Origin of the sequence: Lysinibacillus antri (assembly GCF_003977595.1) — a bacterium.
Taxonomy (GTDB): Bacteria; Bacillota; Bacilli; order Bacillales_A; family Planococcaceae; genus Ureibacillus; species Ureibacillus antri.
The window spans coordinates 115,343-162,486 of the sequence record NZ_RYYR01000010.1; the positions used below are offsets into that span (position 1 = coordinate 115,343).

General features: G+C 36.5%; 34 protein-coding genes and 1 pseudogene (1 of these 35 cut by a window edge). 19 read left to right on the plus strand and 16 right to left on the minus strand.

Annotated features, from left to right (window positions below; genetic code table 11):
• Positions 1-349, plus strand: partial view of a single-stranded DNA-binding protein gene (locus tag EK386_RS09525; RefSeq protein WP_126658930.1) — the 3' portion only. It extends 86 nt beyond the left edge of the window; the window shows 349 of its 435 coding nt (coding positions 87-435); its start codon lies off the left edge, out of view; the stop codon is at positions 347-349.
• A gap of 370 nt (positions 350-719) precedes the next feature.
• Here EK386_RS09525 and EK386_RS09530 read toward each other — a convergent pair whose 3' ends face one another.
• The 3 genes from EK386_RS09530 to EK386_RS09540 all read right to left on the minus strand — a co-directional run bounded on the left by EK386_RS09530 (position 720) and on the right by EK386_RS09540 (position 6,018).
• Positions 720-3,551, minus strand: coding sequence for a DEAD/DEAH box helicase (locus EK386_RS09530; RefSeq protein WP_126658931.1), 2,832 nt, complete (start codon positions 3,549-3,551; stop codon positions 720-722).
• Positions 3,548-5,143, minus strand: coding sequence for a hypothetical protein (locus EK386_RS09535; protein WP_126658932.1), 1,596 nt, complete (start codon positions 5,141-5,143; stop codon positions 3,548-3,550). The genes EK386_RS09530 and EK386_RS09535 overlap by 4 nt, the downstream gene beginning before the upstream one ends.
• 233 nt (positions 5,144-5,376) lie before the next feature.
• Positions 5,377-6,018 carry a helix-turn-helix domain-containing protein gene (locus EK386_RS09540; protein ID WP_126658933.1) on the minus strand — a complete coding sequence of 214 codons (642 nt, stop codon included), beginning with the start codon at positions 6,016-6,018 and terminating at the stop codon, positions 5,377-5,379.
• A gap of 167 nt (positions 6,019-6,185) precedes the next feature.
• Here EK386_RS09540 and EK386_RS09545 point away from each other — a divergent pair, with 167 nt between their 5' ends.
• From EK386_RS09545 to EK386_RS09555, 3 genes are all read left to right on the plus strand, one after another.
• Positions 6,186-6,533, plus strand: a complete 348-nt coding sequence (locus tag EK386_RS09545) for a hypothetical protein (RefSeq protein ID WP_126658934.1) — start codon at positions 6,186-6,188, stop codon at positions 6,531-6,533.
• A 330-nt stretch (positions 6,534-6,863) separates the two neighbouring features.
• On the plus strand, positions 6,864-7,334 hold the full coding sequence (locus tag EK386_RS09550; RefSeq protein WP_126658935.1) for an IDEAL domain-containing protein: 471 nt from the start codon (positions 6,864-6,866) through the stop codon (positions 7,332-7,334).
• Positions 7,335-7,834: 500 nt separating this feature from the next.
• Positions 7,835-8,845, plus strand: coding sequence for a nuclease-related domain-containing protein (locus EK386_RS09555; protein WP_126658936.1), 1,011 nt, complete (start codon positions 7,835-7,837; stop codon positions 8,843-8,845).
• A gap of 267 nt (positions 8,846-9,112) precedes the next feature.
• Here EK386_RS09555 and csaB read toward each other — a convergent pair whose 3' ends face one another.
• Genes csaB through EK386_RS09575 form a run of 4 tightly spaced genes read right to left on the minus strand, consistent with a single transcriptional unit; the run spans position 9,113 to position 14,452 of the window.
• On the minus strand, positions 9,113-10,183 hold the full coding sequence (csaB, locus tag EK386_RS09560) for a polysaccharide pyruvyl transferase CsaB (protein WP_126658937.1): 1,071 nt from the start codon (positions 10,181-10,183) through the stop codon (positions 9,113-9,115).
• Positions 10,184-10,189: 6 nt separating this feature from the next.
• A complete protein-coding gene (locus tag EK386_RS09565; RefSeq protein ID WP_126658938.1) occupies positions 10,190-12,148 on the minus strand; it encodes a DUF5693 family protein in 1,959 nt (652 codons plus the stop codon).
• Between the two features lie 13 nt (positions 12,149-12,161).
• Positions 12,162-13,715 (minus strand): putative polysaccharide biosynthesis protein, encoded by a 1,554-nt coding sequence (locus EK386_RS09570; protein ID WP_126658939.1) that lies wholly within the window; start codon positions 13,713-13,715, stop codon positions 12,162-12,164.
• Complete coding sequence (locus EK386_RS09575; RefSeq protein WP_246027635.1) at positions 13,712-14,452, minus strand: WecB/TagA/CpsF family glycosyltransferase; 741 nt, start codon at positions 14,450-14,452, stop codon at positions 13,712-13,714. Before EK386_RS09575 ends, EK386_RS09570 begins: the two co-directional genes overlap by 4 nt.
• 378 nt (positions 14,453-14,830) lie before the next feature.
• Between EK386_RS09575 and EK386_RS09580 the strand changes: the two genes are divergently transcribed.
• On the plus strand, positions 14,831-15,991 hold the full coding sequence (locus EK386_RS09580) for an acyltransferase family protein (protein ID WP_126658940.1): 1,161 nt from the start codon (positions 14,831-14,833) through the stop codon (positions 15,989-15,991).
• A 316-nt stretch (positions 15,992-16,307) separates the two neighbouring features.
• Here the strand turns inward: EK386_RS09580 and EK386_RS09585 are convergent, their stop codons facing one another.
• Positions 16,308-17,288, minus strand: coding sequence for an EAL domain-containing protein (locus tag EK386_RS09585; RefSeq protein WP_126658941.1), 981 nt, complete (start codon positions 17,286-17,288; stop codon positions 16,308-16,310).
• Between the two features lie 167 nt (positions 17,289-17,455).
• Here EK386_RS09585 and EK386_RS09590 point away from each other — a divergent pair, with 167 nt between their 5' ends.
• The 4 genes from EK386_RS09590 to EK386_RS09605 all read left to right on the plus strand — a co-directional run bounded on the left by EK386_RS09590 (position 17,456) and on the right by EK386_RS09605 (position 20,246).
• The gene (locus EK386_RS09590) at positions 17,456-18,769 is read left to right on the plus strand and encodes a globin-coupled sensor protein (protein WP_126658942.1); all 1,314 of its coding nucleotides are present in this window, start codon (positions 17,456-17,458) and stop codon (positions 18,767-18,769) included.
• Positions 18,770-19,222: 453 nt separating this feature from the next.
• The gene (locus tag EK386_RS09595; protein WP_126658943.1) at positions 19,223-19,435 is read left to right on the plus strand and encodes a hypothetical protein; all 213 of its coding nucleotides are present in this window, start codon (positions 19,223-19,225) and stop codon (positions 19,433-19,435) included.
• Between the two features lie 74 nt (positions 19,436-19,509).
• Positions 19,510-19,896: a PilZ domain-containing protein gene (locus EK386_RS09600; protein ID WP_126658944.1), complete on the plus strand. Its 387-nt coding sequence runs from the start codon at positions 19,510-19,512 to the stop codon at positions 19,894-19,896.
• Positions 19,897-20,045: 149 nt separating this feature from the next.
• The gene (locus tag EK386_RS09605) at positions 20,046-20,246 is read left to right on the plus strand and encodes a hypothetical protein (protein ID WP_126658945.1); all 201 of its coding nucleotides are present in this window, start codon (positions 20,046-20,048) and stop codon (positions 20,244-20,246) included.
• A gap of 724 nt (positions 20,247-20,970) precedes the next feature.
• Here the strand turns inward: EK386_RS09605 and EK386_RS09610 are convergent.
• The gene (locus EK386_RS09610; RefSeq protein ID WP_126658946.1) at positions 20,971-21,690 is read right to left on the minus strand and encodes an ABC transporter ATP-binding protein; all 720 of its coding nucleotides are present in this window, start codon (positions 21,688-21,690) and stop codon (positions 20,971-20,973) included.
• 3 nt (positions 21,691-21,693) lie between these two features.
• Positions 21,694-22,761 carry an ABC transporter permease gene (locus EK386_RS09615; protein ID WP_126658947.1) on the minus strand — a complete coding sequence of 356 codons (1,068 nt, stop codon included), beginning with the start codon at positions 22,759-22,761 and terminating at the stop codon, positions 21,694-21,696.
• 253 nt (positions 22,762-23,014) lie between these two features.
• Here EK386_RS09615 and EK386_RS09620 point away from each other — a divergent pair, with 253 nt between their 5' ends.
• Entirely contained in the window at positions 23,015-23,935 is a 921-nt protein-coding gene (locus EK386_RS09620) for a MerR family transcriptional regulator (RefSeq protein ID WP_126658948.1), read from the plus strand.
• A gap of 146 nt (positions 23,936-24,081) precedes the next feature.
• Here EK386_RS09620 and EK386_RS09625 read toward each other — a convergent pair whose 3' ends face one another.
• The 3 genes from EK386_RS09625 to EK386_RS09635 form a co-directional block, all read right to left on the minus strand.
• Positions 24,082-25,059, minus strand: a complete 978-nt coding sequence (locus EK386_RS09625; protein WP_126658949.1) for a sensor domain-containing diguanylate cyclase — start codon at positions 25,057-25,059, stop codon at positions 24,082-24,084.
• 19 nt (positions 25,060-25,078) lie between these two features.
• Positions 25,079-25,876, minus strand: coding sequence for an alpha/beta fold hydrolase (locus tag EK386_RS09630; RefSeq protein ID WP_126658950.1), 798 nt, complete (start codon positions 25,874-25,876; stop codon positions 25,079-25,081).
• Between the two features lie 362 nt (positions 25,877-26,238).
• Complete coding sequence (locus tag EK386_RS09635) at positions 26,239-26,934, minus strand: hypothetical protein (RefSeq protein ID WP_246027636.1); 696 nt, start codon at positions 26,932-26,934, stop codon at positions 26,239-26,241.
• A 195-nt stretch (positions 26,935-27,129) separates the two neighbouring features.
• On the opposite strand from EK386_RS09635, the gene EK386_RS09640 reads away from it, so the two are divergent.
• The 4 genes from EK386_RS09640 to EK386_RS09655 all read left to right on the plus strand — a co-directional run bounded on the left by EK386_RS09640 (position 27,130) and on the right by EK386_RS09655 (position 30,322).
• Positions 27,130-27,498, plus strand: coding sequence for a hypothetical protein (locus EK386_RS09640; RefSeq protein WP_126658951.1), 369 nt, complete (start codon positions 27,130-27,132; stop codon positions 27,496-27,498).
• 1 nt (position 27,499) lies between these two features.
• The gene (locus EK386_RS09645) at positions 27,500-28,162 is read left to right on the plus strand and encodes a PspA/IM30 family protein (RefSeq protein ID WP_126658952.1); all 663 of its coding nucleotides are present in this window, start codon (positions 27,500-27,502) and stop codon (positions 28,160-28,162) included.
• A 107-nt stretch (positions 28,163-28,269) separates the two neighbouring features.
• Positions 28,270-28,941: a response regulator transcription factor gene (locus EK386_RS09650; RefSeq protein WP_126658953.1), complete on the plus strand. Its 672-nt coding sequence runs from the start codon at positions 28,270-28,272 to the stop codon at positions 28,939-28,941.
• 46 nt (positions 28,942-28,987) lie between these two features.
• A complete protein-coding gene (locus tag EK386_RS09655) occupies positions 28,988-30,322 on the plus strand; it encodes a sensor histidine kinase (RefSeq protein ID WP_246027637.1) in 1,335 nt (444 codons plus the stop codon).
• A gap of 228 nt (positions 30,323-30,550) precedes the next feature.
• Here the strand turns inward: EK386_RS09655 and pdxT are convergent, their stop codons facing one another.
• Both pdxT and pdxS read right to left on the minus strand, forming a co-directional pair.
• On the minus strand, positions 30,551-31,114 hold the full coding sequence (pdxT, locus tag EK386_RS09660; RefSeq protein WP_126658955.1) for a pyridoxal 5'-phosphate synthase glutaminase subunit PdxT: 564 nt from the start codon (positions 31,112-31,114) through the stop codon (positions 30,551-30,553).
• Position 31,115: 1 nt separating this feature from the next.
• On the minus strand, positions 31,116-32,000 hold the full coding sequence (pdxS, locus tag EK386_RS09665; protein WP_126658956.1) for a pyridoxal 5'-phosphate synthase lyase subunit PdxS: 885 nt from the start codon (positions 31,998-32,000) through the stop codon (positions 31,116-31,118).
• 554 nt (positions 32,001-32,554) lie between these two features.
• Here pdxS and EK386_RS09670 point away from each other — a divergent pair.
• Positions 32,555-37,528, plus strand: a complete 4,974-nt coding sequence (locus EK386_RS09670) for an S-layer homology domain-containing protein (protein ID WP_158674403.1) — start codon at positions 32,555-32,557, stop codon at positions 37,526-37,528.
• 177 nt (positions 37,529-37,705) lie between these two features.
• Positions 37,706-38,581 carry a GNAT family N-acetyltransferase gene (locus EK386_RS09675; protein ID WP_126658958.1) on the plus strand — a complete coding sequence of 292 codons (876 nt, stop codon included), beginning with the start codon at positions 37,706-37,708 and terminating at the stop codon, positions 38,579-38,581.
• Positions 38,582-38,821: 240 nt separating this feature from the next.
• Here the strand turns inward: EK386_RS09675 and EK386_RS09680 are convergent, their stop codons facing one another.
• On the minus strand, positions 38,822-40,681 hold the full coding sequence (locus EK386_RS09680) for an S-layer homology domain-containing protein (protein ID WP_126658959.1): 1,860 nt from the start codon (positions 40,679-40,681) through the stop codon (positions 38,822-38,824).
• Positions 40,682-40,875: 194 nt separating this feature from the next.
• Between EK386_RS09680 and EK386_RS09685 the strand changes: the two genes are divergently transcribed.
• From EK386_RS09685 to EK386_RS09695, 3 genes and pseudogenes are all read left to right on the plus strand, one after another.
• Positions 40,876-42,252 carry an N-acetylmuramoyl-L-alanine amidase gene (locus tag EK386_RS09685; RefSeq protein WP_126658960.1) on the plus strand — a complete coding sequence of 459 codons (1,377 nt, stop codon included), beginning with the start codon at positions 40,876-40,878 and terminating at the stop codon, positions 42,250-42,252.
• Between the two features lie 710 nt (positions 42,253-42,962).
• The gene (locus EK386_RS09690; protein ID WP_126658961.1) at positions 42,963-46,526 is read left to right on the plus strand and encodes an S-layer homology domain-containing protein; all 3,564 of its coding nucleotides are present in this window, start codon (positions 42,963-42,965) and stop codon (positions 46,524-46,526) included.
• Positions 46,527-46,737: 211 nt separating this feature from the next.
• Positions 46,738-47,052 (plus strand): annotated as a pseudogene (locus EK386_RS09695) (JAB domain-containing protein); the annotation flags it as partial.
• Between the last annotated feature and the right edge of the window lie 92 nt (positions 47,053-47,144).

Genomic DNA, 47,144 nt, shown 5'->3' on the forward strand with positions numbered 1-47,144 from the left:
GATTGCCATAAACCGAAACTTTCGTAATAGTCAGGGCATTGTTGACTCAGATTTCGTCAATTGCATTGCATGGGGAAAGCTTGCAGAACGAATCGTACAATATTGTGGAAGAGGATCTTTGATTGGAATTAACGGCCGTTTACAATCAAGATCGTATACTACAAAAGACAATATGAAAGTGTTCTCTACTGAAGTTGTTTGCGATGATGTCCGATTTTATGCACTAAAACAACCGCTAGATATAGCCTCATCTCAACAAGTTAAGACACAAACTGCTAACAACCAAGAAATAGACCAACATTTTGTCCTGCCTCAAGTAGAGGAGGAATTACCTGTACCCGTACCTTAACCTTTGGGGAAATGTTAAGGTCCAAGTTTTTGTGGAAGTTGTTTTATTGTTGAAGTAGGAAGTCTTTGATTTGTAATATTACTCTACGTAAATCACTAAATGAATCTCCTAACAAAATTGTAACCACACAATCCGAAGCCGTATAAACATTTATAGATGTGAAAGGGGTGATAAACTATCCCTACTGCAGACCGCACAGTAGTGGATCCCATTTCTCCTAACCTCTACATAACTTCCTCATAATCCATATAGGGAAAGTAGAGAACTTTTGACAACTGAATATCGAATTTATAAAAGTGACAAAGGATAACGAGACAAAAACAGAGTCGAGTAACTACTACCTACTCGACTCTGTTTCTATCTATTCAGTTTACCGGACAGATGCTGTATCTAGCAATAATAAATCGAGCAACTCGTCTTCTTGAAGCTCTGTAATCCAATTGCTTGATTGGATTAACTCTCCAGATAGTGCGGATTTTAATTCAATCATTTTATCAACTTTTTCTTCGATCGTACCAATTGTAATAAACTTGTGTACTTGAACAAATTGCGTTTGCCCAATCCGATATGCGCGGTCGGTTGCTTGATTTTCAACTGCTGGGTTCCACCATCGATCAGCGTGTAATACGTGATTCGCAGCCGTTAAATTTAACCCTGTACCACCTGCTTTTAACGACAATAAGAAAATAGGGAATTCCCCATTTTGGAATCCGTCAACCAAACGATCACGTTGTTGCTTTGGCATACTTCCCGTTAAAAAGGGAACATCAATATCATATAACTCTGAAAAACAATGTTGTAGAAGGTGTCCCATCCCAATATATTGGGTGAAGATTAAACATTGTTCGCCATTATGAACAATTTCTCCAGCAAGCTGAACAATCCGTTTTAGCTTCACAGAACGATTGACCATTGCTTTCGCATCTTCAAAAGGTTCTTTTAAATAAAGGGCAGGATGGTTACACAACTGTTTTAATTTACTTAACATTTGCAAGATGCGACCCTTTTTCTCAAATGCACTCATGCTATCAAGCAGTGCCATCGTATCTTCAATATAGCCTTCATAAAGGGCAGCTTGCTCGCTTGTTAAGGCGCAAAACTCTTTTGTTTCTTGTTTATCAGGTAAATTTAACATTAAATCGGGATCATTTTTTGTACGACGTAATAGGAATGGTCGAATTTTTGTACGTAAAATTTGTTTATGACGCTCGGATTCATCACGCTCTATCGGTAAAATAAATTGCTCTTGGAATTTCCCAAAGCTTCCTAAGTACCCTTTATGGATAAAGTCAAAAATTGCCCATAATTCAGCTAGTCTGTTTTCAATCGGTGTTCCGGTTAATGCAATATGGTGTTTCCCTACTAATTTACGAATTGCCCGCGATTGCAGTGTTTGCATGTTTTTGATATTTTGCGCTTCATCTAGTGCAACCATATTCCACTCCATATATTGTAAAAATTCAATATCTTGAGAAACAGTTCCATAAGTAGTTAGGATCACTTGTGGTTGGCTTGTTTCAATAAATTGCTCGAATGCATCCTCTTTTAAACGAGACGAACTGTAATGCGTATGAACGGTTAGAGAAGGGGCAAAACGGGCTAATTCCTTTTGCCAGTTGCCAAGTACAGACGTCGGACAAACAATTAGTGAAGGTTGCGTTTCACCAAGTGTTTCAACAGAGTACAATAGATAACTAATTAATTGAACCGTCTTTCCTAAGCCCATATCATCGGCTAATACAGCACCAAACTGTTGATCACGCATAAAGACAAGCCATTCAAATCCTTCTTGCTGATAAGCACGCAATTCGGCTTGCAACTTTTGTGATGAGGCAACATGGGGTAATCCTTTTTTATGTTGCAATTGATCAACATAATCTTTTAGAGATTGTTGCATCTCAAAAGCAAACAATGGATCATCACGTTCGACATCATCCTCTTCCTCAAGCGGTGCAGTTAGTTCATCTGGAAGCTCACGGAATAGCAATTCGCGTACAGTCCAGTTTTCCTCCTCAGCTTGATTCATTAACTGGCGAATTTCGTTCATCCAATTCGCATCCATTCGGAACCATTCGTTGCCGACGCGTATAAATTCGCGTTTCTCATCAACAATTTTTCGAAACTCATCAGGAGAAATTTCCTCTCCGTTCACAGATAGCTGCCATTTGAATGATAATATATCATCTAAACCAGCTACAGAACGCTGAGTTTGATTATTCGCACTGACACGAACACGCATTTTTGTTTGTTTTAATTCCTTTAACCATGTAGGAAGATGTACCTCAAACCCGAGTGCACCAAGCTTTGCAAAATCATCACGAAGTAATTTCCGAACATCGGCATCTTCTAACTCAACATGTAGAAACGAATCCGTTGAAATATTGTAGTGACCCAAATCTAAAAGTTCTAGCATTTGTTGTTGAAGTGTAGAAATATCATTTGCTAAAGGCATCCATTTATCAGGAAGGGCACGGTCAATTGATAAATGTCGTTTTCTAATAGCTGGTGTCCATAACTTACCAGTACTTGTAGAACTTAAAACAGTCTCTAATAACCATTCAGAAGAAGTTGGTTCAGGTTCACTTAAGCGCAGTGCAACCTTTACATTGCCAATAGATCGTTCTTTATTTAAAGGCCATCCACCATCTTTAAAGAAAGGTAACAACTGCGGTACATCGTTTATCGTAAGGCCAGCATTCATTAATTTTTGAGTTGTTGCGGTTGTTAAAAGAGTGGTACACGATGCAACATCTATTGTATTAGCTCGAGCGATGGATTTAATTGTTTTATCATCGGCAAAATTCGCTGGCAACTCAAAGGTTAAAACAGAATCATCCGTGACTATTGCGTAATCCCAAAGTACAGAACTATTCCACAACCATTGTAATGATTGGATAGAAGCAAGTACCTTTTGCGACTGTTCATCGATCCCGATTGGCTGAATAAATGGGTGCTTATATTGAGGAGACAGTAAATCGAGTAGCTCTGAAATGCTGAGTACCAACTCTGCTCCATCTGAATTTGCATTTAGTCCAAAGTAATTTTGCTCAAAACGATAAAAGAAGTGATGTGACCAGCTAACAGTAGGAAGGACCGTATCATCTTCATTTAGAGCTTTAACAGAAAAGAAACCTGGTTGCAGTTCATCTAGTTTTAAACGAATGACCTTTGTAAAGGGTGTTGTATAGCGAAAATCTATCATGCCAGTAAATTTCCTTTCTCCAATTCTTCTTGAAGTGCTCGTAAACGTTTGTATTGGTTACGTACAGTCTGAATATAATCTACCCAGAAATTTGTCTTTCCACTTTTTTTCGCGGCAGATTTCATCATTTTCCAAATACGTACGGCCTGTTTATAGTTCATTCGTGATTTTTGATTCACTTCTTCTAGAGCATAATAATGATACAAAGGCAGCGTTGCCCCAGGATCATGATCTAATACTTCCTTTAGCCCACATGTTTCTAAATAAGAAATCGAAGAAGGGAAGAGTAAATGTAGTGCTACCCATTCTTCATAACGTTCAGCCTTTAAGAGGGAGTTCGAATAAGGTTGAACCCCATGAACGCCAAAAGAAGAATATAATAACAGTTCTTCTTGTTCGGATAATTCAATCGCATCATACAATAAATGAATGCGCCGAACGAATGCTTGGCGACGTGAAGGTTGGAGATGGTGATTAATAAATGTATCTAAATGAGGAAGAATCGCCTTTAGTAACAAATCACTAGCTACTTCTTCATTGCGGGAAGAGGCGAACTTGGCAAGCCCCAAATAGACCTCTAATTGTGCTGTTCCTATAGAATGTAAGTTTGCTTTTAGTTTATCGTATTGTTTTAACAAAATGTAAAACAGGTTTAAGACCGTAGAGATCGGTACATCTTCACTAACATTCGGATGGTCTTCCGGTTTGTTCATGTATTCTAGAAGGATGGTTTGTTCATCTTCAGCTCTTCTTTTTTCAATGAATATCGTATCCCAAAATAATAAATATAAGTTTAATCGTCTACTGATATGGAATTTCCGTTCAACTAATAGCTCGCGTACAATTTCTTGAAGTACATCAAAAAATGGATCCGTTGCAAATAGACGTGATTTACCGGCTATTTCATAAACATAATTTTGGATCGTTTCAAAACGTCGATCAAAAAAATATTCAAAGTAATCATTTTTTAATGCCGATTCCGATTGGAAAAGATGCTGCCATAGTTTATTGAGGATTGCAATTTCCATAAACAAATTGTATAGTGGCTGCCATTCCCGTTCAAAAGGAAGGTGCTTTCTTAGTTTTGTATAGGCATTTTCATAAATTGTGGAGAAGAGATAGTGGTCCATTTGTCGTCCTACAGGTAAAAGGTGTGACATCACTTCGTTAACCATAGCAAGCCAGTTTTCCGGAGTGCGTTCCGAGGCCAATAAATGTAGGTTAACCCCTTTTTTCGAGCGCCACTTTGCTGCCCAATCCTGTACAGACTCAAGATATTGGTATAGCGATAAAATCACACTGACCTTATGACGACACCAACCATCTTGCGGGCAATTGCACACAATAATATTGCTATGAAAATGAAATACCACTTCTGTAGGTCGAACATCTTGCACCGTGGTATATAAGACGCCATTTGTAGCAATGTAACGTCCAAATACAACGGACTTATTTCGAACTGCAAACAATGCGCGGCGCACCAACTCCTCGTCTTCTGTTACAGAAGGATGCAACCCTCGCTCAATTTGCTCCAATTGTTGTTTTATAAAATGTTCATGATCATGTGCTAGTGATGAAACCGATAGCCCCATTTGTAATCGCTCCTTAAAAAAACACGATTTGTCTCCATTTGTGCGAGACAAATCGCTGTCTCTTCATTTGCAGATGCATTAAAAAAATGCCCGCAAAAAAAGACTGTCCTTTCATTATAACTTGAAAGAATAGGAATGATAAGTAAAAGGATTATGAAACTGGTTTACGTTTTTTGAAATTTTTTATTCCGTACATCTGATATGAAGCCTTTAAATCTAAATATTCAATAGCGTTAACTTTGGCCAGCAATCTCTAACTCTTTTTCTATCAAATCATCATATACAATTAAAAGGGATTTTATAGCATTGATTAAATATCTTTTCTTTTTTACGTCTAGCGTATCAATAAATGTGAGTAGCTGTTGTAGCTCGGGAGATTGTTGGATTAATTCTACATATGATTCATTTTTACGGACTGCAGAAATGTCTACTTCTATTTCCTTATTTAACATATCATCGTACACCAATAAAATGGATCTTAATGCGTTTAACAGTAATTTTCTCTTTTTTACATCCAATATATGAATAAACCCAAGTAGTTGTCGGAGCTCTGGAGATTGTTGAATTAAGTCGAAGTATGATTCACCAAAATTAGTAATATATCGTTCACGCAATTCTTTCGTTTGCATGGCAAGTCCTTCTGCAGATAATTTCTTTCGGTTGTGTGGTCTATCGAGAATCATGTTTAAAAATTGCTCGTCTGGAATGTTAAAAGCTTCTTTAATTTTTGGTAACAACGCAATTGGAACTGATCGATCGCAACGTTCATAATTGGAATATGTACTAGGAACGATGTCTAGTTGATAAGCTGCTTCGCTTTGTGTAATGTTTAACTCATCTTCTCGATACTCTCTTAAAAGTCTTCCAAAGTTCATTTATCCAACCTCCAATTTATTACAAATATTTGTAAAAATTATACAATAAATAACCTCTCTATGTCACTAATTAGAAGAAATTTGTCGGAACGAAGGGAATTGTGAAAAAATAGAGAAATATTGTAAAATGAATAATAGAATAGTAAATTGAAATGGAGGAATGACATTTGGTAATGATTGAAGTTCCAATACCCAAATCGGGCAATTATTTAGCAAAATACTCTGCATTTCAATGGACACTTACCATTTTAGACAACCCCATGCAGAGACGCCGACTTCAGTTCTCCTCTTCTAACATTTATGAGGAAATTGGCTATATTGAAGTGAATGGGTATGCATATGAAAAGTTAATATTTGATTTTAAAAAGGGCAGATTAAAAATTTTGATACGACAAAGCGATCCTAAGGCAGTTCATAATATTTTAAATGCATTAACGATCCACACTTCACCAACGTCACAATTGTACTATTTAAATAAGAGAAGAAATAAACCTGATGGAACAGTAAAGGAATAGGGCTACATAAATTTGCATAAGAAATCATAAAAGAATTAGCGATCTGGATTAGATCTGTGAGATGAAATAATACAATTATCGCTAAAATTAGTGCAAAACGAGAAGTTTGAAACAAGAAAAGTATGGGGACTATAGCATTAATATACAGTTTGATTCGTATAATAAAGTAAGGGAACTGTCACAAATTCCTGAATGAAACCCCATCATGAATCATAAACTTCATGAAATCAGAAAATGATTCGAAAAATTCCGAATTGCTTTCTTTGTGAATTTCAATTTTTGTGCTAAAATTTAGAAAAATCTGAAAACTTCCATTTAGGAGGGGATTGTATGATTCAAGTGCAATTTATGAAACCTTTTTACACGAAAGTAAATGGAAAAAATCTTCGTTTAGTTTTTGCGTATCAATATTTTTCCATTGTAAAGGATGATGAGCTTTACCATTTCGTACCGGTTGAAGGGAAGGAAATGATTGTCAATTTAGAAACAAAGCAAATTGAAAACATGTCGGAAATTTTTGTATTCCAGCGTGGCAATCGCTTTATTCGGATGCCGTTGTATCAGTTGTTATTGATATCAAACGTGCATGAGCATTTATCACCGATTTTGGAGAAAGCCTCAACAAAAGAAGAAACCGTCAACCTTTTACCGAAAGATGAAGAAGAATCCGAAGTGAAAAAAATGATTCGTCATCTAGAAGAATTAAATCTCGATCGCCTTATTGATGAAGCTCTTGAGAAGCGTGACGAAAAACGTTTTTACGACTTACTAGATGAGAAAGCCAAACTGCATTGGACGTAAACGTGATGCAAGGAAAAGTAATAAAGTATAGCAGCGTGCATTGCGGGAAAGAAAAAGTTGCCCGAACAACATCGGGATTTGCAACGAAAGGACCGACATCATGAATAGTTTGCACAAAAAATAAGCACCTCGATTTTAACAAGTAAAATCGAAGGTGCTTAAATTTTTTTGGGGAGGTAGGGAGAGTGGAAGAATCCGGTTCAGACAGTTCAGATCAATTCCAGTGGAGGAGCTTAAGAAATAAAAAATTGAATAACAATCACAACCATTGCAGAGCCAATGATTCCAAGTAGCCAATCTTCTTTTGTAAGCGACAAATGTTTTGATTTCTTCATCCATCTCCCCCCTTTAATGTACATAGTTTCCAACTTTTGTTAGTGCTAAACGTGAAAGTCTTCATTTGATTGATGAAATTCCCCCAAATAAAAAGTTTCAGAAAAAACATTCACAGTTGTAATGAAACTTGATACTTTTGAAACAAAAACGAAAGGGGATTGCAATTGATCTTAAAACCATTTGAAATGTACGAACTAACCCTTGGACTAAAAGCATTGAAGAAAAGGTTACCGAGCAAACATGAAAAATTCCAGCAAATCAATGATGACCTGAACAAACAGGAAGCCGGGGATCTTGCTGAGAAAAAAGTAATGGACAAGCTCACCTCAAGTCAACTTCCCAAAAATCATGTAGTACTCCACAATGTATCATTCATCTCGAAAGTAGAAACCCAAATCGATGTTCTTGTCATTTCTCCTAGTTGGTGCTTAATAATGGAAGTGAAAAATTGGAATGGGTCACTTTTCTTTTCAGACCATCCTTCACAAGTAGTATGTCAGAAAGATGGAATTGAAAGAGTTTATACAAATCCTGAGTCACAAATCGAGCAATATATGTTTGGGTTAAATAGTTTATTTGAAGCGTATCGAATAAAAATCCCGATTTATGGTCTCATTGTTTTTCCATTTAACAACGCTGCAATTAAAAAACCACCTACGAAATTCCCAGTGAAAGTTGGAAATGAGTATTTACGCTATCTATGGTCACTTCAAATCAATAAAAATTATGCAGATCCATTGAAACTAGGAGAAATCTTAATTAGTCGACACGAACAATGGAACAAGTTTCCGCTTTGCGATTATTACGGGATTGATAAAATGCATATTGTGGAGGGGGTTGAATGCCCTCAATGTGGTACAATCCCAATGCAACGAATGACGCGCACTTGGTACTGTACACATTGTGATAGATTTTCCATGAAGGCCCATGAAAAGGCTTTAAAGGATTATGGGATGTTGATTAGCAATACGATAAGTATGCAAGAAACATTAAGGTTTTTGAGGTTAAGAAATAGATATGAAGCTAAAAGGATGATACAGGCAAATAGCATTGGAAGAATTGGAGCAAGAAAATCAACTACTTATGTATTAAGCGATAACAACAAAAAGAGGCAAGCGCCCTCAATCGCGAGTAACCGCCCTCAAATGGAGGCAAGTGCCCTCAATCGCGAGTAACCGCCCTCAAATGGAGGCAAGTGCCCTCAATCGCGAGTAACCGCCCTCAAATGGAGGCAAGCGCCCCCAACCGAGAGTAACCGCCCTCAAATGGAGGCAAGCGCCCCCAATCGAGAGTAACCGCCCTCAAATGGAGGCAAGCGCCCCCAATCGAGAGTAACCGCCCTCAAGTAGAGGCAAGTGCCCATAAGCAGAAACAACCGCCCCCATCCCAAAAAAAAACCCAAGCCACTGTATCACCAGTGCCTTGGGTTTTATCTTTAGTATCTATGCAAATGTCTCCAATGCTAATTTCGCCGTTAGAAGTGCCTCGGCTTGCATTGGCTCTACACGATTTCTCAAAACCACCGTGCCCATATCTCGTTGTTCAAGTAGTTCCATCGCTTGATCCGCTAATCGTGTTCCATCCCAATTGTCCTTCTCTACATGACCAATTACTGGTTGTTGAGCAATATCGGCGAATGCATCGATTTTTGGATCATAAGAGATCGCGATAAACGGCGTATAATAGATAGCCGAAAAAATTAATGAATGCAGGCGCATCCCAATCAATAGCCGCGCCCCACCAATAATTGTAATTTTCTCCTCTAACGATAGATCAGCAGGGGAGACCATGCTCATTTCTTTCATCAGACTCGCTACTTCTCGAGAAGATTTTGCATCGTGCTCACCATGCATCGGAACAAACAGAACCGTTTCACCTTTTCGAACCAATTCATCTAAAGCCTGTGCAATTTTTTCTTTATACGGTACTGCAGTTGGCCAATCTCTTACACTCACTGCAATATAAGGCTTCGTCACATTGCTTTCCAACCACTCACTGTGAAACGAACTGTGATCCAGTCCAATTACCGGGTCCGGAACGATGGAAACAGGCTGCTTCACACCAATCGTAGTAAGAAGCGCCTTTGAATCCTCATCGCGCACCGTGATTCGATCCACCTTATTTAAGGCAGCTCGAGTAATCCATTTGCTAATCCCCGAATTAATCGGCCCCATTCCTTGGGCATACACAAACACCGGTTTTTTACACATCTTCGCAATTTGCATGATGCCGGTGTAGTAGGGGATGGATTTCATACCGGTTTGATCTTGCAGTAAGCTACCACCGCCACTAATTAATCCATCCGCATTTTTTAACGCGTCTCGAATTTCTTTTAACTTCCACCGATTGACCGCCTTCACCCCGTACGTTTTCTCGGTCTCCGGGGGATTATTGGACAGTACAGTAATTTCAATATTTTCTTGGCATTTTCTAAGTGCATGGATAATTGAAAATAGGATGGCTTCATCGCCTACATTATCAAATCCATAATAGCCAGACAACACGACATGCATGAACAATCATTCCTTTCTCAATTTTGCGCTATAGCGGTAACCGACTTTGAAAATCGCGATAAAGACAAGTCCCACGATGAATCCAAGGACCACACTATAGAATGAACGCAGTAACGAAACCGAGATTGGAATATGTAAATGCGTAAATGTATTGACCATTGAAAGGAATCCAATGACTCCAAGCACGAGTAACCCGACACCCCATTTACGGCTAATTCCCATCACATATAATGCTAATACGAAGAATGGGAAACCGATTAAAAATTCCTTCGTACGTGGTCGGGCATACAATGTGTCTTCTAACCATTGTCTAACTGTTAATTCAACCGAGCTGACTGCACCATAATTCCCTGTTCTACTAATATAGAAGTATCCAATTGCTGCTACAACAAGTAAAACTAATAAATGCCAATATTTGACGTCTTTATTTAGCAACTTCACAGCATCCGTAATTCGCACACCATCTTTTGACAACATCGATTTGATGACGAATGCAGCATACACTAAAACTCCAGCAATCGGAATAACATAGACTAATTTGACCCCTCTAAACGTTTCAAATCCAGTAATAAAGCCATTACCGTTTAATAAACCGATAATGATCACAATCCCGATAAGACTAATACCCACCGCTTTTAAATATTCAAGGGCAATCTTGCCAATCTTCGTAGAGCCATTTGCGGATGTAATGACTGCATAAATCGGCGTAATGACGGCAATGATTAACGCGAATCCTTGTAGGAAAACAAGACGATTTAAAATAAAGTAAGCCGCTGCTATCGCTAGCATCCCAAGAGCACCTAATAGACGAAGCTTATTATTTTTGAAAATCCCTGCTGCAAGGTATGTAAATAAGACACCTGCTAATAAAACAAGTCCAGTTACCCAAGATGGGACAACGACTTTATCAAATAATTTTGGTGAGCCTAAAACAAACTGGTTCGGCATTCTTTCTTGTACATTTTTTAAGTAAGATGTTGCCAGCTCTAAATGTTCTTCTGCTGTACCGCTAATTTTTAAGCTAGGGTTGATTAATTTTTTTATTTCAAAGTTAGGATCCGATTTACCTGACATTTTAATATGGTAAAAAATCGCTTTCATATTTCGTTCTTTCACCGCACGTGTTGTACGATCCACCGTTTCGGAAAGCGTTAATTTTTTCTCCTTATTAACATCAATACTTAGTAATCGAACGATATCATAATCCGCTACTCGTGCTAGGTTCGTTTCTCCCTTTAGTTTGCTGCCTTCAATTGTATAGAAAAAGTAACCCGCGTTTGTTAGTTCATCAATCCACACATCTCGGGCACCTTGTCCAAAGCCAAGAATCTCTTCACCTGAGGGAAGTAAGCCAGAAATCTGATCATTTTTCAAAGTTAGTAATTGCTCGACTGTTTTCTCATTAAATTCTTCATTTGCTGAGTTCTCGTAGCGTAATGTAAGCATAAATCCATGGTTGGTCACTGTATCAATGGCCACTGTATCGTAGCCAATTGGTGTATTAATAGAGTAGTCGCTCATTGATGGTAAATAGTAGAAAGGCTTTTCGGCAAACGTTACCATCTCGATATCCGAAATATCGGATAATAATTGTTGGTGACGTAGATCTTCCGGAATTGTAATATAATATCCTTTTTCTACTATAGTGTTCTCAGACGCTACAAATTCTAGCAACTTTGCGAATTCGGCTTCATCATAAACGGAAACAATTTTTTGATCCTTTAAATCATTCACTGAAACAGACTCAAGGCTCACGGTTGTTAGTCCTGCGTCTTTTAATGTTTCAAGGACTTTATCAATAGGACGATCCATTTCTTGTGCGGTAATTAATATTTCATCATACGGTATAATAATTTCATAATGATTGCTCGCGGTTTCTACATTCCAGCGATTGATCAGGCCGGGGGAGGAAATAATGAGTAAAAGAATTACGACCCCCCACAGCCATTTTTGATGTTTAAACATTTTGTTCTTCCTCCTAAAACTTTTTCCCAATAATCGGGAGCTGTTTCATATCTGTTCGATCTATTCCTTTTGTTACCCATAACAGTGCAAAATAAACGGCACCACCAATGATAATCGCAACTCCCACATATAAAAGAGCCACTAATCTTGACCAATTTGCTATATCCAGCATAAACGTAGGAACGCCAATCACCGCACCCATTACAATTGAAGCCACAATCATTTTCGCTATTTTCGCTGTAATGACTGTAAAGCGAATTTTTCTAAAGATGAAAATTGTATTTGTCACAAACAGCAAGAAGTACACAAGTAACGTTGAATACGCAGCTCCATCTAAACCAAACGCTTGAATGAAGACGATATTTGCAACGACTTTCACAAGAACACCAGCAAGAATAATGATTGCCCCAATTCGTGAAGCATTCATCCCTTGTAAGATTCCTGTACCTACAATCGTTAATGATGTAAATACCGAACTTAGGTTAATGATTGCCAGCATCGTACTTCCTTCCAAATTCGTAAATAAACTTAAATTTAGTGGCAAAGTCAGCGCAAGTAAACCAAGTGCAGCTGGCCAAGAAATAAGATGTGTTAAGCGATGTGTTTGCTCAATAATGGAACGTGTACCTGCCACATTGTTTGCGGCTAATTTTTCAGTAATTAACGGCACTAATGGCAAAATAATCGATGAGGCAAAAACCGTTGCGATTTGCACTAACGCCAATCCGCGGCCATAAACACCGAATAAAGCGTTAATATCATTGGCAGGAACGCCTAAACTTTTTAACCCATAGGAAACGGTAAAGGAATCGGCGAGATTAAATAATGCCATCGTAACGGACCCAATCGCAATAGGGATTGATAATTTTAAAATAATTTTACTCCACGATGAAAAATCAGAAAAACGATACTTTTTCGTCGCTGTTACTTTGATATCTGAACGTGCATACTTCATTCGTAGGTAAATCAATGAAACGAGTGCGCCAATCACAGATCCAATCATCACACCGCCTGCAACCAATTCATTCGAGTAATCCATTTGAACAAGGATGAACGAAATGATCAGGATTAGGCATACACGTACTAATTGCTCAATTACTTGGGAAATTGCAGTCGGTCCCATATTGCCAAACCCTTGGAAAAATCCTCTGTAAACAGCCATATAAGGGGCAACTAACAATGTGAGGGCGACAACGACAAGTGAAATTTCCGAAGAAGGCCCACCAAACGCATTGGCAATAGTTGATTTAAAACTATAAATCACGGTAAAGCTTAGTATCCCAAAACATAAAGCAAGAATACTTGCCGTTACATAGATTTCGCGAATTTTATCTGGCTCATTTTTGGCACGCATTTCCGCAATTAGTTTTGAAATCGCTAACGGAATTCCGGCTACTGAAAGATACAGTGCCACCATATAGACGGGATAAACGAAATTAAAGATTCCTAAAACTTCATCCCCGGCAATATTTTGCAATGGAATTCGAAAAATACTGCCTAATATTTTGGAAAGTAAGGTCGCAATCGTTAAAATAATCGTGCTTTTGACAAATGTTGACTGACTCATTTTGACCCTCGCTGACCAGTAGCTTTAAGCTTAAATACTTTTAATGCAAAGAGGGGAAGAGCAAGCATCCGTTTCCAACGACTTGGCTGTTTGATTAAACGATAAAACCACTCCAGATTTAACTTTTGGAAGATAACAGGTGCACGTTTCACTGTTCCAGTTAAGGCATCAAAAGAACCACCAACACCGATAAAGACGCCATGTGAAAATTGGTCGAGATTTTCCGAAATCCATTTTTCTTGACGAGGTACACCGAGAGCGACAAAAATTAGATCCGGTGTTGTTTCCTTTATTTGCTGAGCAATATCATTTTTCGTCCAATCAAAGAAGCCATCTTGATGTCCGACAATGTCGATATTCGGGTAGTCTTGATTGATTTTTTGAATAGCCTTTTGTAAAACTTCATTTTGTGCGCCTAACAGATAGATTTTATAGTGCAATTGGTTCCCACGTTCCAATAGCTTGACCATCGTATCAAACCCTGTCACACGCTCAGGTAGAGAATCCCCGAGAATTTGCGCGGCTTTCACGACCCCAATTCCATCCGCCGTCACATAGGTTGCTTTTTTAATGTAATTCATAATTTGCTGGTCTTCATTAGCTTTCATTACTACTTCCGGATTCGCTGTCACCACAAAAGTTTTTTCTTGTTGTTTAATGCGTTGTTCAAGTAATTCGACAAAACCTTGCTGGGTAATATGTAAAAAGGGTATATCCATGATCGTGACATACTTCATACAGCATTCATACCTTTCTTTAAAGCAAATTTACGCAACCTATCATACCATATAATGCAAGACAAGCAGTAGAGTTTCGAGGAGAAATCCAGTTGCGCGGAGTTTGGCTAATATTGTTGCGAGTTTGACTAATAATAAGCTGAAATTGGCTAATATTCCTCAAATTTTGGCTATTAATCTGCCAGAATTGTCTATTATATAGGATGTAATAATAGAGAGAAAGTTCCTCAATCAGGAAAGTTTCTACAAAATGCATCAAACTTTCCTTATAGTGAAAAAATTTTGCTTCGTTTCGAACAAGTGAATATTGTCTTCGGTGCGTGATACATGATAGTCTTTAAGGTAAATGCTTACTTATGGGAGGAAGTCGTTACATAAATGAAAGCGAACCGAATTGAATCACTCGACTCCTTACGAGGGATCTCCGCATTAATTGTTGTCGTTTTTCACTGTTTAATTGCGTTTGTCGTCTTTGCTAATGCGATTAACTTTCAATTTGAAAATGAATTCATTAAATTTTTAACCTTATCTCCGCTGAAAGTTCTTTGGTCCGGTAATGAAGCGGTTTTATTATTCTTTGTTTTAAGTGGATTTGTACTAACATTACCAATGCTGAATGGCAAACAGCAAAGATACACCGTTTATATTACAAAACGTTTTTTTAGAATTTACATACCGTATATCGTTATGATGGCCGTATCGACAATTCTTGCTATCGTTTTTATGGAATATAAAGATAGCACGGGGTTAAGCGCCCATTACGAGGCTCGATGGAATCATGATGTAACAAAGTCTGCTGTTATTGCGTACATATTAATGATTAACTATGAACTTACGAACGTGAATGGGGTTGTGTGGTCTTTAATCCATGAAATGCGAATCTCGATCATTTTTCCATTTGTCGCGTACATCATTTATAAATTGAATTTCTTTAAATCATTTTTTGTCATCTTTATTGGATGGGCACTGTGTTATGTAGGTGTAAATTATATTAACAACACAGTGGACTTTGGAAAATATGCCATCGTTACGGGGAACATTGGACAAACAGTTTGGTACAGTCTGTTCTTCTTTGCAGGTAGTTTTTTAGCGAAATACATCCAGCTGTTTTCATTTTTAAAGAAAACCCATCCATTCATAAAATTTATCGTTTTTGCCATCGCGATTTTACTGATCAATGCGAAATCAATGCTTTATATGATTGGGATTGCATCGTACAAAATGCCACAAATCATCGCGTTATTCGGCATTCTAATTTTATTTATTTTCGTCTTAAATTCGAAATTAGCTGACGAATGGCTAACAAGAAGACCAATTCTTTGGCTAGGGAAAGTTTCATATAGCTTATATTTAGTGCATATTCCAGTCATCATGGTGACAACGATTGTACTAGGAAAAGTAATCCCAATGGTGTGGGCATTTGTTCTCGCCATCGGATTATCCATCCTCGCTGCGGGAATTGTATATCGATTAGTAGAGGTTCCATCGATTCATCTAGGGAAAAAGGTGTCGATGATGTTTGTGAAGGGGCAGAAATAGTATTTAAGTAGGGAATGTTTATAAGGACAAGTAGTAGGTGACGTGCCTGCTGCTTGTTTTTTTGACATTCCCAAAGAATGGAGGGCGATTATATTTACACTAAGATTAATGGCAATATTACAATTACAGGTCATACGAGTAGTGCTAGAGATTTGACGATTCCATCTAGAGTGAAAAACATAGAATATGATGCGTTAAAACAAGAATTAGGCTTTTCTATTACTCTAGAAATTCTCTCTTCTTTTTCAACGCATCAATCTCCGCCTCATTCTTCCCGCAATTTTACTTATTCACTTTACGTAAAATGTTTGTACACTTATACGATCGGTGCTGGTTTGCCAAATAAGTAACCTTGAAATAACTGATATCCTTCTTTTTTCAGCCATTCAAAATCTTCTCTTAATTCAACGCCTTCAGCTAGTGGTACGGATCCTACCGTTTTGGCTGAATTTAAGAACTTTTTAGCAGTTAATTGTTTCGATTGATCATTGGATACACCTTGTACATACTTCATATCAAGTTTCATATAATTTGGCGCTAATTCTTCAAGCACTTCCTTGGTACTAAAACCTTCCCCCACATCATCTAATGCGTATTCAAATCCTTTTTCTTTATAATACATCAATATATTTTTCAAATGGTCCATATCCTCAACTTCTTCTGTTTCCACAACTTCAAAAACAAATAATGAAGGATTAATTCCTAATTCTTGAGCTAATTGTACAGTCGATTTTAAACAATGTTGCGGTGAATAAATAGCAGTAGGAATGAAATTTATAAATACTTTCTTTTGAAGTTTTGCTGCATTTCGCACAGCGGTCATTCTACAAACCTTATCCAATGCATACATACGATTACGAATTTTGGCTGCTTGGAACACTTCAAAAGGAGCAAGATACCCTTCCTTGTCGTCACGTTTAAACCTTGACAACATTTCATAACCATAAACTTCTTCATTTCGATCGACTATTGGTTGAGCAAACGTTGTAACAAGCTGATTTGTAATAATTTGATCTACCCATTGCAATTCAAATATTGTCGTAATCTCTTTAATTGGCCTCCAAACATTATCATCTAAGGCGAAATAAACTTCTGAATATTGCATATGATCAAAAATAAAATCAACTAGTCCAGGAACTGCCTCTTCTTTTACAATTAGCACATTTCCTTGGTGTTTAATAAGTTGTTTTCTACCTGTAAGATAATGACGAATAAAAGATATAAAAATACTGTTTTTCTCTCCCATAAATTTAATTTTATATGTTATGTCTCCGGGAAAACACGCTTTACAATTCATCAATACAATCCCCCTAATAATATTAAATACATTATAAACCCAATAAATCTATTTGTACAATCTTTATAACTAATACATTATACAAACATTTGACATTAATTATTCCATTTGTTATAAATAAGAGGAAATTAAGTAAGGTATTAGCTTAGCTAGAGGAGGAAGTATGTATGGGGTTGTTTTTTTCGACGAATAAAAAAATGCAAATTGAGGAACCAAATTGGGCATCTATTGATCATCAAGCTATATCGATATTAGAAACGAACAGTCACCTTGGATTACTTGAGCAACTGACATTAATTGAATTTACAGAGGATGACGTAAAATCATTAGTTACGCTTAAGCCTTATATTGAAGAGAATATTGGTGAAATAATTAATACCTTTTATAACGCGTTAAGCTCCATCCCTCATTTGAAAAAAATAATTGAAGATCATAGCACCGTTGATCGATTAAGAAAAACGCTTGAATCTCATATTATCGAAATGTTTTCCGGACAAATAGACGATGCATTTATCGAAAAAAGATTGCGAGTTGCTCGTGTGCATTTTAGAATTGGACTCTTACCAAAATGGTATATAGGGGCATTTCAACGAATATTAGGAACCATCATTCACATCCTTAATCGGAGTAAGTGGTCAAAGGAAAATATCGAAAAAGCAATGCTACTCTGTTCAAAACTAATAAATTTTGAAACTCAACTTGTCTTAGAAGAATACGAAAAAGAAAATATTCGAATTAGGGATGCCCAGTATGAACAAGTAAAAAATGAATTGAAAGATAACCTTTCTCTCCTCAGTCAAAATCTTGCGCAAGTATCAGAAGAAACAAACAGCTCTGTAAAAGAAGTAATTGACTATTCATCAGAAATTGAAAAGAATACTCAAAAGAATATTATTCAAGCAAATAGTATCGAAGTGAAAGCAAATAGCGGGAATAATTTAGTGAAGCGGCTAGAAGATCAAATAGGTGTTGTATCGAAAAGAACGGATGAAATGGAACATCTTGTTTTTAAACTAAAAAATTCTTCGGAAAAAATTAATCAAATCATTTCCATGGTTAAACAAATTGCCGATCAAACGAATCTTCTCGCACTCAATGCAACGATCGAGGCAGCAAGAGCTGGGACTCATGGAAAAGGTTTTGCAGTAGTAGCTGAAGAAGTTCGAAAGCTAGCAAATCAATCAAAACAATCAGTTGAACAAATTACGGAATTAATTCAAGATTCAGCAACCCTAACAAGAAATGCAGTAGAGACAACAAAGAACATTAAAGAGATTGTAACGGTTAGTTTAGAAAGTTCCTTTGAAATGAAACAAACATTTAATAATATCGTAGACTCTGTGCATGAAAATAAAATTCAAATAGATTTAATTGGGAATAATATTAAAACACTTGTAGATGTGATTGAGGAGATTAATTCATACACTTCAAAAATAGCAACCCAATCACTCCAATTATATGATACAACCGTTCACCTATAGCTTGATTTGAAGACCTTGCCATCCCTAATGAGGAGTGTGAAGGTCTTTTTGCATAGACTTACTCTTTCTTATGAGGGAGGCTATATTGATCCTATATCTACTTATATCTTCATTAAAAGGAAAAAATACCTATATATTTCTATAAAAATATTGATTAATATTTTTATTATAAAACTTATTAACTAATGATTATTTGGTGTTTAAAATGTGTAGAAAATTATAAGGAAAATATACCTAGTGAAAACACCTTTTATGTGATCTGAAATAAAATTTTTAGCACTAAAAGACTGCTATCAACTAGATTTACATTGAAGATAACGATGGAAATAAGGAAAGTTAAAAGAGATGTAGTATATAGCAGCTTTAAGAGGGTAGTAAATAATTCAGATAACTTTTGAAGTTTATAGAGAATTTTCTATTAACCTTGATTGTTTTCTCAAGGAGATGGTGGAGATGGAAATAAGTAACATTAGCTCAAAAAAATTAATGGATCATTCTTATGAAGATTGCACTAATGGATTAAATCTGGAAATAAGTATATCGAATGTAGAAAATCAAATAAAAGATTTTATTAAACAGAAAATAGATAGTATTGGGTCGGAAGAGTTGATTTTATTTAAAGAAATTTTAGAGCTATTAACTGAAATGAAAATAAAGGTTAAATAGGTTTTGGGATGAGGTTTATCTTTCGAAGCCCTTAGAGTCCTTATCAGTTGAAGTATAAAGGAGTAACTAGTTATATGAAGGATCAGAAACGAGTAAATTTCAAACGTAACGAAGGTTTCCGCTTAATCTTTAATCAGCCTATTCCAGCGACATTTATTATTTTAAAAATTAGTGGGAAAGACGTGAAGAGTAAGAAGGGCGAGATTCAAATTTTAGACATGAGTTTAAAAGGAGCAAAAATTCAAACGAAATTTAAATTGCCTATACCGAATACGAGAATAGAGATGGAATTTGTAATTTGTGATAAACCAATGCATCTTGTTGGGGAATTGGTCTGGGAAAAGCAAAGTAATCAGGAGTTTGTTTATGGGATGATTTTTGATTCCGCAATGCTTTTACAACAGCAATTGCTACAAGAGTTAAAAAAGTATGCAATAAAAAATAAGCCAGAGAAAAAATAAATGGAAGGTGCTAATGGAATAGGATAACTTAAAAATAGATGTATTTGAGATGAATTTTAATAGATAGGTAAGAAAAGGTTTGGTATGCTCTAACTGTAGATAAATAGATAAGCGGACTATTCAAAAACTCTAGTAGGAGGAGACCGACAATGGAATTACATCAACTAGTCAAATCTATAAGAGCTGAAATGCTTTTAGCTGAGGAAAAGGTTAGGGAAAACCCGTATTGGGAAGGAAGGTACTCCTTAGCGAAACAACTTTTAAGAGAAGTGGAACCATATAAAAAACACAGTGATCAATTTTGTATGCATTGTACAGATAAGCAGAAAGATTGCAGTGACTGTTTTTAGAGAGGGGCTATCCTGAAAGTAAAAAAAGGCTGGGACAAAACAAAAAATCACCATTTTTCTTTTATGGAAAATGGTGGTTTTTGATAAAGAGAAAATTGATTTCCGTTACGGGGACGCTTTCCGCGGGCGTGGCTTGAGCCTCCTCGTCGCTTTGCTCCTGCGGGGTCTCAAGGCTCACGCTATTCCCGCAGGAGTCGCCCCTTCACTCCAATCCATTTTTAAAACTATCCAAATTTTAATAATCGTAAAATCGAATTCATTAAAAAAATCTACTTATGTCCCAACCTCATTTTTGCTTTTGGAGTCTGTTGATTTCCGCTACGGTGGACGCTTTGGTGTGGGCACCTTCGCTTCAATCAACAAGCTACTTAGAACAATAGGATATAAGAATACACTAGTAGTATAACCTAAATGGAGAAAACGCGGCCTACCACTGTAAGCCGCGAACTAAATCAAGAAATATTAGCTGGCATTTTAATATGTGAGCGGACCTTACACAAAGCACTAAGACAAGTCGTAAAGACACGTGCAACGTGGCTTTGCGGCTTGTGTGCTTAGTCCGCTCACTACGCCAACCTTTTTCGAAACCCTGTTAGTATATAGTAATCGAGCGAATTTTTATCATTTCTAAAGCTACTATTACAATTTATAAGCACTTATTAGACAGCCTCTTGTATGTTTATATTATTCTAAAAGCAAATTGATAGTTCATTAGTAGTTTTGATTAGGATAGGTGACTATATTCTCCTGCAATTTGTGGACTTTTCTTATCTTTTTCGATTTCTGTAAGGACGCCATCTGTCATTTTGTATACTTTGTCACAATAGTCGACAAGTCGAATATCGTGCGTTACGACAATGGTTGTTGTTTTTTTCTGCGTTGTTACTTCTTTCAATAGCTCCATCACTTCATAGGCACGTTCAGAGTCAAGAGAAGCTGTAGGTTCATCTGCTAAAATAATGGAAGGATTACTATATAAAGCTTTCGCAATCGCTACACGCTGCCGTTGCCCCCCGGATAAGTCAGAAGGATATTTCATGAGTAAATCAGCAATGCCCAAGTCCTCATAAAGTTGATCGCGTTCCTTTTTCGACATATTCCCTTTTTTTACTTTATCTAATAGGTTCAATTGATTCGCTACAGAAAGAAAGGGCACTAAGTTCGACGCCTGTAACACAAATCCAATTTCCTTGAGTCGGATTTGGGAACGTTCTTTTTCATTTAAAGCAGTGAGATTTTGACCATTGATAACGACCTTACCTGAAGTTGGTGATAATAACCCACCCACAATTGTGAGGAAGGTACTTTTACCAGAACCTGATGGACCAATAATGGCAATTAACTCCCCCTGGTTGGCGAGGAAATTTGTTTCCTTTAAGGCATGTACGGTCTTATTGCCACTACCAAAACTCATTTTTACTTGATGTAATTCTAATACGGTCATGATTTATCCTCCTATCGCTTTCAATGGATCAATTCGTACAATGGTTAAAACGGAGAAAACAGCACCAGCAGTGGCAACAACCATTAGGATGAGCCCATAGATTATCATTAAGGTCAAATCAAACGAGACAGGAACGGCTGCTGGTAAAAAAGTACCTGAAATGAGTGTGATGATAAATCCTACCGCCGTCCCAATGAACGCTAAGATTAAAGTTTGTGCCACTACAGACCAAGATAAATAGGAACTAGAAATCCCCTGTGCCTTCATGACACCGAACATACTAATTTTTTGTACCGTCAATACATACAAAAATATCGCTAGAATAATAGAGGAAATGCCAAACAGGAAGTAAATCATGAAATTTAAAGTAAGTTTCTGTTCCGTATAGCCAGGTAAATTCTCAATAAATGATTCAATTTCAATGGTCTCCAGTTCATCATTTAGGGAAAGGTTTAAAATCGAATCATCCTGAATAACAATTCCATTGATTTGATCTTTATTTTGATCGGCCATCTCACCAAATTTAACTTGGTGGTAGGTTGAAAGGTTTGCATAAAGAACAGGTGCGGCATTAAAACGAGCATCATCTGTAAATCCAACAATTGTTAAAGTTTGGTCACTAGAGGATAAAGACAATTGATCACCTAGATTAAATCCTTCATCTTTCAGTGAATCATTCGCAATCACCTCATTCGCGTTTTCAAAAGCCCTTCCTTCGATCACATTGGGCATTAAAAATTCTTCTTTATTGATCCCAAAGAGAGCTATATTTTGCTTTTTGTCTTTGTTACTAGCAATTGCGTTTAGCTGCCCAATAACAGCTGTTTTTTCTGCATTAATCTCTTTAAGTAAATCAACTGACATGAATGATTGATATAAGCTTTTATCCGAATCATCGGTAAGGATGATGGCGGATGCTTCCCATTTATCGACCGCCTCTCTATTTAGACTAGCTAGACCAGTTGCAAGTCCGGAGAGAAAAAATACAAGATAAGAAACAAGCATTAAAATTCCAGTAATTAAGATAAAGCGTAGTTTATTTCTTTTAATTTCCTGCCAAGCTAAGAACACGATGCCACTTCCTTTATTTTTATAGTTCTGTAATTTCAATTAAATATATTATGACTGCAGACAACCCTTACTGTCAAATGTTTGTACAACTAAATTGGATAGACTTTATACAGTCGAATCTGTTAAAATAATAATCAATCCTATACTCAAGTTGTATAAAGTTTGTATTGATAACGTTTTACAAAACGCGCGTATTCGTTATACTAAAGTATGCCTACAAGGATTTGGACAAGTAATTAAGGGGATGAATTGTATGATTCAATCCGGTAACAAGGGAGTATTTGCAATTCAACAAGTTGCAGATATGACAGGATTATCGAAACAAGTGATTAGAAAATGGGAAGAACGTTATGGGATTATTCAACCAAGGCGATTGGAAAATGGCTATCGAGTATATAGTCAAGAGGATGTTAAAACGCTTTTGAAAATCAAGTCACTTTCGGAACAAGGTCATTCGCTCAAGCAAGCTATGCTTCTTGTAAATGAGGTTGAGGAAGACCCGGAAGTTCCAAAATTAAAGGGAAATGAGGATTCCTTTAATTATGAGCAATGGAATGAGTATGTTTTACGGCTTTTAGAAAAAGGGAGTCACTGTGATGAAATCGAAATCAATTTAATTCTTAAAGAAGCGTATCATCATCTGGGGCTAGATCGTTTTTTAAGAGAAATTGTAGTGCCCTTTTTAAAGGAAATAGGGAGACGGTGGGAGAATCGAGAGTGGAATGAATATCAGGAATCTGTCTCAAGCCTAGTTGTGAGGGATTTTTTGGTCCAAATTCGACGTAATTATCAATATCGAGAAGCTGCTCCATTCGTTCTCGGTGCATGTTTACCATATGAACATCATGAAGTGCCGCTACATTTAATCCTATTGCAATTTATGATGAAAGGATGGAAAACACAATTAATCGGAAGTTCACCTGCACCAGGATCAATTGAATCGTTAGTATGTAAACTAAAGCCAGACGTGGTGTTATTATCTGCTACAACGACCATCCCGTTTACAACAGATCCGCAGCTGCTGCAAAGATTAGATCAATTTGCCAAAGAACAGAATAACATAGTCTTCTATTTAGGTGGACAAGGTGCAGTCACTTATACCTCCGACTATAAACCACGGGCTATTCGAGTGACAAATTCTATTGAAGATATTTTAAACAAGCGTAATTTATAAATTGAAATTAAAAAGGGGCTGTCCAGAAAGTATTTCACTTTCTGGACAGCTATGCTTCTAATGATATAATTTCGCTAAAAACCTGTGCTCCTGCGGTAGTAACAATAAATTGTCACTATCCTCGTCGCAAGGGAATTGTTTTATCTTTATAACTCGCTAAAATGTGTTGAACGATTACGACCATTTTCCTTTGAAGCATAGAGAGCGCGGTCTGCCTTTTCGATAATCGATGTTTCTGTATCTTGCTCAGTAAATGTTGCTGCTCCGATACTTACCGTTAAGCTTCCTGTTTCTTGCCAAGTTGCTTCTTCAACTTCTTGGTTAATTTTTTTGGCAAATGAAATGGCCTTTTCGATATTAGTGGCAGGAAGAATCACTGTAAATTCTTCACCACCAAATCGAGACAGAATATCTTCTGGGTGCATGATATTTTTAAGTAGATTTGCTAACTTCACAAGCACAATATCCCCAATTTGATGACCGTATGTATCGTTTACTTTTTTAAAGTGATCAATATCAATGATTAGGAAAGAGAATGGTTTTCCTTCTTTTCGATACAATTCAACTTGTTGTTCTAACTTTTCTTGGAAGAACCTTCTATTTGAAATGCCTGTTAGTTTATCTGTATTCGATATTGTGACGAGACCTGAGTTAATTTCCATTAATTCAATTTGTTTCTTTTCAATCTCAAGATAGATTTGTTCTAATTTTTCAAAAGCTATATTTTTTTCGATATAGGCCTCTTCCATTTGCTTTTTCGTTGCGCGTAATTCTAGCTCATAATCAATGCGCCTCTTCATTTGAACCAAAATACAATCAATCATCTCGCTGTCACCTTGCTTCACTTTTTTAGCATTCAACAAGTAAGGGACCTCATCACCAGCTTGATTTTTAACTTTAATGAATAATTCTTCAACGCATCCATTAAAGTTAATATTTGGATAAAAATAAGAGTGGAAAATCATTTTTGTTCCTGGTTTTAATAAAGATTCAATATGTGTTCCTAGTAAATCCGCTTGTTTATAGCCCATCCATTCAAGGAAGGTATCATTGACTTCGATAATGTAACAGTCATGATTAATTGATATGAAACCACAGGGAGCCTTTCTTAACCGTTTATCCATGATTTACTCCTTCTATAAACTAATTTAGATATTCATTTATAATTTCAATTGTTTCTAGAGGCTGACTAATATGAGGATAGTGTCCCTTTGCATCCATAACTAGAAGCTTACTATTTTGGATATGTTTATGTAAAAATTCTCCTACTTTTATTGGAACAATGCTATCGTTCGAACATTGAATAATAAGTGTAGGTACTTTTAGGAATGGTAGTTTCGAACGGCAATCCGAAAAGAACGTTACTTCTGCAAATTCTCTTGCTACACGCGGGTTTGTAGAGACAAAATCACTTTTCAATTGTTGCGTTAACTTAGCATCATCCGGTTGACTCAAGGCAAATGGCGCCATAAAGCTTGCCCATCCTGCAAAATTCATCTCCATCATTTCCAGTAATTCTTTTATATCCTCTTTTTCAAATCCACCAACATAGCCATCTGTGTCGTTTAAATAACAAGGGGATGGACCAATCATAATTAATTTATCAAAGTACTGTGGTCGCTGGATCGCTGCATACATCCCAATCATTGAACTAATAGAATGCCCGACAAATAATACATGTTGAAGATTTAATTCCTCAATAATATCTAACACATCTTGAGCGTACCCATGAAGTGTATTATATTTTTCAGATTCATAGGCTGTAATATCTGAATTTCCCGATCCGACATAATCAAATAAAACAACTCGATAGTTCATAGCAAATGTAGGTGCGATATATTGCCACATTTTTTGATCACAACCAAATCCATGAGCAAAAAGAATAGTTTGCTCTCCCCGTCCCATAACCTTCACATTATTGCGTTTTATTACATTTTGCATGGTAAAGTTCCTCTCCCCACCGAAAAAGTGATTACTTTTCCTTTGATACCTAAATAAAATAAGATTTCTCAAGCCATCCACAGATAGTTTAAGTACATAATATTACTTTAGCATATAATTATAGATTTTCTTAGAGTTGTTTATGGAGGAGGAACATTATTTGCTAGTACAACAAACTTACTCAAAATTTTCTATCTTTCAAAAGGGGAATTGACGAAAGGTAAATCACCAAAGAATAACTCGGTTGAAATAATTTAAAGAGCTGTTTATGAGGAAACAGTTTATTAACATAGCGAATGTTACTTTAGAAATGTAAATAAAACCCCCGATAGATGTACTATATCAAGGGTTTTATACTAGTTCTATTCGGTTTTGCTACCTTTAAAACCTTTAAGTGGTAAGTGGTCTACGCCTAATTCTGCTAGTTGTGCTTCTGCATTATCAATAAGGTCTTGAGCTACTTCTTTTGTATTAGCATCTAAGCCGGCTAGGAAATCATTTGCAGCTCCTTTTGTTGGAAGCTCAACACCAAGTTCAGCTAATTGAGTTTGAGCCTCTTCGCGAGTAATTGTACCATCTTTTTGTTGATCTAAAATTGTTTGAGCTTTCTCTTTTGTCGCATCGTCTAAAACAGCTAAGAAATCACCGCGGTGACCATGCTCCCCTTTTATTGGAAGCTCGACCCCAAGTGCGGCCAATTGAGTTTGAGCCTCTTCACGAGTGATAGAGCCATCTTTTTCTTGGTCTAAAATAGCTTGAGCTTTCTCTTTTGTCGCATCGTCTAAATCAGCTAAAAAATCACCTCGGGGTCCATGTCCACCTTTTGTTGGTAGTTCTACTCCGATTGTTGCTAAGTTAGATTTAAGGTCATCCATAATCGCTTGAACCTTTTCTTTTGTCGCCTCATCTAATGAAGCCTTTACATTTACTGCTTGCTCTACAGCTGGTGTGGCATCCGTATTATTTTCCGTTGCCGCAAAAGCATGAGCTGATCCTCCAATTACGCCTAACGATAAAGCGCCTGTCATTACATATCCAAAAAGTTTGTTTTTGATCATTTTCAATTCCTCCTTGTTGTCTTACTGATTGCTACTTTACTCCTCGATGGTGAAAAAATGGTGAAAACTGAAATTAATTTTTAAATTTCGTCCGCTTACCTATATAAATGAAACTCACAAAACCCATTTGCTTTTCACCAAAATTTCACCGAAGCGAATTAAATTAAAGACATCAAAAAGAAAGGAGTTAAAGAAATGAAAGTAATAAAAAAGACACTTCTTACAACTGCGACAGTCATAGTAGGATTAGTACTTCTATTGGGAGGAAGTTTTAAAGTTTTAGCTGCAGGAATGCATGGGCATGGACCAAGAGCATTTGGCCATCCTGCTATGCACGGACATCATTATATGGGATTCCCGTGGTTCGAAACAGTTGTATTTTTAATCATTGGTGTAATCGTACTTGTATTTCTAATGAAATGGCTTAACAAGAAAACAAAAGATGCTTCAATGGAACAGTTTATTTATACAAGTTTAGCTACTTCATATAGACCGATGAAAAATCAAAATGAAGATATTTTAGATCAGTGGGAAAAAACGATCAACAACAAGGAGAAAGAATAATATGGGGATTTTCAAAAGAGTAAAACGCATCACAAAAGCAAATATTAATGGATTGTTAGATAAAGTAGAAGATCCAATGATGATGCTGAATGAAATGACAAGAGAATTAGAACAGGAACTAACGAATGCGCAAAAGGCACTGACACGCCAAATTTATGCGGAAAATAAACAGAAGGCATTGATTCTAGAGGTAAACGCAACAATAGAAAAAAGAACAAGACAGGCAAAATTAGCGATTGAACATGGCGATGAGGCAATTGCAAGATTAGCTATTGAGGAAAAAATGATTCAAGAAAATCAGCTAAGTTTTTTTGTAGAACAATATCAAGCGCTCCAAGATCAAACAGGTATACTAAAAACACATGTAAACGAATTAAATACAACATTAGTTGAATTACAAAATAGAAAAGTCTTATTAGCTTCACGAGCAAACGTCGCTCAATCCATCAAACGGATTCAAGCTACAACATCTTCATTTGAAACAGGGAATATTTTAAAAGGAATTTCGCAAGCAGAAGATCGAATTATATTAATGGAAGCTGAAGTCGAAGCGGGCAAACACTTTACAAGACCACTATTAATACAAGAAGCAACGGTCATCAATGAAGATGATGTCAATAAAGAGCTCGATAAATTGAAACAGGAACAGTTGAAAATCGGATGATATCGGAAAAGAGGCACTAGGACTTAGGTGCTTCTTTTCTTGTATCAATCTAATGGCGATTCCAATTATAATGGACAAACAAATGAGAAATGATAGGGGACATGACCATGAATATATTACTAGCTGAAGATGACATTTCACTTGGAGAATTAATTGTTTTTATGCTCAAAAAGAAGGCAAGCTACAATGTCGAGTGGGTGATGGAGGGTGAGGATGCGTACTATTATGCCAATAATGCTCACTATGATGTTTTAATATTAGATTGGATGATGCCGAATGGGACAGGTATTGAGGTCTGTCAACGATTAAGAAAACAAGGTTACGCTGGTGCGATTTTGATGCTTACGGCTAAAGATAGCGTTCAGGATCGAATAGAAGGATTAGATGCTGGAGCCGATGATTATCTCGTGAAACCTTTTGAAATCGATGAACTTCTGGCACGATTAAGAGCCCTTTCACGCCGTAATTACGCGCCGATTGTAGAGGAAGAAATTAAAATAAAAGACTTAGTATTTAATCGAGCAAGTCACCTAGTCCGATTTGGGAATGAAGACATTCAACTAAGTCCAAGAGAATTTCAGTTGTTAGATCTACTCTTACAAAACAAAGGACAGGTCATTTCACGTGAAGTGATTCTTGATCGCATATGGGGTATTGATTCCGATGTTGCACCAAAAACAGTGGATGCGACAGTTAAATTAATTTGTAAAAAATTAAAAAAAATCAAAAAAGAGGACTTAATTCAAAGTATTAGAGGGGTGGGCTACAAGTTTGAATAATAAACTTTTTTCGTTTATTAGGCGAATCAAGCCAGGTGGAAAAGATATGTTCAGTCGCACCCAAAGACGATTAACGTATATATATAGCGGCTTACTCATCCTTTTTCTTTCACTTTTTATTATCGTCGTTTATAGTGTTCTGCACTTTTTCATTTCAAGAAATGCAGAACAAGAAATAAAAACCCTTGTGGAGCAAGAATCTAAAGTCATTGAAGGATATCTGTTAGAAAATGAAAAGAAGGATTTACGAGAAGCACAGGGTCAAGAAATCGTTTTTACTGGGGTAAATCAAGCCTTTTATTACGTGATGAATCCAAATGGCGAAATCATGATGGAGAATAATCAAGACAAACGACTACAACAAGCATTAACACCTTTATTAAATAGCAAAGTTGCAAAAAACGAAGATGTTTTTTATGAAACCATTCACCTGGATGATATTCGAAAAGAGCGAGGGAAACATGGAGAATTTCGCCCGGATATTGAACAAGACATTCGCTTAATCATCGCTGGTCATCCCATTATTTATAAAGGACAAATCATCGGGACACTCTACATCGGAAGGGATTTTACATTTGCCACTCAAGTATTTCAGTGGGTCCTTATGATCTTAGTGGTATTAGGAATCATCTTCATCGGATTAGCCATATTTATTAGTCAAAGAATGTCCCAAAAAGCAATGGTCCCGATTTCCAATGCGTTTACGAGACAAAAAGAATTTGTGGCCGATGCGTCCCATGAATTACGAACACCATTAGCCGTTTTACAATCTTCCATTGACGCAATGGAAATGACAATAGAACCTGAGAAAGACGATTTTACAGGGAAACTGTTAACGAACATGAAACAAGAAGTGAAACGAATGACCAGTTTAATAAGTGATTTGTTAACGTTGGCACGATCAGATTCGAATATACTCGAGCTACGAAAAGAAGTGTTTGATTTTAGACAGGTAGCGGAAAAAGTGATAGAATCCCTAAGTTCACTCGCAAATAAAAAGACAATTTCCATTAGTTTAGATGCACCAAAAGAACTCTTAGCAATAGGAGATCCTGAACGATTATCGCAATTGATCTACATCCTTTTAGACAATGCAATTAAATACACACCGACAGACGGAAAAGTAAAACTTACCCTTTCACAAGAAGGACCTGGACTTTCGATTACGATACAGGATACGGGAATCGGAATAAATAGTGAAGATGTACATCATATCTTTGAAAGGTTTTACAGAGCAGACAAATCCCGTTCCCGTCAAATGGGGGGACATGGCTTAGGTCTGTCAATTGCAAAGTGGATAGTAGATACCCATAAAGGCAACATCGAAGTAGTAAGTACACCTGGTGAAGGAACGACATTTTTAATAAAAATTCCTCAGTAATAAAACTAGAGCTTTTAAAACTAATAATGGGTTCCTCATTATAATTTGGGGTTGATTTCTGCGGGGGCGCGGCTACAGCGGAAAAATGAATTTTCCGCGCGCGCTTTCCCAAAAGATTCGCCAGCCACCGCTCCAGCTAACAAGTCAGGAAATTGATTTTGTTATCCCCAACTTTTGGTGAGGAACCCACTCTAATGTAATATGCGCGAAATGCTGGCGAGCTCTCATTTAGATCATTTCAACAAAATATTGCATAATTGTAATATCCTTCGTTAATTCAGGATGAAAAGAACAACCTAAGAAATTTCTATCCCTTGCTAGAACGATTCGGTTTTCATGCTTTGCTAGTATCTCTACATGTTCTTCTACAGAAACGATATGTGGCGCGCGAATAAAGACGGCTGGCACGTTTCTTTTTAATTTTGGAATCGGTAAGTCACATTCAAAACTGTCTATTTGTCGACCAAACGAATTACGCTCAACCGTAACCTTCATTACACCTAGATGTGGTTCCTCATAGCCAACAATATTTTCTGCTAGTAAAATAAGTCCTGCACAAGTACCAAACATCGGTAATCCTTGCTCAGCTAAATGACGTATAGGCTCCAGTAAATGAAAACGATCTAATAAATTCCTTATTGTTGTACTTTCACCACCAGGTAATACAAGTCCATCAATGCCTACTAAATCGTCAGCTGATTTTATAGCAATCGCTTCACAACCAACCGCTTCAATTTGATTGATATGTTCTCTTATCGCACCTTGTAATGCAAGGACGCCAATCTTTTTCATCTTACCAACCTCGTTCCTGCATACGTTCTTCAGCTGGAAGTGTTGCAATATCAATCCCTTTCATCGGGGTACCCAATTCTTTGGAGATTTCGGCAATTAATTTATAATCTTGATAGTGTGTTGTTGCTTCGACAATAGCGCGGGCAAATTTTTCAGGGTTTTCGGATTTAAAAATACCTGAACCAACAAATACCCCATCTGCCCCAAGCTCCATCATTAAAGCAGCATCGGCTGGTGTTGCCACTCCTCCTGCTGCAAAATTCACAACAGGTAAACGTCCTAATTTCTTAATTTCAACCAATAATTCGTATGGTGCTCCTAAAATTTTCGCTTCTGTCATTAATTCATCTGCATTCATGCCAATTACTCTTCGTACTTGCGCATTCACTTGTCGAATATGACGAACGGCTTCCACAATATTTCCTGTACCTGGTTCACCCTTTGTACGAAGCATCGATGCACCTTCTCCAATACGACGAGCTGCTTCACCTAAGTCACGGCAACCACATACAAACGGCACCGTATAGTCACTCTTTAACAAGTGAAACTCCTCATCGGCTGGTGTCAATACTTCACTCTCATCTATGTAATCCACACCCATCGCTTCTAAAACGCGCGCCTCTACAATATGACCAATACGTGCTTTTGCCATTACGGGAATAGACACAGCATTCATCACTTCTTCTACAATTCGTGGATCTGCCATACGCGCTACGCCACCAGCTTTACGAATATCTGAAGGAACTCGTTCTAACGCCATGACAGCTACAGCCCCAGCTGCTTCTGCAATTTTTGCCTGTTCTGCATTCACAACATCCATAATGACACCGCCTTTTTGCATTTCTGCCATCCCACGTTTTACTCGTTCTGTACCTAATTGTTTCATAAAATTTCCCTCCATGTTTGTAATGATTTTCAGTATAGGGGGATATTGACCGTATTGAAATAGTCAATTCTCTCGAAATGGATGTGGTCAGTTGAGGAGGGTAAAAAGGCTGGATACCATGATAGGTTGTTCTGACGAGGGATTTTACAAAAAAATAGATATTTTTTGTAAAATCATGCCTTTGGATTAGTGGCTAAAAGAGAGCCAAGTGCTCGAAAATCGCGCTAAGTGATCACATATTTCTAAACTATAAATGATATCCAAACATGTTCCAAGCTCCCGATTAAACTGTATATTAATCCATTTATACGCTCGAAAACAGAATTAATATAAGGTATTCATCCTTATTCAAGTAGCTAATTTAAATGGTATTTGGAATTGCAAGTTACTTATTTGGCATTTTAATACAAATATTCCGTTGATATTGTTCAGAATTTGTTCAGTATGAATTGATACACTGTAATTCTAGGGAGATTTAATAAAAAATTACTATGAAGATCCCTTTAAGAAATCGAAAAAATTTTTTATCACCAATAAAGAAAGCGGGAGACACAATGTCAAAAAAGAGAAAAAAGTTTAACAAGATAGTAGCATCTACAATTACTGCTTCTGTTGCAACGAGTGCTATTGTTACGCTTGCTCCAAATGTAGACGCAGCGTCAATCAAGTTCAATGATGTATCATCTAATTCATACTTTTCTGATGCTGTTAATAGTTTAAGTGCGCGGAATATTATCAAGGGCTATGGGGATGGCACATTCCGTCCGCAAAATAGTATTACGCGCGCAGAAGCTGCGACAATCATTGCCCAAGCTTTAGATTTAGATACATCAAATATCGAAGACCCTAGATTTAAAGATGTATCTAAAGATAACTGGGCTTATCAATACATAGCAGCATTAGCAAATAAAGGGATCATTGTAGGGTATGATGGTGAATTTAAACCGAATGATCCGCTAACTCGCGCTCAAATGGCTAAGATAATTTCTGTTGCTTACAATTTTCAACCGAGTGATTCGCAAGAACTACCATTCACAGATGTGAAAAAAGGTGATTGGTTTAGTGAGTATGTTGGTGCATTAGTAGAAAATGATATTACATCCGGTACAACACCGACAACATTCTCACCAAGTAAAATCGTAACTCGTGGGCAAATAGCGTCATTCGTTTATCGCAGTGAAAATAGTGTAGCTCCTGTTCAAGTAAATGAGACAATTTCAACAATTACAAATGAAACACTTGTTACTTCTGAAGGCACATATACACTTACAGACGAACAAAAGAAATGGATGAATCCTAGCAATCTAGCAGCATTAAGTGGAGCCACAATTAAACTCACAGCAAAAAATAATAAAATTGAACAAATACAATTAATTGACTTTACGGCAAAAGGTTCATCGAGTACAGATACAGCAAACCCATATGCAAACCATATTGTCTTTGATGGAAAAGGTGCGACAGTTGATGCAAATATAACGATCAATGGCGATTACTTTACGATGCAAAATGTAACCATCAAAGGGGATTTGCATGTCGGTAAAGGTGTTGAAAATTCCTTCTTCTCAGAATTTACAAAAGTAGAAGGGAAAACGACAATTGATGATTCCTTGCAAATAGTTAACCAAACAGCTCAAAACTATAAATCATTAGGTGTTAAGCTTGCTTCTACTAATAGCTTCCCTATAGTTGCTAATGAAACAATTACTAAAGGTAGAGTCGTATTTAGTGAATTCCAATTAGGAGATGTTGATGTCGATAAAAATGCGGATGTCATTTTCCTTTCAAAAACGGTTGGGACATCGACAGTAGGAGAAATCGTCGTTAATAGCAATGCTACAATAACTTCAGATAGTTCAGTGACGATACCTAAATTACTGATTACCTCAGAAGCAAAAGACGTGACAATTAATTCAACTGTAACAAGTCTACAAGTTACGGCTGTTGGGGAATTAAAATTATCTGGTAAAGCAGATATCGTGAACTTATCCGTAACTACTAACGCTAACGTGAATCTTCAAACGCAAGGAAAAGTGGGAACATTAGAAACAGGTAATAAAGATACAAAAATAACACTTGGTACTGGAACAAAAGTAAATAATCTAGTCGTTCCAACAGGGGCAAAACCATCTGATATTATTGGAAACTATGAGACTACAAAAGGAAATGTAGAGCAAATTGGTGGAACAAAGAATCCGGATATAACACCTCCATCTAATAATGGTGGAGGATCAAGCGGTGGTAGTACTTCAATCCCAGTAGCACCAGCTGCACCACAAGGGTTACAAGGGATAGCACCATCCGTTTTATTAAATGATGGGAAAATAACAGGGTTAATTTCAACAAAATCTTATCAATATAAACTAGCAACAGCTTCAACGTGGACAAATGTCGCAGCATCATCTACACAAATTACTGGATTAACTGCAGGAAACTATGAAGTACGTATTGCTGCAAATGGAAACACACCGGCAAGTTCTGCAATTACAGTAGTGGTGGCTTCCTATCAGTCACAACCTATAAATTCTTTAAATATCTCTATTGGAAATACAGGAGTCATTTCAGGTGATACAGTAACAAATGGGGAAACTCTAAAATATCTACTTGTTAATCAATCGAAAGCAACCGTTATAGCTTCATGGAATACATTGACATTAGAAGCGGATGCAGATACGGCGCTAGGTGGAACATTATCAACAACAAGACCAACTTTAACAACTGCAGATAATAGTAAATATCTAGTAGTAGTTGGATTTAAAAATGGAAAAGCAATTTCTGCCGGCGAATCCACATCTATTAACATTGAGACGCTTGGATCTTTAAATGTTATTGCAAATGATGATCCTTTTAGCAATGACAAAACAGTTATCACAGCTGGTACTGCTGATACAGGAAATGAGTTTGCGTATAAAGTATTTGATGATGCAAATGCAGCCGATTTAGAAAAACCAGCATTAAACGCTGATGTATCATCATGGACGGTACTACCACAAGATGGAAAAATCACAGCTGTAGATGGCAAAGTGGTTGTCGTTGTAGAAAGAACAGCAACAGGGAAACTTGCGAAAAAGGTTGGGCAAGTTAGTGCAGTGACAACGGTAAATAATCAATTGTTAGAAGCAGTTATGTTGGACGGTAAAGATGGAGTAAGTTCTCAAGATGGAGAAGTGGAAACAATTCGCTTGAAATTCTCGGGTAAATTTGATCCAAATGCAGCAATACCGAATAATATGTTTACAGTTCCCGGATTTAGTGTAGAGTCTATCAAAGTAACAGATAAAAATGGAAGAACACCTAAGCTAAGTAATGGAACGGATAATCCATTATATACACAAGGAGAAAGTCAATACATCACGATTAGATTGGCACCAAGAACTGGAACTAACCAACCTCCATTGGTAACACAAAATCCAAACTCAGTAATTACGGATCTTAATGGAGTAGAAATTACAGGAATCAATGTTCAAGCTGTAGATCAAGCTGCACCAGTCATTATAAGTTCAAGCTTGGTTGATAATGGCTCAAATGGTGTGAATGCAGGAGATCAAATAACGATTACATTCTCTGAAGATATTAATCTTGTTCCGGGTGCTAATGTAACAGATTTAATGGATGATTTTACATTAAGTAATTCAACACATCCTAATTTTGAATTCAATCAATATGATCAGTTTAGTCTTTTAGGAAATACAGTGACTGTAACATTAGGAGAGCAAACAGCAGCAAAATTATTACCGGGCACGACAATCACGATGAACTCAGACGGTAATTATATTTCTCTATTTGATTCTGTAGGAAACAAAGCAAAACCACAAAAATTATATGTCTCAGAAACTACTTACTCAAATCCTAAAGCAATAGACATAATTGGTAATTTTGAGACCCTTGGAAATTTAAATGTTACTGCAAATGATGATCCTTTTAGCAATGACAAAACGATTATCACAGCTGGTACTGCCGATACAGGAAATGAGTTTGCGTATAAAGTATTTGATGATGCCAATGCTGCAAACTTAGGAACGCCAGTATTAAACGCTGATGTAACTTCTTGGACAACACTACTACCAGACGGCAAAATTCCAGCAGATAACGGTAAAGTGATTGTTGTTGTAGAAAGAACGGCAACAGGGAAACTTGCTAAAAAGGTTGGACAAGTTAATGCAGTGACAGTAGTTAATAACCAATTGTTAGAAGCAGTAATGATAGACGGGAAAGACGGGGTAAGTTCTCAGGATGGCGAAGTTGAAACAATCCGCTTGAAGTTCTCTGCAAATATTGATCTAATGACTGTTAATATTAACTCATTTACTGTTAATGGATTTACTGTAGAGTCTGTAAAAGTAACGGATAAAAATGGAAGAACACCTTATCTTAGTAATGGTACAACTCCAAATCCATTATACACACAAGGTGAAAATCAGTATGTCACTATCCGGGTTACACCACAAAACGGCACTGCCTTCACCCCAACGGTAACTCAAAATTCAAACTCGGTGATCAGAGATATTTATGGAGTGGAAATTACAGGAATTGATATTCAAGCAAAAGATACAGCAGCACCAGTTATTATTAGTTCAGTTTTCATTGATAATGATTCTGAAGGTATGAATGCAGGAGATCAAATAACAATTACTTTCTCTGAAGCTGTGATCCCTGCTTTAGGAATGAATGTGACGAATCTAGTTGATGATTTTACTTTATATAACTCAACTCATTCTGAATTCACTTTCAACAGTAGTGATCAATTTAGCCTTTTAGGAAATACAGTCACTGTAACATTAGGAGCAACAACAGTAGCAAACATCACACAAGGCACGACAATTACTATGAATTCAGATGGTAGTGCTATTTCCTTAATGGATAATGTATTTAACAAAGCAAAGCCTCAAAAAGTATTTGTAAATGAAAATGTTTATTCCGATGCAAAAACAATAGATATTATTAGCATTCCAACCCCTAGCGTAAATGCAATTGATGCACCTACTGCTAGTAAAGTACAAGGAAATGATGCAGGAACAATCAAATTAACAGGATTAACTGATGGTGATACTTATGAATATATAATAGATAATAATCCTACAACATCTGTTAGCACTGACTGGACAGGGGCACTACCTGTGACACTATCTAGTAAAACTGAAATTGATAACATTAGTGTAAATGCGGGACAATATGTACACATTCGTGTAAAACCAACAGGATCACAAACAGCAAATGTACAAGATCTACAAATTGCATTAATCGATATAAAACCAGATGCTGCGCCTAATCCAAATGTAGATCTAGGAAGTAGTGCAGGTTCTACAAAGTTAACAGGTCTAGAAGAAGATGTTATTTATCAATATATTGTTGATACTAATCAAACTCTAGATGATAATGCAATTGGTTGGCAAGAGGCTACAGCTGATGGAGATGGTTATATTAATAATATCCCAGCTGATAGTTCAAAATATATTCACATTCGTGTGAAAGCAACCACACAAAAACCAGCATCGTATATAAAGAGTGTTAAAGGGTATGAAGGTCCGTAATTAAGCTAAAAGTTAGTAGAAATAGATTACTTAAAGTGGTGATCTATTTCGCCTTTTTTCATTTCGAAAGTAACTCTAGTCTTGATATCATACACTTTTAATCTAACAAAATATCGTATAAGTAAACCTTGGTTGTGCAAGCTAAGACTAGACTATTTTCCAGAGAAGGTAAAAATCATGAAAATTCAAAAACTAAATGAATCCCAGGTTAACGAAGTGTTATTACATTTCAAAAATGCTAAAGGTGATTTTTTGTTAAATGACATAAACAACGAATTGTTTGTAATTGGTGTTTTGATTGACAAAAACGATCAAATACTTGGGGTAATATTAGCGGAGTATAAAGAAGATATAGACAAGTTAGGGGTAATTTACTCAGTAAATGTTAGAGAGGAGTTTCAAAATAAAAGCATTGAAGAAAAATTACTAAAGTTTGCTGAAAAAGAATTAAAGACAAAAGGTGCCAAAGTTTTATTCACAAATATTTTCTCTGAAACTAGTCCGAACGTAAAATTCTCTTTAAGGAAACAATCATGGACTCCGCCAGTTTTAGATAAGACTCACTTTATAATTAATGTTAAGGATATGCACCAAGAAAACTGGATCGAAACAAACACTTTTCCTGAAGACTTTTCCGTTAAAGAATGGAATCAAATCTATGAAACGGAGCTAGAATCCTTACGAAATGCGGATTGGTATCCCAAACATTTATCGCCGTTAGAGGCCTATCATTTTGGTGAAACTAGCCCACAAACCAGCTTTTGGGTTTTCCATAAGGATGAAATTATAGGCTGGATATTAAGTAAAAATGTTAATGACGAATATTTATTTATTACCTCGCTTTTCATTAAAGAAGATAGAAGGAATCATTATATTCTCAGACCGTTATTAGGTGAAGTTATAAAAAATCAACTTAAAATGAATATTCCTTATGCTTGTTTTGATGTGAGAAACAAAGATAAAAAAGTATTAAAATTTTTTAAGAGCTATTTTAAAAACTATATTCATAATACAGTAGAAATTCATAGTGCTTATAAAATATTAGGTAGATAAAATTGTCTATCAATCTTTATACTTTTTGTGCACCTTAATATTTACAATAAGCATAAAAGGAGAGTTGCCACTTAAAATGACAACTCTCCTTATTTCTTGCTTAAGTCCTCACCTCGAGCCAAAGTGACCACAAGCCGGGGCAAGTGCCCGCAATCCAAGCACCGATACCTAAACCTTGTAGTAATAGATAGTATCCAAAAAAGACGCCCAGAACCAACCATTCTGAACGCCTTGATAAGCTTACTTCACAATATAATCCCCAGACACCCATCCAGTGCCGCCGTTGTAATACACTTGGTACCAAATATCTTCTTGTACTAATTGATCATTTTCATCTAATACACCAATCAACTTGGATTTTGCTTTAACCGAACCGAGGATAGAACCTGCAGTAGTTGGTTCACTACGTACGTTTAAAGGAGTATCGATCTCCGCTACTGTTAAGATATTCAGGTAGGACACGTAATCACCAGAAACCCAGCCCTCTTTACCATTAACGCTCACTCTATACCACGGACCATTATGACCAATAACCGTTACCTTCGTATCCATTGCAAGCTGGTCAATAATATTTGAACTTACCGCCGTACTTGGGTAAGTTCTTAATTTCAGGTTATCCGCAGTTACTTTTCCAATCGCACCTTTTAAACTTGTAATCAATGCATATTGATTTTCAGGTGCTGGTAGTGGAGAAGTGCTTGGCTGATTTTGGTATCTTGGTACGTCAAAAATCATTTTTGTTGTTTTATCTGCACCAGTTATTGCGTAAATATCTTGGATTTTTCGTGCTTGGATAATTGCCCATTGTACATGTGTGGCATATTGGTGCTTTGGTGGATCATTTGGATTCCAACGCATTTTGTATAAAGTATCTTGTCCAACGCCAATATACTTTTCTTTTACAAATTTTGCGCCACCAATAATTGCATCATTAATCGTGAACCATCCATCCGTATAAGCTCTTTCCGAACCATATTTGTTTGGATCTACATCAATTGCGCCAATTCCATATACATTGTATGTCTTTTTGATGTTTGTTAAAGTTGCACGATTTTGTTCTGTCACCATTTCGGGTTTTCCGCTCGCATTTAGACCGACTTCAATACCTTTTGCTAAAGCAGAACTTCCGTTACCTGTTTCATGTAAAGCATGGGAAATTAAATAGATGGCATTAATGTTATGATTAATTCCTGCATCAATGAAAGCATTAGCTGTGTTTGCTAATGTACCTTTCCCCGATAGTACCTTTTCATTCACAACTCTCAGATCGAGATTTGTAATAGGGGTTGATAATTTTAAGAACTGGTAATATTCTACACTTGTTTGGGAGAAGTTATTTGGATTGACATAATAGGCTACTAAATCTTTCGTTCCTATAAACAATCCGCCTCCATCCACTTTGGGGTTATTATTTGCTTGGACAGTAAGAACATCCGCAAAGTTTCTCGAATAGCTAGTCGTTGTGTGAACAATCGAACCAACAGCCGGCTTTTCTGGAACACTCTCAGGATTTAATATACGGAAAATAACAGAAGCTGCCTCTGCACGAGTAGCTACAGCAAGTGGAGCAAAAGTGTTATTTGGTTTACCAACAATAATGTTAAGTGAAACTACATGCTGTACTTTATCATAGGCCCAATCGGCAATTGTATTAGTGTCATTAAACGTAAGTGAGCTAGCTGATGACTCCATCCCTAAATAGACAATGGCATTATGGACCATCACAGCCATTTGTTGACGGTTAATTTTATCATTTGGATTAAAATAGCCATTTTCGTTACCTGCAACGAGGTTATAGTAATATGCTTTGTTTACATCATTATAGAACCATTGACCTTCATGAACATCATGAAAATTTGCAGAAGTCGATACTTCTGGTAATTCCAATGCTCTAACAAGAAAAGCAGCAAACTCAGCGCGACTCACATTATTGTTAGGTAAGTAGTTTCCTAGGGCATCACCTTTCATAATTTGATGATCAATAAGAAAACTCATTTCGTCATATGCCCAGTGCTTTGAAATGTCTTCAGCCTGCGCGGGTGTAGGTGAGAAATACAGTCCAGCTGCTAGTAAACTTGCAGCAAGTGATAATTTTTTCATTCAACAAACTCCCTTCAAAACTATCATTCTATATAAACCCTATCAAACTATGGGGAAAAAATATAGAGGAAGTTCTAAAGAAAATTTAGTAGTATTCTCCTCTTCTGCTGATTGTTGTCGAAACCGGTGCAGAATTATGGTATATTTTAAATATATTTAGTATAAAAAGAGATTAATAGTTAGGAGACCGAAAAATGGTAAAAAAAGAATTCTACTTGTTGTTTTCCTTCTTGTTGGTTATATTAGTTTTTTTACCAATAAAGTCCACCTCTGCTCAGACACTATCTGATATCCCAGAAAATTATAAGGCGGAAGTAAACTATTTAATAGAAAGAGGAGTAGTTGCTGGGTATGAAAATGGAGAGTTTCGACCTGAACGATTTCTAACAAGAGAAGAAACAGCAACGATGATTGGAAAAGCATTGGGATTAAACGGAGAAAAGCCGGGTAAAACAGTATTCCCTGATGTTAGTCCAACTTCTTTTGCTTCAGGTTATATCCAATCTGCAAATGAACAGAAAGTACTAATGGGCTATACAGACGGGACATTTAAACCAAAAAACAATATGACGCGTCTAGAGATGGCTTATCTGCTGACAAGTGCCTTTAAATTATCAAGTAATCAAGATGTTTATTATGTAGACATGCCAAGTGGTAAAGGTGCCTCGCAAGTGATTAAAAATATAACAAATGCCGGGATTACGGATGGTTATAGCGATGGCACGTATCGACCAAATAACGATATCACTCGTATTGAATTTGCAGTGATGCTTGCTCGCGCGTTAAACCCGGAATTTAAGATACAACCGCCTCAATATACACCAGTAAAAATGTATGTAACAGACAATAACCTAAATATAAGAAAAGGGCCAGGTACGCAATTTGAAGTGTTAGGGAAGTTACAAAAAGGTGATGAAATTATTTCCTATTCAATAGAAGGAGATTGGATACAAATTAAAACTGATAATGTCGCTGGATATGTCCATAAGGCATACTTATCAACTGAAAAAGTAAGCGCAGATAGAGTAATTACCATTGACCCAGGACACGGTGGAAGTGATCCAGGAGCAGTTGGTAATGGACTAAAAGAGAAGGATATTGTGTTAAGTGTAGGTCTATATTTAAGAGACTATTTACAGGAAGCAGGAATTAAAGTAGTTATGACACGTTCAACGGATGTCTTTATTAGTCTTGATGAACGAGTTAAAATCGCAGAAAGAGCTGGGGCCGATACATTCGTTAGTCTTCATATGAATTCGGCAACATCTACATCTGCTAGCGGTACAGAGACGTACTCTTCTACGTCAGGCTCTTCCTATAAAGTGCAGTCAAGTAAGAAGCTATCGGAATTTATACAAGAACGATTAATTGACACATTAGGTACAAAAGATCGTGGCGAAAAAACAGAAGAGTTTAAAGTACTCAAAACCAATTCGTTACCATCCGTGCTAGTAGAAATGGGCTTCATCTCGAACGCCAGTGAAGCAAAGTTGATTTCAACACATCAAAAAGAAACAGCTGAAGCCATTTACTTAGGAATTTTAGATTATTATAAGTGGTTAGAAAAATAAGTAATAAAAGCATGATGAATGATCGTACATGAATTATTACAGTAAAAAGCTTTAACTAACAACATTGAGGAAATTCCTCTAATTGTTAGTTAAAGCTTTTTTATTTGGTTAAGAAAAAAATTCGTAGAGTCTGTACAGTATGGGGGGTACAGGTTCTAGCTCATGGAACTTTCCCACGCCCCCTACGAAGGGAAAAATATTTTTTTGTCGAAATCTTCAACAATTATCAAGGGAAATCAGAAGAATTCTGCTTTCCCATTAAAAGAATAAAAAGAAAAAGACATAAAAAGTGAAGAACTGAATATACGTATCTAGGGAGCAAAATTTAGAAGGGGATAAATTAATTAGTAGATTGAAAGATTTAGTACCATTAACTAGCATTTCTGGATGTTTTTCGAATCCATACCGCTACTCTATTAAATATTACAAATATAACAGTACAGTAACAATTGGGACAAATAATGTAATGGGATAAATGGTAATTTTAATAGTTATTTGCTTGAATTGGATAAAAGATAATGTTATAGTTTGTAAGTAAGTAAATGATTCTACTAATTTCGTCAGAATTTAGTAGATTTATTTCAATAAATTTACTTTGCTTTCCTTATTATTCAAGAAAACTATAATACATATTTTTGTAATTTTTAGTCGTAATATAGTTTTCAGAGAGTAATATAAACTTTTGAACTGATCTAGGGAGGAATTATAGAATGACAAAGCAAAACAAAGGTCGTAAATTATTCGCGACAACAGCAACTGCAGCACTTGTGGCTTCAGCGATCGTACCAGTAGCATCTGCTGCTGAATTAAACGATGCTGCAAAAATCCCAGCTTGGGCTAAAGACGCAGTTAATTATTTAGTACAAAACGAGGCTGTTCAAGGTGACCAAAACGGTAACTTTAACCCATCTGGTAATTTAACTCGTGCGCAAGCGGCAGTAATCCTTGCTAAAGTTTTAAAATTAGAACCAACTGGTACAGAAAACTTTAAAGATGTTAAAAAAGGTGACTGGTACTATGATGCAGTTACTGCAACTTCACCAAAAATTTTCTCAGGTGATGACAAAGGAAACTTCAATCCAAATGCTCCTTTAACTAGACAAGAAGCTGCAAAAGTTCTTGTAAGTGCATTTGAATTAACTGGATCAGCAGAACTTAGCGGCTTCTCTGACGCTTCAAAAGTTCCTGCTTGGGCTAAAGAATTTATCGAAACTGCTGTTGCTAACAAAGTAATCAACGGTAAAAATGGCGCATTAGCTCCAAGTGACAAAATCACTAACGCTGAATTCGCTGTAATGGCAAAAGGATCAATCGATGCTGCTGCTGGCGAAGTAATCGTTGATGGTTTAGCTGTTAAGAGTGTAAGTGCGATTACATCTACAAGTGTTACTGTAACTATCGATGCTCCAACTGAAGATTTAGTAGATCAAACAGTTGTAGTTAAAGACGGTGCTGGTAAAACATACGCAGTAAACGCAGCTACAATTAAAGCTGGCGCTACTGAAGCTACATTTAACTTTGTAACTCCATTAACAGTTTCACCAACTGCTGCTTGGAAAGTAAATGGTGTTGCATACAAAGTTGATAAATTAGCAATCGTTGCTGTTGAAGGAACTGACTCAGCACGTAAAACTTTAGTAGTAGAATTTAACTCTCCAGTAGAATCTTTAAGTGCTTCTGAGATTGTAATTCGTGAAAAAGTTGCTCAAACTCGTTCGGCTGTTGAATCAGTAAAATTAGCTTCTGATGGTATGTCAGCACAAATTACATTAGTTGGTTTTGGTGACTCGTCTATCAATGGTCTAAAACCTCAAACAGTTTATACATTATCAATCACAAAGAATGGTTCTGTATTATCTGCTGATTTTGAAATCCCAGCTGTACTAGAAGATGCAGTTGTCCAAACTATTAATACAACTAACCGTACAATTGCTGTTGCAACGAAAAATAATGCTGGTACTTATGTTGCTGGGCCAACACTTAACATTCCAAAAGACCTAGCATTTGACTTCCAAGAAGCTCGTGGTCGCGACTTAACAATTTGGATTGATAAAAATAATAATGTAACTAAATTCGTATATAATAGCGAAACAGTTATTTATGATGCTATTGAGTACGAAACAAAAACAATTAACGGTGCTCCAGTTACTGTCGTAAAAACTCTTTCTGACGGTAAGACTTATGAAATTTCAGCTAATGTTGGTGTTCAATCTACTAACAATGGTGCTTTAGTTCAAACTATTGGTAACAAAGACAACTACGCTAAAATCGTATTAGGTACTGACGGTAAAGCTAAAACAATCATTGCTCATGATTTAAGCAGTGCAATCCTTGTTGATAAAGTTGAAAATGAAACAGTTTCAGGTTACGGATTAGCTGCAAGCTTAAAAGATTACACAATCTTAAAAGATGGCAAAACAGCAACAATTGCAGATATCAAAGCTGGAGATGCAGTATTCTATAACACTGGAACTAAAGTTGCGGAGATTTATAACAACAAAGTAACTGGTAAAATTTCTGCATTCTTCAACAATGAGATTCAATTACAAGGTAAATCTTATGCAATTGGTAATGCACAAGGCGTAATTGATAACAAATTTACAACATTAACAAATGATAATGTTGCAGCTTACACTAATGTTACTGCTTATCTAGATCGTGCTGGTCAATTAGAATTATTAACTGGTGAGCGTTCTGAAGCTGCTAAAGCAACAAGTGTAGCCTTTGTTAAAGAGAATATTTCAACATTTAACTTTAAAGGTGTAGACTATTTAAAATTAGTTACACAAAAAACTGATGGTACTGCGGCTACAGAAGAAATTGATGCTGAAAAATTAACTTCTGTTAAAGGTATTACTGTAGGTGCAAATTCTACATTCCAAACAGCTAATTTAACTGCTCAGCAAGTAACTGATGGTAACGTTCTTAAAGTAGCAGGCTTCTTTGTTGCAAAAGATGCAGGAACAGGCGCTGATAAACTATGGTATGCACATGCTGGTCAAACAATTGCAGCTGCTAAAGCTGATGTTATTGCAGCAGGAGCTAATACTTTAGCTACTGAATTACCAATTCCAGTTGTTTTTGAAGATGTAGTAGAAGTAACAAAAGCTGCTGATGTGGTAACTGGATTAAACTTCTTAGGTGCCGGTACACAAGTTAATACGGCTTCAAACGAAGTTAAATTAACTGACAAAGCATTAGGAACTTCAAATGGTACAGGGCCTTCTTACCAATTAAGCTCATCTGTTCCAGTTTTCATAAAAAATAAATTATCAGCTGGTCAAACTACACAAACTTATAAGAGCACAACTTGGGGTGCATTAGATGCTAACATCTCTAAGATTTTAGAAGATAATGCAACTGGTCATGCTGGTGAAGAATTCACTGTTTATAACGATGGTAAAGGTAATGCTAAATACATCGTTCTTAATGAAAATTTAATTCAACAACCAGATCCGAATAATAAATTTGAGGGTGTAATTTCAGAAGTAAAATATGGTACACAAACTACTCCTGAAATTGCTTACATCAAGTTTGCTGGGGATGATAAACAATATACAGTTTCAAGCTCAACTAATTTACACACAACTTCATTAGCAATTGGTGATGTTCTTAATGTTGAAGCAAAAGAAACAGCAATTGTTAATTTCACTCAAGAAACTGCTGGTACAACTAATGCAATTGGTAAATACAGTGCAACTGATAAGCAAATTTCAGATGGTGAGTTCTCAATTGCCGGTGTTACTGGATACTCATACGCTAACTCAGGCGTTAAAGTATACGAAGTAACAGGAACTGGTTTAAATACAAAACTTGAAGCACGTACTACTGGTGATTTAACTAACTTACGTGCTGACCAAAAAATTGTTGCTTCATTAATCGCAGCTGGATCTAAGAAAGTAGATGCAGTTGTTATCTACACTGATTCAACACCAATTTCAGCTGCAACTGTAACTGGAACTTATAAAGGTGGAAATGCTGCGAATATCGAAGCTAACGAAACATTAATCTTTACTTTCAATGACCAAGTTGATCCTGCAGATATTACAGCTCTTGAGGGACAATTTGCATCTGTATTTACTGCTGGTAGCTTTACTGTAGCTAGTTCAACAGTTGCTGGCAAAACAGTAGTAACTGTAACTGCTTCAGGAGCGTATGCAGGTGCTGCAATCGCAACTTTCAATACTGATGGTACAATTACTCTTACTGCAGCTAATTTAACTGATGTAACGGGTAATACACCTGCAGCTAATTTAGTTGTTGACTTTAAATAAGTTTGTATACCTAGTACACAAATAATTCTAATAACTTAATTAGAGTTTTAGAATGAATCGAAAGCCCTGTGGAGAGAAATCTCTACAGGGCTTTTCTGTTTCCGTCATAATAAAACTTTCAAACATATATTATTACCTTAAATGAGCGCTAACATCTATTACAGGTGTTAGTGTTTTTTATATTTACCAAACTATTCAAGGAGTGATTTACATGGAAGACAATCGAGAGAATGTACCTGCGAAACGTGTGGACATTGTGCAAGTGAAATTAGTAAGGGAGAAAACGATGTTGTACAAAAATCGTCGAATTCGTTCCCCACATGATGCTTATGAATTAATGAAAGAATTTTTAGGTGATGTGGATCGGGAGCATTTCATTGTGCTTTGTATGGACACGAAGAACCAGCCAACATGCATTCAAACAGTGCACATTGGTAGTTTAAATTCCTCAATAGTACATCCACGTGAGGTGCTAAAACCAGCTATTTTAAGCAACAGCTGTTCCTGTATAGTTGGGCACAATCATCGTGCGACACGTTCATAACTGAAAAGGTTATGCACGCTGTCCGAAAGTCAAAATGACAAGTAAGAGAGTCGTGAACTCTTCACTCGATAGGT

Coding starts and splice junctions, on each gene's coding strand:
- EK386_RS09685 (WP_126658960.1), top strand. CDS start 40,876: ATGGTAAAAAAAGAATTCTACTTGTTGTTTTCCTTCTTGTTGGTTATA.
- EK386_RS09590 (WP_126658942.1), top strand. CDS start 17,456: ATGGGGTTGTTTTTTTCGACGAATAAAAAAATGCAAATTGAGGAACCA.
- pdxS (WP_126658956.1), bottom strand. CDS start 32,000: ATGAAACAATTAGGTACAGAACGAGTAAAACGTGGGATGGCAGAAATG.
- EK386_RS09680 (WP_126658959.1), bottom strand. CDS start 40,681: ATGAAAAAATTATCACTTGCTGCAAGTTTACTAGCAGCTGGACTGTAT.
- EK386_RS09540 (WP_126658933.1), bottom strand. CDS start 6,018: ATGAACTTTGGAAGACTTTTAAGAGAGTATCGAGAAGATGAGTTAAAC.
- EK386_RS09645 (WP_126658952.1), top strand. CDS start 27,500: ATGGGGATTTTCAAAAGAGTAAAACGCATCACAAAAGCAAATATTAAT.
- EK386_RS09625 (WP_126658949.1), bottom strand. CDS start 25,059: ATGGATAAACGGTTAAGAAAGGCTCCCTGTGGTTTCATATCAATTAAT.
- EK386_RS09640 (WP_126658951.1), top strand. CDS start 27,130: ATGAAAGTAATAAAAAAGACACTTCTTACAACTGCGACAGTCATAGTA.
- EK386_RS09690 (WP_126658961.1), top strand. CDS start 42,963: ATGACAAAGCAAAACAAAGGTCGTAAATTATTCGCGACAACAGCAACT.
- EK386_RS09535 (WP_126658932.1), bottom strand. CDS start 5,143: ATGGGGCTATCGGTTTCATCACTAGCACATGATCATGAACATTTTATA.
- EK386_RS09595 (WP_126658943.1), top strand. CDS start 19,223: ATGGAAATAAGTAACATTAGCTCAAAAAAATTAATGGATCATTCTTAT.
- EK386_RS09630 (WP_126658950.1), bottom strand. CDS start 25,876: ATGCAAAATGTAATAAAACGCAATAATGTGAAGGTTATGGGACGGGGA.
- EK386_RS09570 (WP_126658939.1), bottom strand. CDS start 13,715: ATGAGTCAGTCAACATTTGTCAAAAGCACGATTATTTTAACGATTGCG.
- EK386_RS09635 (WP_246027636.1), bottom strand. CDS start 26,934: ATGATCAAAAACAAACTTTTTGGATATGTAATGACAGGCGCTTTATCG.
- EK386_RS09600 (WP_126658944.1), top strand. CDS start 19,510: ATGAAGGATCAGAAACGAGTAAATTTCAAACGTAACGAAGGTTTCCGC.
- EK386_RS09575 (WP_246027635.1), bottom strand. CDS start 14,452: ATGAAGTATGTCACGATCATGGATATACCCTTTTTACATATTACCCAG.
- EK386_RS09675 (WP_126658958.1), top strand. CDS start 37,706: ATGAAAATTCAAAAACTAAATGAATCCCAGGTTAACGAAGTGTTATTA.
- EK386_RS09655 (WP_246027637.1), top strand. CDS start 28,988: ATGTTCAGTCGCACCCAAAGACGATTAACGTATATATATAGCGGCTTA.
- EK386_RS09585 (WP_126658941.1), bottom strand. CDS start 17,288: ATGAATTGTAAAGCGTGTTTTCCCGGAGACATAACATATAAAATTAAA.
- EK386_RS09610 (WP_126658946.1), bottom strand. CDS start 21,690: ATGACCGTATTAGAATTACATCAAGTAAAAATGAGTTTTGGTAGTGGC.
- EK386_RS09620 (WP_126658948.1), top strand. CDS start 23,015: ATGATTCAATCCGGTAACAAGGGAGTATTTGCAATTCAACAAGTTGCA.
- EK386_RS09565 (WP_126658938.1), bottom strand. CDS start 12,148: ATGTTTAAACATCAAAAATGGCTGTGGGGGGTCGTAATTCTTTTACTC.
- csaB (WP_126658937.1), bottom strand. CDS start 10,183: ATGCATGTCGTGTTGTCTGGCTATTATGGATTTGATAATGTAGGCGAT.
- pdxT (WP_126658955.1), bottom strand. CDS start 31,114: ATGAAAAAGATTGGCGTCCTTGCATTACAAGGTGCGATAAGAGAACAT.
- EK386_RS09605 (WP_126658945.1), top strand. CDS start 20,046: ATGGAATTACATCAACTAGTCAAATCTATAAGAGCTGAAATGCTTTTA.
- EK386_RS09530 (WP_126658931.1), bottom strand. CDS start 3,551: ATGATAGATTTTCGCTATACAACACCCTTTACAAAGGTCATTCGTTTA.
- EK386_RS09550 (WP_126658935.1), top strand. CDS start 6,864: ATGATTCAAGTGCAATTTATGAAACCTTTTTACACGAAAGTAAATGGA.
- EK386_RS09670 (WP_158674403.1), top strand. CDS start 32,555: ATGTCAAAAAAGAGAAAAAAGTTTAACAAGATAGTAGCATCTACAATT.
- EK386_RS09580 (WP_126658940.1), top strand. CDS start 14,831: ATGAAAGCGAACCGAATTGAATCACTCGACTCCTTACGAGGGATCTCC.
- EK386_RS09650 (WP_126658953.1), top strand. CDS start 28,270: ATGAATATATTACTAGCTGAAGATGACATTTCACTTGGAGAATTAATT.